Here is a 57,671-nt window from a genome sequence, read left to right as displayed (position 1 = left end):
GCAGGTCCAACCTGCGACAGCGCCGACATCATGTACGAGAACTACAAGTACGGCCTGCCACTGAACCTGGCCATCGGTGACCGCCTGTACTGGCTGTCCACCGGCGCGTACACCACCAGCTACAGCGCTGTTGAATTCAACGGCTTCCCGCCGCTGAAATCGTTCTACGTGTAATACGCTGCTGCATCATGAGAAACCCGCGAGCGATCGCGGGTTTTTTATTGGGGCGCCGTCTGATTTTCATGTGTTGCGCAGCGCCAGCAACTCGCTGCAATAGCGTTGAACCTGCTTGAGTTTGACCTCTATCACCGCCAACTCCGCGTTGAATCGTACAACGCTTGTAAAAGCTTCAAGGCCATCAAAGCTTAGACTGGCGTCGAGGAGTAGCGTGGTAATCCTGCGTTGCTGGGCAAGAAGGTTGGCCATGCCACTCATGCCGAAGGTGTAGTGGCGGCGAGCAGACGCCGAGAACTCACGGGCAGCGTTCAGTCCAACCACGGGGGGCAGTTTTGCTTCGGCGGTGTGAAGATGGAATGACGTGAAGTCGATAACCCTCGGTAAAACCCTGGCAATGTTTTCGCGCATCGTGTCGTAGTTTTTCTGGGTATAGGCGGCTAGCCCATAGGCCACGATCACCCATTCCATATGATATTTGAACAACTGCAAACAGTCGGTCATGGGAGCTAAAGCAAAAGCGGGCGGCGGGCCCGGGGGCGGTGCGATCTTGCTCATGATCGAGGCAGGCGATGTTCGATTGGTTGACGACAGCGCCGAGAGCCGTGGGACCAAATAGTGGGCAAAATACACGGCTTCGGCCAATATCGTGTGCGTCGATCGATAACTCCCGGGGTAGTCTCGCTGGCGCCATAACGCTGCTTGCTTCTGCCCGTCCAGTATTTCCGCCAAGGGCACAGGGGTTGCTCCCAGATTCGGAGGCAGGGCAAGCAAGGTATTGAAGCGACGGACCTCCCTCTCGCCGACTGAGATGGAAGACATGCACGCATCTATATCATCGAACTGCTCCTGTGTAAGAAACGTTGCGCTCATATCTCCTCCTTGAGATGTGGCGAAGCCAGAACGATGCACGAGTCATCGTTCTGGCAAGTATCGAAGTGATACCCTGATGCTAACGTGCAGGTGTCAGCCGTAGACCTTCACATGCTTGGCCAAGGCCTCGACGTCAGCGATAAAACGGTTCACGGCGCCATCGTTCTCTGCTGCGACCTTTTTGTGAACGCTGAGAAACGACTGGCTCGACCGCATGATCTTTTCAAACTCGCCGACGTAATCCACCCGGTGCTCATCGAACGCGTGGCTGGCGTTGATCAGATCTTCTTTCAGGCCAACCAGACGCAACTCGTTCATTTTTTCCGTGTGGTGTTTGACCAGATCGTCAATCTGTTTGCGAACGACGTTACGCGCCTCTACCAGATCGAGGAAGTTCAGGAACGACTCGAGTTGCTTAAGGATGTCCTGTGCCATCTCGATGGCTTTTTCCAGGGCGGCAACTTCAGGGCCCCCTTTGGCAAGGGCGGCAAGCGCCTTGGCATCCAGCAGAGTCTCCTTGCCGACTTCGACAAAGTCCTTGGACTCGATCAACGCAATCGCTTCGCTCAGATCACGGCGTTTCTGCTCAAGCTCCGCCTGGCGCTCTTGAATGCCTTGGATTTCACCAGGCAGACGCTCCTTGTCTTCTGCCAGTTGAACAAGATGTATGATCGTGACGTTACGGTCCACCGTTTCACCCAAGGGCGAAAACAGAGTGTTCAGAACGGTCTGGTGTTTGCTGACGATGTCGACAATGACATTGATTCGTTGATCGATGTCTTCCAGGATTTCCTCTCGATCAGAGTCTGGGGCGCCGTCGAGTTCCTTTTGATAACCCCGCAGGGTTCGAACGTTGATGCCGACTTTGGTATCCAGAGTCTGGACCGCTTCGCGCAGTTTGAAATCCGCATCGCGCAGCGCGTTGTCGACACGCGCCACGCCTGCATGCAGCATGGGCAGGTAGTCGGTCTGGATAAAAAGGCGTTTGACATCGACGGTCGAGCTGTTCGCGTGCTGGGATGCCAGGCGCAGCGCGGTAACATCCAGTTCGGGGTAATCGACGTTGGATGGGAAGTGGGTAATATTGCTCATCATTGATCTCCGTATTCTTCTCTGAATTCACGGTCTGCCTGTGCAAACACGTCCAATAACTTTTGGGCGTCCACTTCAATGGTTTCCCAAGGCTTCACTACCAGTTCGAACTGATTCTTGAATCGGCGCATGGACAGGCCGTCGTTGATGCCATCGACTTCACTGACAGACTCGGCAATGAACGTGCCCAGCTTGTTCCAGACAGTGATGAGGTTCTTGGTGGCAATATCGGCGTCGATCACGATCAGGTCCAGGTCCTGCATGTCCATGCGAACCCGGCCCAGAGATGCCAGAATCCGGTTTTTCGTTTCCATGCGGGCAATATCGGCTTCCTGATCCTTGCGCATCTTGTTGCGCTCCTTGCGGATCTTTTCGGCTTCGACACTGGAATAGATCATCACAATCAGATTGCCCTGGCCCGCCGCTTCAAGGGCCTTGTTGACCATCTTTTTGTATTCTTCGGTTTTTTCCTGAATATCCTTGGCGCGGTTATCAATCTTGGTTTGAAGGGCCCTGATTTCGACATCCAGATTGTTATTGTCGATGCACGCCAGCCTGAGCTTGACTTCCGGGGCGACGCGATTGGCCAACTGATACCCGAATGCGTCCAGACGCGCCTTGATGCCCAGCGCTTCTGCCTCGCGCTCGCGCACCTTGTCCAGAATCTTGTCCAGGTAATAACCCAGGTCGTCTTTGTCTGCCGGGTCTATGCCTGGAAACTTGATGCCCAGTTCAAGTTCAACCCTGCGCAGGTCTTCCAGGGTTTTAATGTCGTATTTCTCGACGAGCCCAAGCGCTTTGATATCGTCGAGCACTTCACCCATGCTCTTGCCATACACTTGCATGGAGCCTGCAAACACCACCAGTTTGTCACTGACGGTCAGCAGGTCCGTGCGCAGTGGGTTCCACAGGCTGGCGTGGCCATGAATGAGTTTGAACGAGCCCTGGAAGTCCACGGCTTCAAGGCCCTTGCCTGCGCCGCTTTCATAACCCAGGTAGTTGATGACATCTTTCAACTGGGTAGGAAGTGCAAGGCCTTTGAGCTCGTAGCGTTTGAGGTTGATAAGTTGATCTTTGGTCAGAATCAGACCACTGTCCCGGGTTTCGCTGTCCGCTGTTCCCACCGACTGGCTGAAGAACATTGCCGGATCAGCGGCGGCATCGTCCACGATGCGTTGAATCGATTGAGGCATGATCATTAATCCTTTAATGACGGTTGTTGAGTTGCCTGGTGTGCAGTCATGAGTTGCTGTGTGAAGTTGCCTGCACGCTTGAAGACTAAGTTGTCATTCGATTAACGTCAAAGTGAAAACGTATTCTTACTTTGTAGGAATTTTCGGGTGCGAAAAGTTACAAATAGCCAGAGCCTTGATTGGCAAGGCTGGAAGGAAGTTTTGAAACATCTACTTGTGCAATTGGAAAAGACGTCGCTCTATAACATTAAGTTTCGAGCGACTGTTTACGCTATTGGTCAGTCTCTGAAAGCCGGGCATATTCTGCCTTGTCGCTGCTGTCGCCCAATTGCGCAGCGCGCTCGTGATAGCTGATCGCCATTGCACGAACATCAGGATGGGCAGCGTCCAGCAGCGCCTTGCGGCTGACGCGAAGAAAATTCAGGTTGCCGATGCGCAAGGCGGTTTCCAGCCAGATGAGCGCCTGTTCGATACGGCCCTGATCCACCAGCACGGCGGCGTGGCTGAACTGCCCACGAAAATCCCCGCCTTCAGCTGCGCGTCGATACCAGTCGTGGGCCGCTGGCAGGTCACGTTCGCAACACACACCTTCTTCCAGGTAACGGCCCAGCATGTTCATCGACTTGGCGTGGCCCAGGTGCGCCGCCCTGGTGTAGCAGGCCAGTGCCCGGGCCTGATCCTTGTTGACCCCGCGACCGGTGGCCAGCAGGTTGCCGTAGTTGTAGAAGCCCCAGTCCAGCTCGGCTTCTGCGGCCTGGCGGTAGAATTCGGCGGCCCTGGCGGCGTCGGGCTCGCAGCCCCAGCCATGTTCATGGCAGCGCCCGGCCATGTTGGTGGCCATGGCATGGCCGTTGCGCGCGGCGATCTGGAACCAGGTCAGGGCCAGTGCGGCGTCCTGTTCGATGCCGGTGCCGTCCAGCAGGATCTGTCCGAGCAGGGCCTGGGCGTCGGGAAGGTTCTGTTGCGCCGCCATGAGGATCGCCTTGGCGGCACTGGCGGGGTTGTCCTGCAGCATGGCGCGCAGTTGGTCGCCATCGAGCACATCGTCACGTCGCAGCGTCCAGTTCATCGATCAGACCTCGACCCATTGGCGCAGCAGGTTGTGGTAGGTGCCGGTGAGCTGGATCAGCGAGGGGTGGTCGGGCACGTCGCGGCTCAGTTGCTGGATGGCGCTGTCCATTTCGAACAGCAGCGTGCGGTGGCCGTCGTCGCGCACCAGGCTCTGGGTCCAGAAGAACGAGGCATAGCGTGCGCCACGGGTCACGGCGTTGACCTTGTGAAGGCTGGTGGCAGGGTAGAGCAGCATGTCGCCAGCGGGCAGCTTGACCTGGCGGGTGCCGAAGGTGTCCTGGATCACCAGTTCGCCGCCGTCGTAATCGTCGGGGTCGCTGAAGAACAGCGTCGACGACAGGTCGGTACGCACCCGTTCGATGTTGCCCCTGGCCTGGCGCACGGCGTTGTCGATGTGGAAGTCGAAGCTGCCGCCGCCGGTGTAGCAGTTGAGCAGCGGCGGGAAGACTTTGTGCGGCAGCGCGGCCGACATGAACAGCGGGTTCTGCCACAAGCGTTCGAGCATCGCCGCGCCGATTTCCTTGGCCAGCGGATGGCCTTCGGGCAGCTGCAGATTGTGCTTGGCCTTCGCCGATTGGTGGCCGGCGGTGATCTTGCCGTCGGCCCAGTCGGTCTGCTCCAGCGCCTGACGGATGCGCAGCACTTCCTCGCGGGTAAAAAGGCCAGGGATGTGCAGGAGCATGATGGCGCCACTCAGGATCGGAAAGGTAGCGAATGGTAGTGATTCTTATTGGATGTGTAAAACCCTGCGCGGACGCGTGGACGAACGAGCGTGAAAAATCTGTAAAGTGAAATTGTAAAGAATGTAAGTTATCTGCAAATACAAATTACTCTCATCTATATTCCGCGGCCTCTACATTCCTTGGGGAAGGAAAATTACGATGTCGCGCCTCTCGCTCCAACCGTCTGTCAGTTCACCACGGCTTCTCGTTTCGGCGATCGGCATGGCCGTCACCGCAATGTCCGCGTCGCAGATGGCCCATGCCGCCGACGAAGCCGAGAACGCCAAGGGCGGTGCCATCTCGCTGGGCGCGACCAGCATCACCGGCGAAGCCCAGGAATCGAAGGACTACAAGACCGAGAAGAGCGCGTCGCAGAAATACACCGCACCGCTGTCGGACACGCCACGTTCGGTCACCGTGATTCCTCAGCAGGTACTGAAGGACACCGCAGCCACTTCGCTGCAGGACGCGCTGCGTACCGTACCGGGCATCACCTTCGGTGCCGGTGAAGGCGGCAACCCTCAGGGCGACCGCCCGTTCATCCGCGGTTTCGACGCCCAGGGCGACACTTATATCGACGGCGTGCGCGACACCGGTGCCCAGAGCCGCGAGATCTTCGACATCGAATCGATCGAAGTCAGCAAGGGCCCGAACTCGGCCATGGGCGGCCGCGGCTCGGCGGGCGGCAGCATCAACCTGGTCAGCAAGTTGCCCAAGGCCAATGATTTCACCGATGGCAGCTTCACCTACGGCACCGACCAGACCCGCCGCTACACCCTGGACGTCAACCGCAAGTTCCTCGACACCGCAGCGTTCCGCCTGAACCTGATGAGCCACGAGCAGAACGTCGCCGGTCGCGATGCCATCAACTATGACCGTTGGGGCGTGGCGCCGTCGGTGACCTTCGGCCTGGGCACTGAAAACCGCCTGAACCTGAGCTACTACCACGTCGAAGGCAACGACCTGCCGGATTCGGGCATTCCCTACGGCTACAGCTCGACCTCCGCCACGGCCGTGCACGTGCACGACAAGCCGACCGACGGCGGCAACAGCAACAACTTCTACGGCCTGAAGGACCGTGACTTCCGCAAGACGCGCAGCGACATCTCCACCATCAGCTTCGAGCATGACTTCAACGAAGACATGACGCTGAAAAACACCTTCCGCCACGGCAACGTCGGCCAGGACTACATCCTGACCCAGCCGGACGACAGCCAGCACAACGTCAACACCCGTGGCACCGTCTGGCGCCGTGCCAACGCCCGGGTCAGCACCACCGAAACCACCACCAACCAGACCGACCTGTTCGGCCAGTTCCAGTTGCTCGGCCTGAAGAACAGCTACTCCACCGGTATCGAACTGACCCGTGAAGTGAGCAAGGTCAGCGGCTACACCTTCGCCAACCCGGCCAACACCAACCCGACCGCAGCTTCGCCTGGCGGTGTGGGCTGCCAGGTGGGTGAAGTCTACGGCGGCACCTGTACTTCGCTGGCCAATCCGAACCCCGATGACGATTACACCGGCACCATCGCGCGCAACTACAAAGGCACCAACACCATCGGCTTCACCCGTTCGGTGTATGCCTTCGACACCATCGAGCTGAGCCCGCAGTGGCAGGTCAACCTGGGCACGCGTTTCGACAGCTTCGACACCAAGGCCAAGACCGACAGCCTCACTGCCGCGACCACCCGCAGCAAGAACACCAGCAATTTCTGGAACTGGCAGGCCGGTGTGGTCTACAAGCCGGTTGAAAACGGCAGCATCTATACCTCGTTCGCCACCTCGGCCACTCCGCCGGGCGGCATGCTCAACGAAGGTATCGACGGCAACGGACTGGTGGCTGACGGCAGCATCGTGAGCAGCGACCTGGAACCGGAAACCACCAAGAACTACGAGTTGGGCACCAAGTGGGACTTCCTCAATGATCGCCTGTCGCTGACCGCGGCGGTGTTCCGCACCGAGAAGACCAACACCCGTGTGCTGGTGAGCAACAACACCTACGCCAACGCCGGCGAGAGCCGTGTCGATGGTGTGGAACTGTCGGCCAGCGGCAAGATCACCGATCAGTGGCAGGTCTTCGCCGGCTACAGCTACCTGGACAGCGAACTGGTCGATCCGGGCGCCAACGGCAACACCCGCACCAATACCGTGATCGCCGGCGCCAACCCGAACAAGGGCAACGAGCTGCCTAACACGGCCAAGCACAGCGCCAGCCTGTGGACCACCTACGACATCACGCCGAAGCTGACCGTTGGCGGTGGCGCGTTCTACGTCGGTGAAGTCTGGGGTGATACGGCCAACACCGTTTACGTACCGTCCTACACCCGTTACGACGCCATGGCTTCGTACAAGCTGACCAAGAACGTCGATCTGCAGCTGAACGTGCAGAACCTGACCGACAAGACCTACTACGACAAGGCCTACGCGGCGCACTTCGCCAACCAGGCAGCCGGTCGCACGGCGTTGCTGACCACCAGCTTCCACTTCTAAAAAGGAAGCGGAATCGGGAAGCCCCACTTGCCAATGGCGGGTGGGGCTTTTGCGTGAAGAGCACTGCCGTGCTGTTGATTCTGGCCGAAGGCCGTAGGAGCTGGCTTGCCTGCGATCTGCTGCGCAGCGGCAGTAAAACCGGATACCTCGGTGTATCAGGTGTGCCGCGCCTAAAGGGTTTGCTGCCGCTTCGCGCCAGATCGCAGGCAAGCCAGCTCCTACGGGCTTCGCCCAGAATCAAAAACAGAGCGTGCGGTCTGCGGGCAGAATCAAGAGTGTGTTTGTGTCCGGTCTGTGACCGAACAAAGAATCAGCCACGGATGAGAATGCATTCCGTTTGTGCGCATAATGCGCGTCGCTGCGGGTTATCGAGGTGATCGAGGGTGTTGAAGAAAGTCCTGTTTCAAGTGCATTGGTTCTTCGGGATCACGGCGGGTCTGGTGCTGGCCCTGATGGGCATCACGGGTGCGCTGTATTCGTTCGAAGACGAAATCATGGATGCGCTCAACCCCGATGCGCTGTTCGTCCAGCCTGGCGAGCGTCAGTTGTCGCTCACGGAAATGGTCAGCAAGCTCGAAGCCCAAGGCAATGACACCGTTTCGATGTTCCGCATCGAGGTCGGTGGCGAGCGGGCCGCGCAGGTCTGGTTCAAGCCGGCACCGGGCGAGCGTCGCGGCCAGATGCACAACTTCGACCCCTACACCGGCGAGTTCAAGCCGGACGCCACAGGCCAGGATTTCTTCAGCTTCATGCTCAACCTGCACCGCTTCCTTGCCGTCGGTGAATACGGCAAGCAGGTAACGGCCGCCTGTACCCTGATCCTGGTGTTCTTCTGCCTGTCGGGCCTGTACCTGCGCTGGCCGCGTCAGGCCTTGAACTGGCGCGTGTGGCTGACCCTGGACTGGGCGAAGAAGGGACGCAGTTTCAACTGGGACCTGCATTCGGTGTTCGGTACCTGGTGCCTGATCGTTTACCTGTTGCTGGCCGTCACTGGGCTGATGTGGTCCTACGACTGGTTCAACAATGGCATGAACAAGCTGATCGGCGATCCACCCGTACCTGGCGAACAGCGCCGTGGCGGCGGTGGTCCGCGCCCGGGAGCCGGTCCGCGTGACGCAGCGCCCGAGCAACCTCTGGTTGCCGACTATGCCGCGATTTGGGACACGATCCAGAAAGCCGCAGGCCCCGACCTCAAGAGCTACAACCTGCGCATGCCGCAGGCAGCTGGCCAGATGGCGACGGTGTACTACATCCTCAAGGACGCGCCACACCCGCGCGCGCTGAACCAGATCACCCTCGACCCGGCCAACGGCAAGCTCAAGGCCGTTTCGCGCTACACCGACAAAGGCTACGGCGCGCAGTTGCTGGTAAGCAACTACTCGCTGCACACCGGCAGCTACTGGGGCCTCACCGGCCGCATCGTGATCACCGTCGCGGCGCTGTTGATGCCGCTGTTTTTCATCACCGGCTGGTTGCTGTATCTGGATCGCCGTCGCAAGAAGCGCGAAATCCGCAACGCCCGTGGCGAAGTCGCCGTTTCGCCTTCCAGCGCCTATGGCAGCCAAGGCCCGGCGTGGCTGATCGGCTTTGCCAGCCAGAGCGGTTTTGCCGAGCAACTGGCCTGGCAGACGGCCGGACAATTGCAGTCGGCGGGTTTGCCGGTGCGCGTGCAGCGTCTGGCGGACATGACTGAACAGGATTTGAACCAGAGCCGCAACGCGCTGTTCGTCGTCAGCACCTTTGGCGACGGCGAAGCGCCGGACAGCGCCCGTGGTTTCGAGCGCAAGCTGCTGGGCCAACCGCTGTCCCTGCAAAACCTCAACTACGCGGTGTTGGGGCTGGGGGATCGCCAGTATCAGCACTTCTGCGGATTCGCCCAGCGCCTGCACGGCTGGCTGGCCGAGCGCGGAGGCAGCACGCTGTTCGCGCCGGTCGAAGTGGACAGCGGTGACGCTGGCGCGCTGCAACACTGGCAACAGCAGTTGGGCGAAGTCACCGGATCGACACCGGCGGCGGCATGGACTGCGCCCGAATACGAGAGCTGGGTGCTGGCTCAGCGCGACTGGCTGAACCCTGACAGCGCTGGCTCGAAGGTGTTTCTGCTGGGGTTGATATCGGCCTCCGACACGTCGTGGGAGGCGGGCGATCTGGTCGAAGTGCTGCCGCGCAACCCTGCGTTTGCCGTGGAGCAGTTCCTTGCCGGCCTGGGCATTGATGCCGACACGCAAGTCACTGTCGACGGCCTGAACGAAAGCCTCGTACAGGCACTGGGCAGCCGCCAGTTGCCCGCCAACCGCAGCCACCTGGTCGGGTTGCATGCGCAGGCGCTGGTCGATGCGTTGGTGCCGCTGGCGATGCGCGAGTACTCCATTGCCTCGATGCCCCAGGACGGTTCGCTGCAACTGATCGTGCGCCAGGAACTGCACCCCGACGGCAGCCTTGGCCTGGGTTCCGGCTGGCTGACCGAGCATGCTTCGCTGGGCGGCGCGATCAGCCTGCGGGTTCGCCGCAACAGCAGCTTCCACCTGCCGAGCGAACCGGCGCCGATGATCCTGATCGGTAACGGCACGGGACTGGCAGGCTTGCGTAGCCTGCTCAAGGCACGCATCGCCCAGGGCGAGCAGCGCAACTGGCTGTTGTTCGGCGAGCGCAACGCCGCCCATGACTTCCACTGCGGGAATGAGCTGCAAAGCTGGCTGGCCTCCGCTGACCTGGCGCGACTGGACCTGGCGTTCTCCCGGGACCAGGCGCAGAAAATCTACGTACAGGATCGGCTGCGCGAAGCCGCCGACGAACTGCACCGCTGGCTGGCCGATGGCGCCGTCATCTACATCTGCGGCAGCCTCGAAGGAATGGCCGCGGGAGTGGATGCCGTGCTGGTTGAGCTGCTGGGCGAAAAGGGCGTAGAACGCCTCATCGAACAAGGCCGCTATCGCCGCGACGTGTACTGACCACTCGGACCCGTAGCAGTCCGGCTTGCCGGCGGGGGCGACCTTGAGGACGCCGTCGCGGGCAAGCGCGCTCCTACAGGATCGGGGACGTTTTCGAGACCGCTCCCGCCGGCAAGCCGTGCTGCTACGGGACGGTGGTGTGCTTTAGATTTTTGATTTTGATTTTGGTCTTGATCTTGATCTTAGTGCGCGGTGGAACAGGCGACGCGGGGCGCGACGTTAAGGCGCCAGGCCGAGCGCAGGTGTCGTGGAGGGGGATGAGCGGCAGGAAGCCGCTAGCCGTGCGGGCCATGGACGGCGCTCAGATGGACGGGACGGCGTGCCCCCGGAACGGCGCCGGAGGGAGGGAAGTCCGAAGGACCCCAGCCTGTCGCACAGACCTTTTGGTTACTTTTGGGGCGAATGCCAAAAGTGACCCGCCGTAAGGGCGGAAAGGTGAATTAGCAACACCATCGGGAACGGATATAGACGCAACGTCAGCGTCTCAAGCTGACGCGGAGCGTCGCACGGTGCATTCCCACGCGGAGCGTGGGAACGATCAGCACGGCTTGCCGGCGGGGGCGATTTCGAGGACGCCCCCGCCGGCAAGCCGTGCTGCTACGTCACCCATCAATCACGCAACGAACTGCTCCGCATAGTGGCAAGCCACCTGACGGTTATCCACAGTCCTGAGCTCCGGGATCTCCGCGCTGCACCGCTCCGTCGCATACGGACAACGCTTGTGGAAAGCGCACCCCGTAGGCGGATTGAGCGGGTTAGGCAACTCCCCGACAATCTTGATCTTCGGCTTCAGCGGATCCGGATGGATCGCCGGCGTCGCCGACAGCAGCGCCTGGGTGTACGGGTGCAACGGACGGCTATAGATCTCCTCCTTGGGACCCATCTCCGCCGGGCGGCCCAGATACATCACCAGCACCGTATCGGCCACATGCCGCACCACCGCCAGGTTGTGCGAGATGAACACATAACCGGTGTTGAACTCCTCCTGCATGTCCATGAACAGGTTCAGCACCTGCGCCTGGATCGACACGTCCAGTGCCGAAGTCGGCTCATCGGCCACCAGCACCTTGGGTTGCAGCATCATTGCGCGGGCCAGGGCGATACGCTGACGCTGGCCACCGGAGAACATGTGCGGGTAGCGCTGGTAGTGCTCGGGACGCAGGCCGACCTGACGGATCATCGCCTGGACCTTCTCCCGGCGCTCGGCCGCGGACAGGCTGGTGTTGATCAGCAGCGGCTCGGCCAACTGGTCGCCGATCTTCTGGCGCGGGTTGAGCGAGGCGTACGGGCTCTGGAACACCATCTGCACGTCTTTGCGCAGCTGCTTGCGCTGGGCCTTGGTCGCGCCAGTCACTTCCTGGCCGGCGATTTTCAGCGAGCCCGAAGACGGCTCTTCGATCAAGGTCAGGGCGCGGGCCAGTGTGGACTTGCCACAGCCGGACTCACCCACCACTGCCAGCGTCTTGCCGGCTTCCAGTTCGAAGGACACGCCGTTGAGCGCGCGCACAGTAGCAGTCGGCTTGAACAAGCCACGGGATACATCGTAGTGACGGGTAAGGTCACGGGCGGTCAGTACGATTTCGCTCATCACGCCACCTCCTGATTAAGCGGATAGAAGCAGCGCACCAGGCCGTGGACTTGCGGGTCCAGGGTCGGGCGTTGCTGGCGGCATTTTTCCTGGACGTACGGGCAGCGCGGCGACAGCAGGCAGCCAGTAGGCCGGTCATAGCGACCGGGGACGATACCCGGCAGCGTGGCCAGGCGCTCGGCGCCCATGCTGTGCTCGGGGATCGCCGCCAGCAGTGCTTCGCTGTACGGGTGCGCCGGGACGTCGAACAGGCCGGGAACCTGGCCGACTTCAACGGCCTGGCCTGCGTACATCACGCACACGCGCTGGGCGGTCTCGGCCACTACCGCGAGGTCGTGGGTAATGAGAACCAGCGCCATGTCCTGCTCTTTCTGCAGGGCCAGCAGCAGGTCCATGATCTGCGCCTGAATGGTCACGTCCAGTGCAGTGGTCGGCTCGTCGGCGATCAGCAGTTTCGGCTCGCCGGCAATGGCCATGGCGATTGCGACGCGCTGGCTCATGCCGCCGGAGAGCTGGTGCGGATAGGCGTCCAGACGCTGTGCGGCGCCCGGAATTTCAACCTTCTGCAGCAATTCCAGGGCACGCTGGTGCGCAGCCTTGCCCTTGAGCCCCAGGTGTTGCTTGAGCACTTCCTTGATCTGGAAGCCCACGGTGTAGCTGGGGTTCAGGGCGGTCATCGGATCCTGGAAAACCATCGACAGATCCTTGCCGACGATCTTGCGACGTTCCCGTGCGCCGAGCTTGAGCATGTCCTTGCCGTCGAAGCTCAGGGAGTCGGCGGTGACGATGCCGGGGTGATCGATCAGGCCCATCAGCGCCATCATGGTCACGGATTTGCCCGAGCCCGACTCGCCGACGATTGCCAGTACTTCGCCCTTTTCCACGCGCAGGTCCAGGCCATCGACCACCGGGGTGGCGTTGGCGTCGCCGAAGCGCACGTTGAGGTTTTTCATTTCTAACAAAGGCATTGGGTCGTCCTCAGGCGGCGTTCTTGAGTTTCGGGTCCAGCGCATCGCGCAGGCCGTCGCCCATCAGGTTGATTGCCAGCACGCTGAGCAGGATGGTCAGGCCAGGGAGGCTCACCACCCACCAGGCGCGTTCGATGTAGTCGCGGGCCGAAGCGAGCATGGTGCCCCACTCAGGCGTTGGCGGTTGTACACCCAGACCCAGGAAGCCCAGCGCCGCGGCGTCGAGGATTGCCGAGGAGAAACTCAAGGTTGCCTGCACGATCAGCGGCGCCATGCAGTTGGGCAGCACGGTGATGAACATCAGGCGCGGCAGGGTGGCGCCGGCCAGACGGGCAGCGGTCACGTAGTCGCGGTTCAGTTCGCCCATCACCGCGGCGCGGGTCAGGCGCACGTAGGAGGGCAGGGACACGATGGCGATGGCGATCACGGTGTTGATCAGGCCAGGGCCGAGGATCGCGACGATGGCGACAGCCAGCAGCAGCGACGGCAGGGCCAGCATGATGTCCATCAGGCGCATGATGGTCGGGCCCAGGACCTTGGGGAAGAAGCCCGCCAGCAGGCCCATGAGGATGCCCGGAATCAGCGACATCACCACAGACGACAGGCCGATTAGCAGCGACAGCCGCGAACCCTGGATCAGGCGCGACAGCAGATCGCGGCCCAGTTCGTCGGTGCCCAGCAGGAACTGCCACTGGCCGCCTTCAAGCCAGACTGGCGGGGTCAGCAGGAAGTCGCGGTACTGCTCGCTCGGGTCGTGAGGTGCGACCCACGGGGCGAAGATGGCGCAGAACACCACCAGCGCCATGAAGGCCAGACCGGCCACGGCGCCTTTGTTCTTGGCGAAGTGCTGCCAGAATTCTTTGTAGACGGAGGGGTAGAGCAGGCTTTGATCGACTGCTACCACAGGAGTAGGTGTATTCATGGTCGTGATCTCAGCGCTGGTGACGGATGCGTGGGTTGGCAAAGCCGTAGAGGATGTCCACCACGAAGTTGACCAGGATCACCAGGCAGGCGATTAACAGGATGCCGTTCTGCACGACAGGGTAGTCACGGGCGCCGATGGCTTCGATCAGCCATTTGCCGATACCCGGCCACGAGAAGATCGTTTCGGTCAGGACGGCACCGGCGAGCAGCGTGCCCACTTGCAGGCCGAACACGGTCAGCACCGGGATCAGCGCGTTGCGCAGGCCGTGGACGAACACCACGCGAGCCGGCGACAGGCCTTTGGCCCGGGCGGTACGAACGTAGTCTTCACGCAGCACTTCGAGCATCGAGGAGCGGGTCATCCGGGCGATAACCGCCAGCGGAATGGTGCCCAGCACGATGGCCGGCAGGATCAGGTGACGCAGGGCGTCGATGAACGAGCCTTCTTCATCGCTGAGCAGCGTGTCGATCAGCATGAAGCCGGTTTTCGGTGGGATGTCGTACAGCAGATCGATACGTCCCGACACCGGGGTCCAGCCCAGGGACACCGAGAAGAACATGATGAGAATCAGGCCCCACCAGAAGATCGGCATCGAATAGCCCGCAAGGGAGATGCCCATCACGCCATGGTCGAACAGGGACCCTCGCCTGAGGGCCGCGATGACCCCGGCCAGAAGCCCGAGAATGCCTGCGAAGATCAGCGCCGCAATCGACAGTTCCAGGGTGGCCGGAAACAGCGAAGTGAATTCGGTCCACACGCTAGTGCGCGTACGCAGCGACTCGCCCAGATCGCCATGGGCGAGCTTGCCGACGTAGTCGATGTATTGCGCATACAGGGGTTTGTTCAGGCCAAGACGTTCCATGGCTTGGGCGTGCATTTCCGGATCGACCCGGCGTTCACCCATCATGACTTCGACCGGGTCGCCCGGAATCAGGCGGATCAATGCGAAAGTCAGCAAGGTGATGCCGAAGAAGGTGGGTATGAGCAACCCCACTCGGCGAGCGATAAAACTAAACATCTTCTCGTGTACCTCATCAGTTCCGGCGGGGCTCTGGTGGAGCCCGCCGGATTGTTCTTCTACTTCACTTGGGTGGTAGCGAAGTTATTCGTGGTGAGGGGGCTAATGTGATAACCCTCTACGTTCTTGCGCATTGCAGTGAACATTTTAGTGTGCGCCATGCTGATCCATGGCTGATCCTGATTGAAGATCACCTGTGCCTGCTCATAGAGCGCGGCACGTTCGGCCGGGTCGGTTTTTTCCCGGGCCTGATCGATCAACGTCTGGAACTTCTGATTGCACCAGCGCGCGTAGTTTTCGCCGTTCTTGGCGGCTTCGCAGCTCAGGTTCGGGGTCAGGAAGTTATCAGGGTCGCCATTGTCGCCTGCCCAGCCCGCCGACACCATGTCGTGTTCGCCGTTTTTGGCCCGTTTGAGCATTTCGCCCCATTCCATGACGCGAATATCTAACTTAATGCCGACTTTCGCCAAGTCGGCCTGCATCATCTGCGCGCCGAGCAGCGGGTTCGGGTTGGTCTGGCCGCCACCGTTGCGGGTGAACAGGGTCAGCACAGTGCCGTCCGGAACGCCTGCTTCCTTAAGCAAGGCACGTGCCTTGTCCAGGTCGTGGGCCGGGTTTTTCAGCTCCTTGTTGTAGCCGAGCAGCGTGTCCGGGTACGGGTTGACGCCCACTGTCGCGTTGCCTTTGCCAAACAGCGCGTTGACGTAGGCTTCCTTGTCGAAGGCGATGTCGATGGCTTTGCGCACCCGCACGTCGCTCATGTACTTGTGGGTGGTGTTCATGGCGATGTAGGCGGTGGTCATCGAGTTCAGCTCGTCGACCTTCAGGTTCGCATCCTTGCGGATGCTCGGGATGTCGTCAGGCTTGGGATACAGCGCGACCTGGCATTCGTTGGCCTTGAGCTTCTGCAGGCGCACGTTGTTGTCGGTGGAGATGGCCAGAATCAGTGCATCGGCTGGCGGCTTGCCACGGAAGTAGTCCGGGTTGGCCTTGAAGCGCACCTGGGCGTCCTTGGCGTAACGCTGGAAGACGAACGGGCCGGTGCCCACAGGCTGGCTGTTGAGGTTGTCGGTCTTGCCTGCCTTGAGCAGTTGATCGGCGTATTCGGCCGAGTAGATCGAGGAGAAGGCCATGGCCACGTCGGCCAGGAACGGTGCTTCGCGGCGGGTCAGGGTGAACTTGACGGTGTTGTCGTCCAGCTTCTCGACGCTTTTGAGCAGTTCTTTGAAGCCCATGCTTTCAAAGTACGGGAAACCCACGGTCGATTGCTTGTGCCACGGGTGGTTCGGGTCCAGTTGACGCTGGAAGCTCCAGACCACGTCGTCGGCGTTCATGTCGCGGGTCGGTTTGAAGTATTCGGTGGTGTGGAACTTGACGCCCTTGCGCAGGTGGAAGGTGTAATTGAGGCCGTCTTCACTGATGTCCCACGATTCGGCCAGAGCTGGCTCGATGTCCGTGGTGCCCGGCTTGAAATCCACCAGCCGGTTGAAAATGGTTTCCGCTGCCGCGTCGGCGGTGACGGCGGTGGTGTACAGCGCGGTGTCGAAACCTTCGGGGCTGGCTTCGGTGCAGACCACCAGCGGCTTGGCCGAAACGCCGACCGCGACGCTGAAAAGGGCAAGTGCTACCGCGTTGCGCAATGTTGCGAGTTTGAATGTCGATTTCAAGTAAACGCCCTCGGCAAAGTGATGAAGCCAATACTGAGTGGGTGTTTCGGGCTATTAAGTTCTAGCCCGAAACGCTTCCATCTGCTGTATCAGAGGATGTTGAACGGAATGGTGGTCACCAGGCGGAACTCGTTGATGTTGCCATCAGCCTGGTTGGCACTCGCGCGGTGGGTGGTGTAGGTCCCGCGCATGGTCGAGGCCTTCAGCGGGCCGGACTGCATGGTGTACGTCGCGCCTACGCCGTATTCGTAATGGGTTTCGCCGTCCATGCCGCGCACGTCGTAGGCGGTGCCCTTGTAGTGGGTACCGTCGATGTCGAAGCCGCGCGCCTGGTAGACGTTGAACTTCAGGCCCGGCACGCCGTAATCGGCCATGTTCAGCAGGTAGCTCAGTTGTACCGACTTCTCGTTCGGTCCGTTGAAGTCCGAAAGCAGGGAGTTGGCCAGGAAGATGGCGTTGCTGTCGTGGACGTAGTCGAAGTAGGTGTCACCTTCCACTTCCTGATAGGCGATGCTGAAGCTGTGCGCCTTGTGGGTAGCGGTCAGCGACAGGGAGTAGGTGTCGTTGTCGATCGGGCCCATTTTCTTGGCGCCCGAATCGTTGGTCTTGTAGTAGTTCAGGTTGGTCGACAGGCCCAGCACGTCGGTGTCACCCAACTCGTGCAGGAACGAGAAGTAGTACTGGTGCCAGAAGTCCTGCACGTTGGAGGCGTAGAAGCTGGTGGTCAGGCTCTTGAACGGCTTGTAGTCGACGCCGGCCATGTCCACGCGATCGGCTTCGATGTTGGCGTTGGCGGTGTACTCGGAGCGGAACTTGGTCAGGCTCTGCTCGGAACGTGGCGAGACACGGTCGAAGCTGCCGGCAGTGAACGACAGGTTGTTGAATTCTTCGCTGAGGATGCTCACACCTTCGAAGCTCGAAGGCAGGGCGCGGTTACCGATATAAGCCAGCACCGGGGTGTTCAGCGACTGACGGCCTGCGGTCAGGGTGGTGTTGGAGATGCGTGCCTTGATGTTGCCCAGGCCCAGCTTGCTCCACTGGCCGACCGCGTCACCGTTGTTCTTGGTGAGGGTACGGTTGGCGCCGCCCATCAGGTCGTCCTTGTCGCGGTCCAGCGCGACGGCGTTGTAGACCGCCATCTCGGTGGCGAAACCGACCGTGCCCTGTGTGAAGCCCGAGCTGTAGTTGACGATGGTGCCTTGCACCCAGTTGATCCGACGCGGATCACTGTCGACGATCACGCCGTTCTCCCTGCGGGAGAATTCGCCGCCGCGACGCAGCAGTTCGTTGGCGTACCAGTTCTTGGTGGAACCTGTGATCTTCGAGTCTTCCAGAAAGCCCTTGGCTTCGCTCTGGGCGTTGGAAGTAGCCAGGGTGGTCGGAACGAATTCCTGGCTGGTTGGCTCTGCCTGTGCGGCCATGCTCAGGCTGAGCATGGACAAGGCGAATACAGCGGTGCTGGCTTTTTTCACGTTTTGAAGCTCCCGTTTACTGCTTTTTTTAAAGGCCGGCTTTTATAGGTCGCCGGCTTGGTACGGCCTTATGAGCCATGGTTTCTGCTGGGTCCGCGGTATGCGGATAAAGCGGTGCCGCGGACGCAAGCGCCCTTGGCACGGTGGTTCGGATCAATCGGCGACGGTCACGCCTGAGAAGTTGTTGCGCCCGAAGGGGCTCACCTGGAAGCCCTCGACCTCGGCCCGCAGCGGCTGGCTGACGGTGGAGTGGGCAATCGGGGTGATGGGCACCTGTTCTTTGAGGTAGTGCTGGGCCTGCTTGTACAGCTCGATGCGTTTTTCCTTGTCTGCGGTGGCCACGGCGGCCTTGACCAGCGCGTCGTATTTTTCGTCGCACCACATCGAGTAGTTGTTGCCGCCGATGGAGGCGCAGCTGTACAGCGTGCCGAGCCAGTTGTCGGGGTCACCGTTGTCGCCGGTCCAGCCGATCAGCGAGATGTCGTGTTCGCCGTTCTTGCTGCGCTTGAGGTATTCACCCCATTCGTAACTGACGATGTTGACCTTGATCCCGACCTTGGCCCAGTCCGACTGGAGCATCTGCGCCATGAGCTTGGCGTTCGGGTTGTACGGGCGCTGCACCGGCATCGCCCAGAGGTTGAGCACGGTGCCTTCCTTGACCCCGGCGGCACGCAGCAGCTCCTTGGCCTTTTCCGGGTTGTAGGGCGCATCCTTCACGGTGTCGTCGTAGGACCACTGGGTCGGTGGCATGGCGTTCTGGGCCAGTTGGCCGGCGCCCTGGTAGACCGCCTTGATGATTTCCGGCTTGTTGACTGCCATGTCCAGCGCCTGGCGAACCTGCAGGTTGTCCAGTGGCGCGTGGCGCACGTTGTAGGAGATGTAGCCGAGGTTGAACCCGGGCTCCTGCATGACCTTGAGCTGCTTGTCGGCCTTGAGCGCATCGACGTCCGCCGGACGCGGGTTGAGCGTGACCTGGCATTCGTTGCGCTTGAGTTTCTGCGCGCGCACCGAGGCGTCGGTGATGATGGCGAAGATCAGCTGATCGACCTTGATGCGGCTCGGGTCCCAGAACTCTTTGTTGGCCACGTAACGGATTTGCGAGTCTTTCTGATAACGGCCAAAGGCGAACGGGCCGGTGCCGATGGGCGCCTGATTGATATCCTGCAGATTGCCGGATGCCATCAATTGGTCAGCATATTCAGCTGAAAGAATCGAGGCGAAGTTCATCGCAATGTTTTGAATGAATGCTGCATCAACTTTATTGAGTGTAAATACAACAACCATTGGTCCGGTTTTTTCAACGGACTTGATATTCTTGTCCAGGCCCATACTGGTGAAATAGGGGAATTCTGTCGGATAAGCGACGCGGAACGGATGATCCTTGTGCAGCATGCGGTTGAACGTGAACAGCACGTCATCGGCATTGAAGTCGCGGCTGGGTTTGAACGCCTTGTTGCTGTGGAACTTCACGCCTTCGCGCAGATGAAAGGTGTAGGTCAGGCCATCCGGGGATACATCCCAACGGGTTGCCAACGCAGGCACCACGCCGGTTCCACCCTGTTCGAACTCGGCCAGGCGGTTGTAGATCGGCTCGGCGGCGTCGTTGTCGGTGCCGGAGGTGTACTGGCCGATATCAAAACCCGCGGGGCTGCCTTCGGAGCAGAACACCAGGCTCTTTGAAGCTGCGTAGGACGGGGAGGCGGCCAGAAGACCCGCCGCCAATAGTGATGGCAAAACAATATTCTTATTCATGACAATCCTTATCGTCTTGGGCGTGAATGAATCCTGTAACGGACTGAAACTCTTTTTCGCAATCGTTTGCGCAAATGAAGTTTCCACCGACGGAAATCCCGACCGGACAGATAGACAGCACATATCGAGTGCGGGATCTCAAACGGTATGTCCGTCGAGATGCACAGTAAATAGTTCTAGGCGCAGCTGTGTATGTAGGAAAAATGACTATTGTTAGTAGGCAATCTCTTTCGAAGTTCTACTCGTCTAACAATATTCATTTTCATGCATGAATCGCGCACGCGACGACACAGTCGCATTACCCGCAGGTAATGCGACTGTGAAGCCATTTGGGGGTTTTACTTGCCGCTGACGCTGACGCCGTAGAACGAGTTCAGACCGAATGGGCTGATCTTGAAGTCCTGAACCTCTTTGCGCATCGGCTGGTAGACAGTCGAGTGGGCAATCGGGGTCATCGGGACTGCGTCCTTGAGCAAGTGCTGAGCCTGTTTGTACAGCTCGGTGCGCTTGGCCTGGTCGGTGGTTTCCTTGGCCTGGTGGATCAAGGTGTCGAACGGCTTGTCACACCACTTGGCAAAGTTGTTGCCGTTGATGGCGTCGCAACCGAACAGGGTGCCCAGCCAGTTGTCCGGGTCACCGTTGTCGCCGCTCCAGCCAATGAGCATCGCGCCGTTTTCGCCGTTCTTCGCACGCTTGATGTACTCGCCCCACTCGTAGGAAACGATCTTGGCGTTGATACCGATCTTCTTCCAGTCGTTCTGGAGCATTTCGGCCATCAGCTTGGCGTTCGGGTTGTACGGACGCTGAACCGGCATCGCCCACAGGGTGATCTCGGTGCCTTCGGCCACGCCTGCCTTCTTCAGCAGCTCCTTGGCCTTGGCGACGTCGTACGGCGCATCCTTGATGGTGGTGTCATAGGACCACTGGGTCGGCGGCATGGCGTTGACGGCCAACTGGCCTGCGCCCTGGTACACCGCGCCGATAATGGCTTTCTTGTCCACAGCCATGTCCAGCGCCTGACGCACTTCCAGCTTGGCCAGCGGGTTAGGCTTGGTTTCGCCCTTGATGGTCGGCATCACGTTGTAGGCAATGTATCCCAGGTTGAAACCTGCCTGGTCGGGCATCTTCAGCGCAGGGTCGGCCTTGAGTGGCTCAAGGTCTGCCGGACGTGGGTAGGCGGTGATCTGGCATTCGCCTTTCTTGAGCTTCTGCGCACGGACCGAGGCGTCGGTGGTGATGGCGAAGATCAGGTTGTCGACCTTGACGTCTTCAGGCTTCCAGTAGTCCTTGTTGCCGGTGAAACGGATGTTGGAGTCTTTCTGGTAGCTCTTGAACACGAACGGGCCGGTGCCGATCGGCTTCTGGTTGATGTCTTCGGCCTTGCCTTCCTTGAGCAGTTGGGCTGCGTATTCAGCGGACTGAATGGAGGCGAAGCTCATGGCCAGGTTCTGGATGAATGCCGCATCGACAGTACCGAGGGTCATCTTGACGGTGTGATCGTCGACCTTCTCGATATTTTTGATATTGGTATCCATCGCCATATCGGTGAAGTACGGGAATTCGGTCGGGTACGCCTTACGGAACGGATCGTCCTTGTTGATCATGCGGTTGAACGTGAACAGCACGTCATCGGCATTGAAGGTACGGGTCGGCTTGAAGTACGGCGTGGTGTGGAACTTGACACCTTCACGCAGGTGGAAGGTGTAGGTCAGGCCGTCCGGGGAGACGTCCCAGCTGGTGGCAAGACCTGGAATAACGGCGGTGCCGCCACGTTCGAACTGGCTCAGACGGTTGAAGACGGTCTCGGCCGAAGCGTCGAAGTCGGTGCCGGTGGTGTACTGACCTGGGTCGAAACCAGCGGGGCTGCCTTCGGAGCAGAACACCAGGTTCGATGCTGCTTGAGCGAAGGGAGCGCTGGCGATCAAACCTGCGCCGAGAAGAAACGGAATGACCGCTTTTTTGAGCATGGTGGCCTCAGTTGTTGTCATTTTTTAATTGAGGGAAACGACCTTTTGGGTCGGTCCCGCGGATACTTATGCAGGCGCCATACCCAAAGCAAGATGCTGGCGCCAATCAAGTGACAAAGAGTGGCACGAACGTACACGAATGTCGCAAAACTATAATTTCTGACGCGGTTGAACGTTTGCGTGTCGCATATCGGTACGTTTAGTGCGCAATTTTGGTGCACTGCATCGTTGCGAATGCACCCGTTTGTGTCTCAAGTGTTACTTCGCTGTTGAAATATCGTGGGTCATTTCGACAGGCTCACCCCATAGAACGGCGTCAGGCCGAACGGGCTGAGCTTGAAGTCCTGCACCTCCTTGCGCATCGGCTGGAACACTTTGGAGTTGGCGATCGGCGTGATCGGCACGTCGTTCTTCAGGATAGTCTGCGCCTGCTGGTACAGCTTGATGCGCTCGTTCCTGTCGCTGGTCAATCTGGCCTGGGTCACCAGCTTGTCGTAGCCGGTGTTGCACCATTTGGCGTAGTTGCTGCCCTTGACCGCCGCGCAGCTGTAGAGCACGCCGAGCCAGTTGTCAGGGTCGCCGTTGTCACCTGTCCAACCATAGATCATCGCGTCGTGTTCGCCAGCCTTGGCGCGCTTGATGTACTCGCCCCACTCGAAGCTGACGATGTTGGCCTTGATGCCGATCTTCGCCCAGTCGGACTGAATCATCTGCGCCGACATGCGTGCATTCGGGTTGGAGGCGCGCTGGACGGTCATGGCCCACAGGTTGATCTGGGTGCCCGGCGCGACGCCCGCTTCCTTGAGCAACTGTTTCGCTTTCTCGATATCGTGGGGCGCGTCCTTGATGTTCGGGTCATAGCCCCATTGCGCAGGTGGCAGGGCGTTCTGCGCCAGTTGGCCTGCGCCCTGATACACCGCCTTGATGATGGCCGGCTTGTCGATGGCCATGTCCAGCGCCTGGCGCACCTTGAGCTGGTCCAGCGGCGGGTGGGTCACGTTGTAGGCCAGAAAGCCCAGGTTGAAACCTGCCTGGCTCAGCACCTTGAGGTTCGGATCCTTCTGCGCTTCTTCGATGTCCTGCGGGCGCGGGTAGCCGCTGACCTGGCATTCGCCAGCCTTGAGTTTCTGCAGGCGGGTAGCGGCATCGGTGTTGATCGAGAAGATCAGGTTGTCGAGCTTCACGTCCTCAGGCTTCCAGTACTGGGTGTTGCCGACATAACGGATCTGCGCGTCCTTCTGATAACGCTTGAACACGAACGGACCGGTGCCGACCGGCTTCTGGTTGATGTCGGCGGCCTTTCCTTCCTTGAGCAACTGGGCGGCGTATTCGGCCGACTGGATCGAGGCGAAGCTCATCGCCAGGTTCTGCACGAACGCGGCATCGATGTTGTTCAGGTGAAACCTGACGGTCTGCTCGTCGACCTTTTCCACCTGTTTGATGGTGGTGTTCATGTCCATGTCGTTGAAATAGGGTGACTCGGACGGATACGCCTTGCGGAAGGGGTCATCGGGGTTGAGCAGGCGATTGAAGGTGAACAGCACGTCATCGGCGTTGAAGTCGCGTGTCGGCTTGAAGTAGTCGGTGGTGTGGAACTTGACGCCGGGCCGCAGGTGGAAGGTGTAGGTCAGGCCGTCATCGGACACTTCCCATTTCGTGGCCAGGCCCGCTTCGACCTCGGTGCCGCCGCGCTTGAACTGGGTCAGGCGGTTGAAGACGGTTTCGGCCGAGGCGTCGAATTCGGTACCGCTGGTGTACTGGCTGGGATCGAAGCCTGCCGGGCTTGCTTCCGAGCAATACACCAGGGTGCTGGCGGCGTGAACCGCTGGTGCGCAGAGCGCCAGCGCGGTCGCCAGAAACAGGGGCTTTAAGGTGTTTTCCATGTGGACCTCGAACAAAGCGGCATTCGTGCCTGGGGTCATCGGCGGATGACTGACAGGTGAGAATGCCGCAGTGCCTCGAAGGTTCACAAGGGGCTCGCGAGAGAGCGCCCGGGCTATTTGGCCAGGTTCTGCAACTCCTTGAACCAGCTTGTGTTGCCCACCGCTTTCATGAACACCTTTTCAAGAAAGCTCCATGCGGACGATGGCACTTCCTCGTTGCTGAAAACGTATCGAATATAGGCATTGCTGTCGGCCAGCAATTGACTGTGCAGATTCTGCAACTGGCGGATCGACTGTTGATGCACTTCATCCAGATCCGATCTGGATTGCGCTCGCTGCACCTGGTCAGGATTGTCGTTGGCCCAGGTTTTGACGAGCGTCTGGTGCCATTGCGTGTCGTCGGGATGACAGAAGAAGGCCGTCGCCACGGCGATCGGGTCCGCGTCCTGCTTGCCGTTCCAGTGATCGACCATGGCCTGGGCCACCTGACTGACAGCGATGTTGGCGAGCTGCGCGCTGAGGTCGTGCAGAGGATGCTCGGGGTGATCCTTGGAGAGCTGCGAATGGCTGGGCTCGACTGACGAATCGAGGTTCGGATCGCTGCCCAGCGCCAGTTGGGCATCGGCGACGCTGTTGCCGATCCAGGTCAGTAAGCCCTGCGCCGCACTGTTGTAAGCGTTGAGCAGGATCGCGGCAGGGGTGTTCATGAGCCAGCGGTAAAACCGCAGTGTATCCACACCGGCTTTTCGAGCCAGGCCGACCAGACCGTCTCTTGCCTTGAGCAGCGCTTCGAATGCCCTGAGGAAGTTCTGATTGGGGTGCTCGCCCAGCAGGATCAGCATCACTTTATCCCGTTCGGAGCGATAACCCGGCTGGGACAGCTCGAACTCCAGCTCCTGGGTAGAGAACAGGATCTTGCCCAGCGGCGCGGCGAGGCTGGCGATCACGTCGCTACCGCCAAAGGTGCCGGTGACCAAGGGCAGATTGCGCTTGACGTTTGCCGGGGTGGTCCAGGGCAGAACCCGAGTGTGGCCGGCGGAAATCAGGCTGAGCTCGGCGAAGTTGGAGTGGGCGAACAGGTCTTCCAGCACGTGCAGCCCCGCGCCGAAACTGCGCATCCCGGAGAGCGTACGGCCGCCGGTCATTGCCAGCCTCAACTGCCGTTGCATGTACTCGACCGCCCCGGTCATGTAGCGCTTCATCGACGTGACGGGCTCAGCTGTCAGCACTGGGTCGCCAGGAAGAATCCAGGGCGCAAAGTCGGGGTCACGCACTGTCGGATCCGGGAAGGCCGGGTCGATGGCCATGGGATTGTCGATGTGCTCGTTGGGCAGGTAAACCCCGAGTTTGTCGAGCGTCACTCGCATGTCCTGCGGGTAGCGCATCCGCAGGTCGGGGAATTTCTTGACTGCAAGGATATCCACCAGGTCGGTCCACGCTTGCCGGGACACGTACGCGGGAAACTCCTTGGGCATGTCGACGCTGCGGGTGATCTTGGGGTCGACGATCTGCGAGTAATCGCGCAGCCAGTTGCCGAAGTAGACGGCGTCTGCCTCGGCGCGGGTGAAACCAGCCTCGGCCAGTGACCAGCCGATGGTCTGGTGAGTATGACCCTGGGCATCTGCGCTGCCTGCCTCGAAGGCTTCACGGTCAGGATTGGCGTGTGCCGTATCGATTCGGTCATCGACGTTCGCCTGGAACGCCAGCACGTGCATGAGCGCCTCATGCCAGTCGACGCTGTAGTCCACAGGCTCGCGCTCGTGTGCCGTCGAGTAGCTTGCGAGCTGGATGCGGTCCTGCGCAGGTTCCGCCTGTGCAGCGATCCAGGCAGTAAAGCGATGGCCTTCCTCGAAGGGGGCATCGTGGGCCAGCAGGGAAGTGCCATCGGGCGCACGGTCGCCGAGATCCTGACGCAGTACGTTGTCGACGTGATGGCCGAACTCATGCAGCAATGCCGACAGCAGCCAGGCGTGGTGCGGAGTGTCCCGCGTCGCGAATGAAAAGAAGTCCCGGTCAATGCGGATGGCCCGTTCACGGTTGTCGTAATCCGCGTCGTAGCCCAGGAATTCGGTCAGGATGATCGGTGGGTTGCCAAGCTCGCCCAGTATCAGGCGGGTCCACAGCGCGCCGAAGGTGTGATCTGGAATATCGTCGCCGAAGACATCGCGCATTTGCGTCTTGAAGTCGTTTTCGCCCAGGCGCTGGGCGACATCTGTAAGCAAGTCGAGCGCGGTGGTGGTGTGCAGTTTCTCGTCAGGCAGGTCTGCTGGCGAGCGCAGGGTGTTGGTGAAAGCCATTTTGGATTCTTCCTTGAATGTTTGAGTGGCGCCTTGTTGCCTCTGGTCGGGCAATCCGTGCGCCGCCGCAATGGGATATTGCAAACCCCATTCTATGGATTGTGGTGAGGGTGAAAATCAGCGAGGTCGCTCAAAGGTGTAGGAGCGAGCGAATGCGCGGAAGAGGAAACGGCGATATAACGCGAGGGGGGATAGCCGGGGGCATGAGAGAAACCGCGGCAACCCAGGGCTGCCGCGGCGTTGCATCAAGGAATGGCGACTTCGATCACGCCGTCTGCGGTGACGCTGACCTGGCTGGTGCCGGCTTCGACATCGGGTGTCGGAGCGGCATCGGCGCGGGCGGCTTTCATCATCATGACTGGCGCGTGCATGTAGGGCTGTGGATAACCCGAGGTGTTCAGGTTGAGATTGACCAGCTTGTAGCCGCTGCCACCCAGGGCGTCGGTGACCAGTTGGGCGCGGGCCTTGAACGCGGTGACGGCGCTCTTGAGCAGGGTGTCTTCGCTGGCCTTGCGCGCAGGGTCGGAGATGGAGAAGTCCATGCCGCCCATTTTCATGTCGCTGCCCAGCAGTTCACCGGTAAGGCCGGAGAGGGCGGCGAAGTCCGGGCTTTCCAGACGCAGTTCGGCACGCTCGCGCCAGCCGGTGATTTTCTGGCCCTTGTCGTCGTAGATCGGATAGCTGTTGCGACTGCCCTGGCGAATGGTCACGTCCTTGACCTGCCGAGCCTGGCCCAGCGCCTTGTTCAGAGTGTTGGTGACTTCGGCGGCGAGTTTCGCAGGGTCTGAGTTCTGCGATTCGGTGTAGACGGTGACTGTCATCAGGTCGCGCTGGACTTCCTGGTTGACCTCGGCACGGACCGACACCTGGTTGTAATGAACGTCATCGGCCAGGGCCGGGGCGCTTGCCAGCGCGAGGGTGCTCAGGGCGAACAGGGTAGCGGTGGGACGAAGGCTGAACATGAAAAACTCCTTGTTGGGCAGGCCGTCTGTGGCGCATTCCAGTATGGCCCGTCGGACGGATGCCCATGAGACTGAAAATCCGGGATCTTGTTCCGAACCTCGTTTTCACGAAGCCTACACCGCCCGGTAGCAGCACGGCTTGCCGGCGGGGGCGTACTCAAGATCGCTCCCGCCGGCAAGCCGTGCTGCTACGGGTGGTGGGCATGATCACACGCACTGCAGGAGCGCGCTTGCCCGCGACGGCGTCGTGTCAGCCAACCCATCCGGCGCTGACGCATCGCTCCCGCCGGCAAGCCGTGCTGCTACGGGTGGTGGGCATGATCACACGCACTGTAGGAGCGCGCTTGCCCGCGACACGTCGTGTCAGCCAACCCATCCGGCGCTGACGCATCGCTCCCGCCGGCAAGCCGTGCTGCTACGGGTGGTGGGCATATCACACGCACTGTAGGAGCGCGCTTGCCGCGACGGCGTCGTGTCAGCCAACCTATCCGGCGCTGACGCACCGCGCCCGCCGGCAAGCCGTGCTGCTACGGGTGGTGGGCATGATCACGCGCACTGTAGGAGCGCGCTTCCCCGCGACGGCGTCGTGTCAGCCAATCCATCCGGCGCTGACGCATCGTGGTCGCGGGCAAGCGCGCTCCTACGGATGCGCGATGTGTGGCGCTTTGACGCACTTTCAAGGAAAGCGCTGCTTCATTGGTTATACTCCTTGCGATTCGCCAGGAGCGCATCAGGAGAGCTCATGCTCGCCCCCGTCCAAGTACTTTCCGCCACGCGCCAGAACCTCTGGCGACTGACTTTCGTCCGCATTCTGGTGCTCGGTGCCCAAGCCGGCTCGGTGGGCTTTGCCTACCTGTTCAATCTGTTGCCCTTACCCTGGCTGCAACTGGACATCACCCTGGGCTTCTCGGCCATCGTCTGTCTGCTCACGGCCATTCGCCTGCGCACATCGTGGCCGGTGACCGAACTCGAATACGCCGTGCAACTGGCCTTCGACCTGTTTATCCACAGCGCGCTGCTGTTCTACTCCGGCGGCTCGACCAACCCGTTCGTGTCGTATTACCTGGTGCCGCTGACCATCGCTGCGGTCACGCTGCCCTGGCGCTATTCGCTGATCCTGTCCGGCATCGCCCTGGCGCTGTACACCTTGATGCTGGCCAACTTCTATCCCATCGATACCGTCGCCTTCGCCCGCGAGAAACTGCAGATCTACGGCATGTGGCTGAGCTTTGCGCTCGCGGCAGGGGTCATCACCTTCTTTGCTGCACGCATGGCCGAGGAACTGCGCCGCCAGGAGCAGATGCGTGCCTTGCGCCGCGAAGAAGGCGCGCGGGACCAGCAACTGCTCGCCGTGGCCACCGAAGCTGCCGGCGCGGCTCATGAACTGGGCACGCCACTGGCGACCATGAGCGTATTGCTCAAGGAGATGCAGCAGGACCACAAGGATCCGGCGCTGCAAGAGGACCTGTCGGTGCTGCAGGACCAGGTCAAGCTGTGCAAGGAGACGCTGCAGCAACTGGTGCGCGCCGCCGAGGCCAATCGCAGGCTCGCGGTGCAGGAACAGACGGTCACCCACTGGCTGGACCAGGCGCTGAACCGCTGGCACCTGATGCGTCCCGAATCGACCTATCGCTTCCAGCGGCTGGGGCAGGGCGAGGTACCGACGGTCGCGCCGCCTCCCGACCTGACCCAGGCACTGCTGAACTTGCTCAATAACGCCGCCGACGCCTGCCCCGAAGGGCTGGAGGTGAGTCTGGACTGGACCCCGCTGGAGATTCGCATCAGCATCCGTGATCACGGTGCTGGCGTGCCGCTGGCGGTGGCCGAACAGATCGGCAAACCCTTTTTCACCACCAAGGGCAAAGGCTTCGGCCTGGGCCTGTTCCTGAGCAAGGCCAGCGTGACTCGCGCAGGCGGCTCGGTAAAACTCTATCCTCACGAGGAAGGCGGCACGCTCACCGAGCTGCGCCTGCCCCGTCAAGCACCAGGAGAAGAAGCATGACTGACGAAATCCAGGTCGAAGGCGAAGAACTGCCGCACCTGTTGCTGGTGGACGACGACGCCACCTTTACCCGCGTGATGGCCCGCGCCATGGCTCGCCGTGGTTTCCGCGTCAGCACCGCAGGTTCCGCCGAAGAAGGCCTCATCCTGGCCCAGCAGGACCTGCCGGACTACGCCACGGTCGACCTCAAGATGGAAGGCGACTCGGGGCTGGTCCTGTTGCCACGCTTGCTGGAACTGGACCCGGAAATGCGGGTCCTGATACTGACCGGTTATTCGAGCATTGCCACGGCGGTCGAGGCGATCAAGCGCGGCGCCTGCAACTACCTGTGCAAACCCGCCGACGCCGACGACGTGCTCGCAGCGCTGCTGTCCGAACACGCCGACCTCGACACCCTGGTGCCGGACAACCCCATGTCGGTGGACCGCCTGCAGTGGGAGCACATCCAGCGTGTGCTGACCGAGCATGAGGGCAATATTTCGGCTACCGCGCGGGCGCTGGGCATGCATCGCCGCACGCTGCAAAGGAAATTGCAGAAGCGTCCCGTGCGCCGCTAAGGGCCATCCCGGGGGTTGGTCGAGCAGGCTCGAAGACCGATCCGAAGCACGCAGGGACAGTTAACATTTTCTTCATGGAAGATCTCGTGTGGCGTCTGGCACATTGGGGCTGACGCCACTTAATGCCTGCCATCGAGTTATCACATGAATCAAAACGCCGAATACTCTGCGGCCAACGATACGTCCCGTGGCCAGTTCTTCAAGAAAGTCTGGCACCTGATCACCCCCTACTGGCGCAGCGAGGAAAAGGGCATCGCCTGGCTGCTGCTGGTGGTGGTGATTGCGCTGGTGCTGTTCGATGTGGCTGTGTCGGTCTGGGTCAACAGCTGGTACCGCGACTTCTACAACTCCCTGCAACAGAAGGACCTGGCAGCCTTCACCCACCTGATGCTGTATTTCTGCGGGATTGCGGCGGTGTCGATCCTGGCGGCGGTGTATCGGCTGTACCTGACACAGATGCTGACGATTCGCTGGCGGACGTGGCTCACCGAGAAACACTTTGCCCGCTGGCTGGATCACAAGAATTACTATCGCCTGGAGCAGGGCGGCTACACCGACAACCCTGACCAGCGCTTGAGCGAAGACCTCAACAGCTTCACCTCCACCACCCTGAGTCTGGTGCTGGGGCTGATCAGCACGGTCGTCAGCCTGGTGTCTTTTTCGGTCATCCTGTGGGGCGTGTCCGGCAGCATCGAACTGTTCGGTATCGAGATCCCGGGTTACATGTTCTGGTGTGCGCTGCTGTATGCGGGCATCGGCAGCTGGCTGGCCCACCTCATCGGGCGACGCCTGATCGGCCTGAGCAACAAACAGCAACGTTACGAAGCCGACCTGCGTTTTGCCATGGTGCGCATTCGCGAGAACGCCGAGAGCATCGCCCTGTATGACGGCGAGGCCAACGAGAACCGCCGCCTGACGTCACGCTTCAAGCTGGTCTGGAGCAACTTCTGGGACATCATGGGCGTGCAGAAACGCCTGAAGTTCTTCACCACCGGCTACGGCCAGATCGCGATCATCTTCCCCTTCGTGGTCGCCGCGCCGCGGTATTTCGCCGGCAAGATCGAGCTGGGCGAACTGATGCAGATCAACTCGGCCTTTGGCAGCGTTCAGGAAAACTTCAGTTGGTTCATCGATGCCTACGTGTCTCTGGCAGGCTGGCGCGCGACTTCCGACCGTCTGCTGGCTTTCCGTCAGGCCATGACCGAAAACGAAGAACGCCACAGCGCGATCAAGCTCAACCGGGAAGGGCATGAGCTCAGGCTCGAACAGCTCAGCCTGGATCTGGTGGGCGATCGCCAACTGCTCGATCACGCCAATGCGAAAATCGCGGCGGGCGATCACGTGATGCTCAGCGGTCGCTCCGGCAGCGGCAAGAGCACGCTGTTGCGGGCGATGGGCGGTCTGTGGAGCGACGGCTCCGGGACCATGGACCTGCCGGCCGGTCGTTACCTGTTCCTGCCGCAGAAGCCCTATCTGCCCATTGGCACGCTGCGCGAGGCCCTGAGTTATCCACAACCGCCAGACGTCTACCCGGCCGAGCGTTTTGCCCAGGTGCTGGAAACCTGCCGGCTCGGCCATCTGGTGTCGCGTCTGGACGAAAGCAACCACTGGCAACGCATGCTGTCCCCCGGGGAACAGCAGCGCGTGGCCTTTGCTCGGGCTCTGCTGTATGCGCCGGACTGGCTGTATCTGGACGAAGCCACCTCGGCCATGGACGAAGAAGACGAAGCGGCGCTGTATCAGGCGCTGCTCGATGAGCTGCCAGGCGTGACGCTGCTGAGCATCGGCCACCGCAGCAGTCTCAAGCGTTTCCACCGTCGTCATCTGCGCATCGAAGGCGGTCAATTGCGCGAGCAACCCCACGCTGAAACGGTGATTTAGCAGCACGATGCCGCAAAAACCTACGAACTCGCCGGGTTTGTTATGTGATCGTACAACCCGGTGAGCTATGATTAGACTTTCACCGTATTTAGAGACGCATGTTGGATATGGAAAATCAGAGTGCTCCGCCTCGCGCACGTAGAAAGCACCGCAGCCTCGCCCAGGAGTTGGTTACTGAACTCTCGGAGCGTATTCGCACCGGCGCCCTGAAGCGTGGCGACAAATTGCCCACCGAATCCGCGATCATGGAAGAGCAGGGGGTCAGCCGCACCGTCGTACGCGAAGCCATTTCCCGTCTGCAGGCCTCGGGGTTGGTGGAAACCCGCCACGGTATCGGTACCTTCGTGCTCGACACGCCGAGCCCCAGCGGTTTTCGCGTTGATCCTGCGACCATCGTCACCCTGCGTGACGTGATGGCGATCCTCGAATTGCGCATCAGCCTGGAAGTCGAATCGGCGGGCCTAGCTGCCCAGCGTCGCAGCGCCGAGCAACTGGCCGACATGCGTGCCGCACTCGACGCCCTCAATGAAAGCGCGGCCCATGCCAGCGATGCGGTAGGTGCCGACTTCCAGTTCCACATGGCCATAGCGCTGTCCACCGGCAACCGCTATTTCACCGACATCATGAATCACCTGGGCACCAGCATCATTCCGCGTACCCGCCTGAATTCCGCGCGCCTGGCCCATGACGATCAACAGCACTACATGAGCCGCCTGAGCCGCGAGCACGAGGAGATCTACGAGGCCATCGCCCGCCAGGACTCCGACGCCGCCCGCGCTGCCATGCGCCTGCACCTGACCAACAGCCGCGAACGCCTGCGCCACGCCCATGAAGAGGCGGAGTCGCAGCGCGCCTGAGGTCGTATGACCTGGCCATTTATCACTCCGTCCGCGTGGTGACAATTGTAGGAGCGCGCTTGCCCGCGACCGCGTAGTGTCAGCCACGTATCTGTTGCTGACACTACGTAATCGTCCGAGTGCGGCCCAGACCAAGCGCGCTCCTACAGGCCGAGCCAGAACGCCACTCATCTCCTTCCCCTAGAAATAATTCGTCCCGCCTATTGAGAGATGTCATTCCTAGTTGTACGATGACTTACGACATCAGCGCAGGTCTGGTGATCCATTCACACAATTAGCTTCCCAGGGTGTTCGAATAATGAATCCACAAGAACTGAAGTCCATCCTCTCCCACGGTCTGCTGTCTTTCCCGGTCACCGATTTCAATGCCCAGGGCGACTTCCATCGCGCGGGTTACATCAAGCGTCTGGAGTGGCTGGCCCCTTACGGCGCCTCCGCGCTGTTCGCCGCTGGCGGTACAGGTGAGTTCTTCTCCCTGACCGGCGACGAATACTCCCAAATCATCAAGACTGCCGTCGACACCTGCGAAAAGACTGTGCCAATCCTGGCCGGCGTAGGCGGTCCGACCCGTCAGGCGATCCAGCAGGCTCAAGAAGCAGAGCGTCTGGGTGCCAAAGGCCTGCTGCTGCTGCCTCACTACCTGACCGAAGCCAGCCAGGACGGCGTTGCCGCCCACGTTGAAGCGGTCTGCAAATCGGTCAAGATCGGCGTTGTCGTCTACAACCGTAACGTTTGCCGCCTGACCGCGCCGCTGCTGGAAAAACTGGCCGAGCGCTGCCCTAACCTGATCGGCTACAAAGACGGCCTGGGCGATATCGAACTGATGGTTTCGATCCGTCGTCGCCTGGGCGACCGCTTCTCCTACCTGGGCGGCCTGCCGACCGCTGAAGTCTACGCCGCTGCCTACAAGGCGCTGGGCGTACCGGTCTACTCCTCGGCGGTGTTCAACTTCGTACCGAAACTGGCGATGGACTTCTACCACGCGATCGCCAAAGACGATCACGCCACTGTCGGCAAGCTGATCGACGATTTCTTCCTGCCGTACCTGGACATCCGTAACCGCAAATCCGGCTACGCCGTCAGCATCGTCAAGGCAGGCGCGAAAATCGCCGGCTACGACGCAGGTCCGGTCCGCGCTCCGCTGACCGACCTGACTGCAGAAGAGTTCGAAATGCTCGCTGCACTGATGGACAAGCAAGGCAAGCAGTAACAGCCAACTGCCGGGAAACCGCTGAGCGATCAGCGGTTTTTTGCCGTCAGGGCACCGTTCACCAAAACGCTGCGCCGTGCAGCGTTTCGCGTCGGCAAGGCTGCCGTTCGCGTGAGTTCTACCCCAGGCGTCACCGTGGCCGCACTTTGAAAGAACGCTTCAATCGCATCTGGATTTAGGGGCAGAGGCGAGCGACACACACATAAGATCGTTGTTTACCCGCGCAAAAAAATAATTAGTGGGAGTTTCGAACATGCAAAAAACCAAGCCGACTCACGTCCGCTATTTGATCCTGCTCATGCTGTTTCTGGTGACCACGATCAACTATGCCGACCGTGCCACCATCGCCATTGCCGGCTCCAGCCTGCAAAAGAGCCTTGGCATCGACGCAGTAACCCTCGGATACATCTTCTCCGCCTTTGGCTGGGCCTACGTGGCCGGTCAGATCCCTGGCGGCTGGCTGCTGGATCGCTTCGGTTCGAAGAAGATCTACGCACTGAGCATTTTCACCTGGTCGCTGTTCACCGTGCTGCAAGGCTATGTCGGTGAATTCGGCCTTTCCACCGCCATCGTCGCGCTGTTCATGCTGCGCTTTCTGGTGGGCCTGGCCGAAGCGCCATCCTTCCCTGGCAACGCGCGCATCGTTGCGGCCTGGTTCCCGACCTCCGAGCGCGGCACCGCCTCGGCGATCTTCAACTCGGCGCAATACTTCGCAACCGTTCTTTTCGCCCCGATCATGGGCTGGATCGTCTTCACCTTCGGCTGGCAGCACGTGTTCGTGGTGATGGGCGGTATCGGCATCGTGTTCTCGCTGATCTGGCTGAAAGTCATCCACAGCCCGCGCAACCACCCGATGATCAACAAGGCAGAACTCGATCACATCGCCAACAACGGCGGCATGGTCGATATGGACAACGACAAGGGCAAAGGCAAGAGCGGCGGCCCGAAATGGGACTACGTCAAGCAACTGCTGACCAACCGCATGATGCTGGGTATCTACCTGGCGCAGTACTGCATCAACGGCATCACCTACTTCTTCCTGACCTGGTTCCCGGTGTATCTGGTGCAGGAACGCGGCATGACCATCCTCAAGGCCGGTTTCATCGCCTCGTTGCCCGCGATCTGCGGCTTCGTCGGCGGCGTGCTGGGCGGGATCATCTCCGACTGGCTGCTGCGTCGCGGCAAATCCCTGACCTTCGCCCGCAAGGCGCCGATCATCGGCGGCCTGCTGCTCTCGACCTCCATCGTCACCTGCAACTACGTCGATATCGAATGGGTGGTGGTGGGCTTCATGGCACTGGCGTTCTTCGGCAAGGGTGTGGGCGCACTGGGCTGGGCGGTGATGTCCGACGCTTCGCCGAAACAAATCGCCGGTCTGAGCGGCGGTCTGTTCAACATGTTCGGTAACATCGCGTCGATCACCACCCCGATTGTCATCGGCTACATCATCAGCTCCACCGGCTCGTTCAAATGGGCTCTGGTATTCGTTGGCGCCAACGCGCTGGTGGCGGTGATCAGCTACGTGTTCATCGTGGGCGAGATCAAGCGCGTGGAATTGAAAGACACCCCAACGCAGGGTGATTTGCGGGCCAGCGACGTCGGCGAAATTTCCCAGGCCAAGAGCTGAGTCCAAGAAAAATCGAGGAAGACCGTGATGAACTTGATCCAACATGCCGACTCGCCACGTTACATCCGCCTGCATGAGCGCGATAACGTTGTCGTCGTGGTCAATGACCAGGGCGTACCGGCGGGGACTGAATTCGACAATGGCCTGGTGACCATCGACAACGTGCCCCAGAGCCACAAGGTCAACACCGTGGACATCCCCGAGGGTGGCGAAGTGATTCGCTACGGGCAGACCATCGGTTATGCCCTCAAGCCGATCCCGCGCGGCAGTTGGGTCAAGGAAGATCAACTGCGCATGCCGAGCGCGCCGCCGCTGGACAGCCTGCCGCTGTCCACCGAAGTACCTGGCCGGGGCGAGCCGCTGGAAGGCTTCACCTTCGAAGGCTACCGCAACGCCGACGGCACGGTCGGCACCCGCAACATCCTCGGCATCACCACCACCGTGCAGTGCGTCACCGGCGTGCTGGACTTTGCGGTCAAGCGCATCCGCGAGGAAGTGCTGCCCAAGTACCCGAACGTCGATGACGTGGTGGCCATCACCCACACCTATGGCTGTGGCGTGGCGATCACCGCCAAGGATGCGTACATCCCGATCCGCACCGTGCGCAATCTGGCGCGCAATCCGAACCTGGGTGGCGAAGCGCTGGTGATCGGTCTGGGCTGCGAGAAATTGCAGGCCGAGCAGGTGATGCATCAGAACGATCCGTCGGTCGATCTGAGCGATGAGTGGATGTACCGCCTGCAGGATTCGCAACACGGCTTCAACGAAATGATCGAGCAGATCATGGAGCTGGCCGAAGTGCGGTTGAAGAAGCTCGATCAGCGCCGTCGCGAAACCGTGCCGGCGTCCGAGCTGATCCTGGGCATGCAGTGCGGCGGCAGCGATGCGTTTTCCGGCATCACCGCCAACCCGGCGCTGGGCTACGCCTCGGACCTGTTGCTGCGCGCAGGCGCGACCGTGATGTTCTCGGAAGTGACCGAAGTGCGTGACGCCATCTACCTGCTCACCTCCCGCGCTGAAACCACGGAAGTGGCCGAAGAGCTGGTGCGCGAGATGGACTGGTACGACCGTTATCTGGCCAAGGGCGAAGCAGACCGCAGCGCCAACACTACGCCAGGCAACAAGAAAGGCGGGTTGTCGAACATTGTCGAGAAGTCCCTGGGATCGATCGTCAAATCCGGCAACAGCGCGATCAACGGCGTGCTTGGCCCCGGCGAGCGGGTCAATCGCAAGGGGCTGATCTTTTGCGCAACGCCGGCCAGTGATTTCGTCTGCGGCACGCTGCAACTGGCGGCCGGCATGAACCTGCACGTGTTCACCACCGGGCGCGGCACGCCGTATGGCCTGGCGATGTCACCGGTGGTGAAGGTGTCTACCCGCACTGAACTGGCCCAGCGCTGGCCGGACCTGATCGACGTTGACGCAGGCCGCATAGCGACCGGGCGCGCCAGCATCGAGGAGTTGGGTTGGGAGCTGTTCCATTTCTATCTCGATGTCGCCAGCGGCAAGAAGAAGACCTGGACCGAGCATTATCGTCTGCACAACGACATCACCCTGTTCAACCCGGCGCCGATTACCTAAGCCGGGCTACGTCATGTAGGAGCGCGCTTGCCCGCGATTGCGATCTGTCTGCCACAGATGTATCGGCTGACACGACGTCATCGCGGGCAAGCGCGCTCCTACAGGGCTTCGGTTGTCGTCAGTTACGCGTCACCCTCCATCTCAATGCCGCCCATGCTCCTTGTGGTGCGCGTGCTCCCCGCAAAACCTTGCCAGCGTCAGCACCACTCGGGTGATCGGCATCGGGATATTCACCTTCGCCGCCAATTCCAGTACCGCATCGCCAATCGCCGCCAGTTCCAGCGGCAAACCCTTGTCGAAATCCTGCAGCATCGACGTGCGCACCGGGCCCATGCTCGCGCCGAACTGCATGAAGGTCGTGGGCTCCATGCTCAGTTTCGCGTCGTAGGCTGCAGCCACCTGCATCGCCTCGTTGAAGGTCGCCAGCGCCAGTTCGCGCATGTCCGGCAGCCCGTAGATCTGCTCCAGCGTCGCGCCGGTCACCACCGACACAGGGTTTGAGGTGAGGTTAGCGATGATCTTGGTCCACAGTTGATCGCGAATGCGGTCGGTGCCCTGGGCTTCGATGCCGGCGCTTTCGATCAGCTTGACCAGGCTTTGCAGGCGCGGCGTCAGCTCGTTGTTCAACTCACCGAAGATGATGCGATACGGGTTGTGAGTCTTGACCACCGCAGGCGCTGAGCTTTGAGCGGTGATGAACACCACACACCCGATGACCTTGTGCAGGTCGAGGGTGGCGGTGATGCGGCTGTCCGGATCGACCGTTTCCACCCGATTGCCCGCGAACGGGCCACCTTCGCCATGGAAATACCACCACGGCACGCCGTTGATCACAGGCACCACCAGCGTCTCGGGGCCGATCAGCGCAGCGATGTTCGGCAGCAGGCCGCTCAGCGATGGTGCCTTGGTGCAGAGGAACACGATGTCCTGTTCGCCGAGGGCTTCGGCGCTGTCGCTGGCATTGACCTGGACGTGGTGGCGGCCTTGCAGGTCTTGCAGGTGAATGCCGTTGCGTTGCAGGGCGGCGAGGGTGCGACCGCGGGCGAAAACATTGACGGCATGCCCGCTCAGCGCAATACGCGCCGCCAGCGTGCAGCCGATGGCACCCGCGCCGGCAATACAGATACGCAAGGGGGAAGCACTCATGATGACTCCGGGACTGCCAGATACGTTTCAGGTTGTTTCTGCAATCTACACGATCCCTGTAGGAGCGCGCTTGCCCGCGATGGCGGTGTGTCAGTAACTGATGAGTTGAATGACACAACCCTGTCGCGGGCAAGCGCGCTCCTACAGATTGCGGGCGTTCCGCTGGTCAGTTGCACGCCATCGCCCTGAACTTCATTAGCCACGCACCTATCCTTATTGCATGTCCACCCCAAGCGATCAGGCCTGCCCTACAAGGAGAAGTTCATGCGTGCACTGACCTATCACGGTGCCCACGACGTTCGCGTGGAGACGGTCGCCGACCCGATGATCCAGGCCCCTGACGACGTCCTGCTGAAGGTGACGGCCACCGCCATCTGCGGCTCGGACCTGCACCTGTATCGCGGCAAGATTCCGGCCACCGAGCAGGGTGATATCTTCGGCCACGAATTCATGGGCATCGTCGAGGAAGTCGGCCCGGAGGTCACCGCCGTACAGCCCGGAGACCGGGTGGTGATTCCGTTCGTGATCGCCTGCGGGAGCTGTTTCTTCTGTCAGATGGAGGCATTTGCCGCCTGTGAAACCACCAATACCGGGCGTGGGGCGATTCTCAACAAGAAGTCCATCGCGCCCGGTGCCGCCTTGTTTGGCTACAGCCATCTGTACGGCGGTGTGCCAGGCGGGCAGGCCGAGTATGTGCGGGTGCCCAAGGGCAACGTCGGGCCGTTCAAGGTGCCCGGCACTCTGGCCGACGAGAAGGTGCTGTTTCTGTCCGACATCCTGCCCACCGCCTGGCAGGCGGTGCTCAATGCCGGTGTGGGGCCGGGATCGAGCCTGGCAATCTACGGCGCAGGGCCGGTCGGCCTGCTCAGCGCGGCCTGCGCGAAGATGCTGGGCGCCGAGAAGATCTTCATTGTCGATCATCACGCCTATCGCCTGGCCTACGCGCAGTTCACCTACGGCGCGATCCCGATCAATTTCGACGAGGACGACGACCCCGCCGACTCCATCATTCGCCAGACCGCCGGCATGCGTGGCGTTGACGCGGTGATCGACGCGGTGGGCTTCGAAGCCAAGGGCAGCACCACTGAAACCATCCTCGCCACCCTCAAGCTTGAAGGCAGCAGCGGCAAGGCACTGCGCCAGTGCATCGCTGCTGTGCGGCGCGGTGGCACGGTCAGTGTGCCGGGGGTGTATTCGGGGTTCATTCATGGCTTCATGTTTGGCGATGCATTCGACAAGGGCCTGACCTTCAAGATGGGCCAGACCCATGTGCACCGTTACCTGCCGCAATTGCTGCGGCTGATCGAGGAGGGCGCGCTGTCACCCGAGGCGATCATCACCCACCGCCTGTCGCTGGAAGAAGCCGCCGAGGGCTACGCGATCTTCGACAAGCGCGAGCAGGACTGCCGCAAGATCATCCTCACCCCAGGCTTCGACAGCAGGATCGATGCGTCGGCCAGTGACATGGATCTGTCAGGCACCTGACGCGACCGCCCCGTAGCAGTCCGGCTTGCCGGCGTCGGCGGTTTCAAGGTGTTCCCGTTATCGCGCCCGACACCGCCCCCGTAGCAGCACGGCTTGCCGGCGGGAGCGATTTCAAGGACGACATCGCCCCAGAGGCGATGAACCGCAGTAGAGCCGCTCCCCACAGGTGGCATAATCGTTCTTTTCGAGGACTGCGGCCATGGCCACTTCTGCGCTTGCGTCGTTCAATCAGCCCCGCACGGTGCTGTTCCTGGCCTATCCGCAGATGGGGCTGCTGGACCTGACCGGCGCGCAGACGGTGTTCTGGGCCGCCACCAAGGCCATGAACAAACGCGGCCTGGCCGGTTACCTGCGACCGACCGCCAGCATCACCGGTGGCCTGACCCTCACCGCCGAAGGGGTGGAAGTCAACTCCGAACCCCTGTCCTCCCTCGCAGGCAGCGTCATCGACACGGTCATCGTCCCCGGTGCGCCGGACATCCTCCAGGCGCTGGACAACAACCCCGACACCATCGAGTGGCTGCGCACCATCGCGCCTCACGCCAGGCGCACGGCATCCGTGTGCAGCGGCGCCTTTCTGCTGGCGCAGGCCGGTCTGCTCGACGCGAAACGGGTGGCAACCCACTGGGCCATGTGCGACATGCTCAAGACGCGCTTTCCCACGGTCGATGTCGATCAGGACGCGATTTTCATTCAGCAGGGCACGGTCTGGACGTCGGCGGGTGTCACGGCCGGGATCGACCTGGCACTGGCTCTGGTGGAGGCCGATTGCGGGCGGGATGTGGCCATGGAGGTCGCGCGGGAACTGGTGGTGTTCATGAAACGCCCAGGCGGGCAGTCGCAGTTCAGCACCATGCTTCAGGCGCAGATGCAGGATGGAGACGTGTTCTCTGACTTCCATCTCTGGCTAACGCGCAACCTGCACCGTGCCGAACTCGACGTCGAGCAACTGGCGCGTCACGCCAACATGAGCGTGCGCAACTTCAGCCGCGTGTACAAGCTCAAGACCGGTCGCAGTCCGGCCAAGGCGCTGGAGTTCTTCCGTCTGGAAGCGGCGCGGCGGATGCTCGAAGATTCCGACCGGCACATCGATCAGGTCGCTCAGGAATGCGGCTTCGGCGACGAGGAACGCATGCGCGTCACCTTTCATCGCAACCTGGCGACATCCCCCCGGGACTACCGCAGCCGCTTCGCTCGCTGAGCGTCTACCCGCCGTCCCGAGGGAAAGCGGGCAGCGTAAGCGGGTCAGAAATCCCAGAACCCGGCGACCCAGCGGAAGTTGTCGCCATCCACCGCAACCCGGCCCACTGACGGGAAGGGCAGGTGGGTGGCGATGAACAGCTCGCCGCTGGCCGCCGCTTCCCTGAGCAGGCGCACGCGTACATTCTCCGCTTCTTGCGGATCGTGCTCGAAGCCGTTTTGCCAGTCGGGGTGGTCGAACGCCACCGGAAACAGCGCATCGCCTGCGAAGGTCAGCTTTTCGTTGCCGGATGTCACGTAGACCACGCAGTGCCCTGGGGTATGGCCGCCGGTGAGTTTGGCGACCACGCCAGGGGCCACTTCATATTCGTCGTCGAAGGTGCGCACGTTGCTGCGATAAGCGGCGATGAACTGGTTGGCCGTGGCGCGCAGTACGTCCGGCACTGGCGACGGCATGGCGGTCATGGTGAAGTCCGGATCCTCCCAGAACTTCACCTCGGTGGCCGTCACGTGAATCCGCACATCGGGGCTCAGGCGGCTCTTCACGTCCTCCACCAACAGCCCGCCGATGTGGTCCATGTGCATGTGGGTGATCACGATGTCGGTCACTGACGCCAGGTCGATCCCGGCGGCTGTCAGGCGCTTGGGAAACTGCCCGGCCCGAGGGAAGCCCGGAAACTGCCCGCCCAAACCGGCATCGACCAGAATGGTCTGCTCGCCCGAGCGCACCACCAGCACGTTCAGCGCCCAGTCGAACATGTCCGGCCCCAGGAACATGTCCTTGAACCAGACGGCGCGTGCCTCCGGGCTGGCGTTGGTGGACATGGTTTCGGTGGGCAGCGGCAGTACGCCGTCGCTGACCACCAGCACGTCGATGTCACCGACCTTCAGTGCGTAGCGTGAAGGCACCAGTTCTTCGATGAATCCTTGCGGGGCGAGTTCGAGGGGCTTTTTCATGGCGGCGTTCCTGTTGTTGGAGGAGGTGACACGGGCTCTCGATCAGGAGAGTGCAAACAGTCTGCGAGCCGCCACTTTCAATAACTATCACCCCTGACGGACATGCCTTTCATACCTAGGTGTGCAAGAACAAAACCTAATAAGCAAATGCCCGAAACCCCAAGGCAAACAGCCCGTGCGGATAGAAACGTGCCAGAGAAAAAGCTGTCTGGATGGATATATACCCAAGTATGAGTGGTTAGGGCTTTAACGTTATTTTTGCCAACTTTTGCAGCGACGACAGGGTATGGGCTCGGGATTAAAGTGTGTAACGACTCCTCGCCGATGCGAGATATCACTGCCCACTGGAGAACAACATGAGCCAACATATTCTGGTCCTCGGCGCGGGTTTTGCGGGTGTCTGGAGCGCCCTGGGGGCTGCCCGCCAACTGGATCTGCAACAGCGCACCGACATCAAGATCACCGTGCTGGCGCCCCAGCCCGAACTGCGCATTCGTCCGCGTTTCTACGAGTCGAACGTGCATGAAATGAAAGCTTCCCTGCTGGAGTTGTTCGCCGCCACCGACATCGATTTCGTACAGGGCGCCGCCGAGAAAATCGACGTGCAAGGCAAGCGCGTGCATTACGTCACGGCGCAAGGGGCGCACACTTCGCTGACCTATGACCGACTCGTCCTGGCCACCGGCAGCCACCTGAACCGCCCGGAACTGGAAGGCGTCCGGGAGTTTGCGTTCGACGTAGACACCATCGAGGCGGCGGCCCGCCTGGAGCAGCACGTCAAGAGCCTCGCCAGCCAGCCCGACTCCATTGCCCGTAACACGGTGGTGGTCTGCGGCGGCGGTTTCACCGGCATCGAGACCGCGACTGAAATGCCTGCACGCTTGCGTGAAACGCTGGGTGCCGACGCCCGCGTCCGGGTGATCGTGGTGGATCGCGGTGTGACGATCGGCGCGGCCTTCGGCGAAGGCATCAGCCCATCGATTGCAGCGGCCAGCAAGCACATGGACATCGAATGGCGCTTGGGCGCGACCGTCGCCAAGGTCGATGCCAACGGCGTGACACTGGCCGATGGCGAGCACATCGAATCCAGGACCGTGGTCTGGACCGTAGGCTTCCTGGCCAGTCCGCTGACCCGGCAGATTCCGGGTGAGACGGATCGTCAGGGCCGTCTGTTCGTCGATGAAAACCTCAAGGTGGTCGGCCAGGACGCTGTCTATGCGGCAGGCGATGTGGCTTACGCTGCGTGCGACGATCTGGGCAACTTTGCCGCCATGTCCTGCCAGCACGCGATCCCTCTGGGCCGCCACGCCGGCAACAACGTGGTTGCAGACCTGCTGGGCATCGCGCCACGGCCTTACAGCCAGCCCAAATACGTGACCTGCCTGGACCTGGGCGAGTGGGGCGCGGTGTACACCGAGGGCTGGGACCGCCAGGTCAAACTGATTCGCGAGGAGGCCAAGGAGCTCAAGCACAACATCAACTCGGTGTGGATCTACCCGCCGATTGCCGATCGTGCAGTGGCGCTGGCCGCAGCCGATCCGTCGATCCCCGTCGCCTGACCACACCGATTCATCCTGTGCCTGTTCCGGCCTGCCGGAGCAGGCTTTTTTTCAGGCAATGAGCGCCTTCGAGTGGCGCAAATTCAGGGTTAGTTGGCTTATCGTTTGAAGCCCGTCGGCGTATAGACTCACGTCCTCTATTGCCCAGTTTGATAAAGGATGGCGCAGGCGCATGAGCATCCCGGGGTCCACCAGCAAGAATGAATTCGATTCGGCCGCCTGTTTCAGTCCGTCGGCGTCCAGTGGCGGCACCTCCTCGCGTCAGCCGTTGATCGACCTCAGCAAGCGGCGCTACGAACAGTGGCTGGTCTGGGGCATCGGCTTGGTGGTGGCGGTCGGCATCGTGATCATCAACACCGCAACCCATCATCGCGACATCGCGGCCACGGTGATTTACCTCACGTTGTTGCTGATGGCGGCCAATGTCTTTTCCATTCGTGTGGTGATCGGCGTCTCGCTGCTGTGCATGGGGATGGTGGTGGCGATGTTTTTCATCGACGAGGGTTACCAGGACTGGGACTCGGTCACCAGTTTCGTACGCTGCCTGACGGCGTTGTCGGCGATTGCCTTCCTGGCCATGCGCGGCAAGCAGGCAGCCGACACCCTGCGCCAGAACGAGATCTACCTGACCGGCGCCCAGCGCCTGAGCCAGACCGGCAGTTTGGGCCTGAGTGCCGATTCCGAGCACATGAGCTGGTCGCCGGAAACCGCGCGGATCTTCGAATACCCGCTGGACATGCCGGTAACCCGCGCGATGATCCTGGCGCGCACACCGGCCGAAGAACATGCGCTGGTTTTGGATGTTTTCGAGCGCGCCGCTCGCCATGAGCCGCAGATCGAGGCGCGTCATCGCCTGGTCATGCCGGACGGGCGCATCAAGCACATTCACCTGATCGCCATTCCGATCTTCGCCCAGGACGACCGCTTCGAGTATCAGGGAGCGCTGTCGGATATCACCGAGCGGGTGCTGGCCGAAGAGGTGCTCTATCGCACCCAGTCGCAACTGACCCACATCTGCCGAGTGACCACCCTGGGCGAGCTGACGGCCTCCATTGCCCACGAGGTCAAGCAGCCGCTGACGGTCATCAACAGTGGCGCAGACGGTTGCCGGCGCTGGCTGGACCGCCCCGAGCCGGACATTCCCGAAGCGCTTGCGGCCCTGCAACGAATCAAGGAAAGCGCCTGGCGGGCCAGCGAGGTGTTGAGCCGGGTTCGCGATCTGTCACGCAAGAGCGACCCTGTGCGCCGCGTCGAGCACTTGAACGACATCGTCAGGGAAACCCTCGGAGTGGTGCAGTACGAGATCAGTCACCACCATATCGTCCCGGTCGTGAGCCTGTGCCCCGGCAACCCTGCGGTACTGGCCGACAGCATCCAGTTGCAGCAGGTCATCATCAATCTGCTGATCAATGCCTGCCAGGCCATGAACGGGCTTGATCGGCACCAGCGCCAGTTGCACATCAAGAGTTGGCTGGCGGGCGGCGAGATCATCCTGGAAATCGCCGACCACGGACCGGGCATCGATCCTGAGGTCTTGCCGTCGCTGTTCCTTCCGTTCTTCACCACCAAGGCCAGTGGCCTTGGCATGGGCCTGTCGATCTGCCGGTCGATCATCGAGTTTCACGAAGGCCGGATCTGGGCGCAGAACACCGGGCACGGCGCCTCGTTCTTCTTTGCGCTGCCCCTGCTCGATGAACCGCCGGTTCAGGAATACTCCGCCGAGTGATGGGGGTAGTCCACCAAGCGCGAGCCGATGACCATTTCGCTGATCCAGTCGGTCAGCAAGGTGGTGTAGGCGTGCTGGCTGGTGTCGCTGCTCAGGCCGTGGTCGGCGCCGTCCAGCAGGCGGTAGGTCAGCGAATGCGCCAGGTCGAAAGCGGTGCGATAGCTCATCAGGGTGGCGTGGGGCACGTAGTCGTCCTGCTCGGATTCCACCAGCAGCACATCGCCCTTGAAGTCTTTGCAGGCGGCCAGCGCACGGTTGTCGGCGGCGGTCACGGCGGAGCGGCGATAGTGCGCCAGCTTGTCCCGGTCCAGCGCCTGCTTGGGCATGTCCCAGTCGGCGTCCCAGTACAGCGCAGGCACCCGCAGGGCCAGCCAGCGCACCGGGCGCATGGCGCTGAGGATGGTCGCCAGGTAGCCGCCGTAGCTGCTCCCGATCACCGCAATGGCGTTGTTATCCACAGCCGGATGGCTGGCCAGCCGGTCATACGAGGCCAGCAGGTCTTCCATGCTGTGCTCGCGTGACACCAGCGTGCGCATCTCATGGGTGCGCTCGTGGCCGCGCAGATCGAAGGTCAGGCACACGCAGCCAAGGCCGGTGATGTTCTTGGCCCGCGACAGGTCGCGTTGCTGGCTGCCTCCCCAGCCGTGGACGAAGAGGATGCCCGGCATCTTCGCGCCGGGGGTGAGGATGGTGCCGCTGATGTATTGATCGCTGACGCTGATGTCGATGGTTTCACTGCGAACGGTCATAAGGCTGGACCTGTGTGAATTTACTGATAAGGCCGACGTCGGGATCGTCGCCTTCGTAGAGAACATGGGCGTGGGCGGGCAGGGTGGTCGGCCCGTAGATTTCATGGCTTGAGGCCCTGATGCGTTGCAACTGCGGATCGGCTGCGAACGCCACCAGCGCCTCGACTTCAGCCGGGCTGGCACCGCCGATTCGCCAGGATTGCTCAAGCACTCCGGAGCACACCTGGCCTCGGGCGTTGGTGCCGTGGGCGATGTCGTAGTTGCGGCGCGAGGCGAGGAAGTCAGGGAAGCAATCGAGTGCGGCGTTTTCGTATGTCATGGCCTGGGTGACCGAGCGGCGCACGTCGTCATCCAAGTCGAGCTTGAGCAGTTCGTCGTAGCCGCCGCGCACCAGCCACAACTGCGAGCCACCGTAGACCTGCTCGCCGTTGTTGTCTTCGGTCAGGCTCTGGGTACCGTGGTAGCTGACGGTCATACCCGCGACCTGCACCTGGCCGACGCTGTAGGTGATGACGTCCTTCAGATCCTCCTCCAGCACCAGCCCCCATTCTTCGACTTCGCTCATGTCCTGGGCGTCGATAGCCTGTTGCAGCTCGCCCTCGGAGGTGACCACCACTTGCCCGCGCCCGGCGGTTGCCAGCACCGGCTTGACCCGCACCGGGCCTGCCTTGAGCAACTGGCGGCCAGCGCGCTGGGCGTCGGCTTCGTTGAAGACGCTGAAGCCTGTGAGCACTGCGTCTGCGGCATCCTCGAAGAAGCGTTCGGACCAGCCATCGGGCCGTGCGGTGGCGTCCTTGAGCAGCGGGTGGGAGATGGCCTTGGTAGCCATGAAGGGGAAATCGATCAAGCCGCCGAAGAAGTCATCGACGGTACGAATATTCAGCGCATCGCCCGAATGTTTGCCGATCAACGTGTCGGACGGGATGTAGTACAGCGCATGTCCCTGATGCAGGGCGGGATCGTAGGCACCGACGAATTCGGCCCCCAGCAGCTTGGCAATGCGCTTTGCCAATGCCTGCTGCACCACGGTTTCGTGGGTCGCCAGTTTCTTGTGGGTAGCCAGCAGAACGACTTCAGACTTTGCAGTGCTGCGTGATCCGCTCATGGGTGAGCTCCTGGATGGCATCTTGCAAACATAGCCCTGTAGGAGCGCGCTTGCCCGCGATGGCGGTGTGTCATTAACAGATGGGTTGAATGGCACAACCCAGTCGCGGGCAAGCGCGCTCCTACAAGAGCCGGCATCCATTGGCGCCGGACTCAAGGTTAAGAAGGCCGGCGCGCCATTGAGTTCCTTGAGGGCTGATTAATGGTCCGCAGCCGATTGATCCGCGTCGCACGCCGGGAAGGGTTTGGTGTGATCGGAATCTTCGCGGTCTCCCATGGCCTTGTACTTCTTGCGCAGCGCCCTGAGTTCGTTCTGGTCGAGGTTGTCCAGGCTGAGCACGGCGTTCTGGGCGTCCTTGGTCACGCGCAGCAACTCGTCGATCTTGATGTGCAGCTCATCGGTGTCGCGGTTCTGGGTGTTCTGGATCAGGAACACCATCAGGAAGGTGATGATGGTGGTCGAGGTGTTGATGATCAGTTGCCAGGTGTCGTTGTAGTGGAACATCGGGCCGGTGGCGGCCCAGATGCAGATCAGCAGCACTGCCACCAGGAATGTCCGGGGGCTGCCCGTCCATTTCGACAAGGCCTGGGCGAACTTGGAGAATTTCATGACCGGCGTCCTTCGCGAATTCAGAGGAGATAAGCAAGGGACCGCAGCGGCGGTTTGAAATTTCTTTTTACAATTTAGCGAAGTGCAATTTAATTCAGGACCAGCCGAACAACTCGCAGGCATTCGCGGTGCTGGCCTGGGCGAGGCGCTCGGGGGGGACGTTCATGATCTCGGCCAATGCCCGGCAGATATCCGGCAAGTGCTCCGGAGCTTTGCGCTGGCCGGATACGTTTGGGTGACATGCTTATTCCGTCAGCTTCAGGATGGTTTCATAGTCCGGAAAGCCCCAGTCAGCCAGCGGAGAGAGCTGGGAAAGGAAAGCCAGATGTTCGATGATTTTCACCTTTTGCAGATGCTTGAATTCGCCTGGGCCTCCGAGGGCGATGGCGGGGACGAAGCCGTACATTTCGTCGGCTTTTAATGGGCCGAGTTTTTTTAACGCCTGTTCAAACAGGTCATCGAAATCGTTATCGTCCCGGTCCATGAATGCAAAGAACATTCTGATTTCTTGGTCAAACTCAGTCGACGGGATTGATTTTTTATCTTCGTAATATCGAGCGTGACAAAGTGAAATTTTGAGCGTGTGGCCTGCGCTCTCCTCCCAGAGGTAGAGGTCACCAAAAGCTCCTCTGGCGATGACGTGGTAATAATCCGCTGCGGGAATACCGGAATTTTTCAACCAGTCCCGGATCACGCTTTCATATTGCGCCGGGTCTACGGTCCAGAAAATACCATCGGCATAACCGCTCCATCCGTGCTCCGCCCATTGTTCAAGTAATTGGCCTGGCAACTTGCCTTGGTATTTATCCAATGTAGACTTTTCAGGGAAGCTACATTCCATAGGCGCTCCCATCTTTTTCAAAAAATGCTCGAAGTAATCTTCCATGCAACCCTCTACACGCATCGTGTCAGTTTTGAATTTATCTTGAGCGTCGCCCGCTAGTTCAAATCGACTCGCTTGGCGGCTTCGTCAAGGCCGTCTATTCGTTTACGCCATTGAGCTCCGATGCTTGAGTTCACTCGTCGATCTCCAAAGTCAGATATCTTGTCTTTTCCTCCTGCAACCAGATCCGGATTGTGGAGTGCTGCGAGAGTGCTCATTTTGTCGTTCGCCAGTTTCTCCGCAATGTGTTCCGCTTGATCAAAGCTCATCCCCTTCGAAAAAAGGTCTTTGCGGTGTTTGGTCTTGAAGTACTGAGTCAAATTCTTACGAGCATCAGCCGCAACCTTCGGATCTCTGATTGTCTCCCCGGCTTTGAACGCCTTGCGCCCCTGCAAATACTCCTCCACGGTCAGATTGTTCAATCCCTTTTCTTGACCACCCAACTGCCGATCAAACTCCGGAATTTTGCTGTAGTGCAGTTTGTCTGCGCTGAAGCAGGGCACCCTGTGCGGCGGCATGCCCAGTGGTTTTCGGGTGCTGGGAGAATCCCTCGGACGATGTGGATCAGGACTCGGATTCGGCAACAGTGGTGAGCTGTGGCGTGGTTCGGGTGGCTGTAGGTCACGACGCTTTTTCAGGGCCTCCTGATGTTTGAGCATCCACTGCGCCAGACGCCCGCCTTTTGCGCTGGCGCCCATTTCGCTGGCCAGCACCGCGATGTTGCCACGGCCTCGCGTGAGGTACGCGACAATGGCGCCAAGCAAGAGCACCACCATTTCGACGTGCCCTTGGGCTATGTGAGCGGCCGCCTGGTCGATGGCGAACGGGTCGTCCTCGCTGGACGGCGTCAAACCTTCGTTGCCGCGTGTTCCATCCCAAACAGTCGAAATGCCACGCACATAGTGATTGGCAATGGCGGGCAGGCCGTCAATGAAAAACTCTGCCACCGAAGCCAGGCCCAGCGCCCCCAGAATCAACGCACTGGCTTGCACGCCAACCGCTGCACCTGCCATTGCGCCAGGCAGAGCGCCTATTCCACCAGCGAGTGTGCCAATACCGGCACCGATGGCCCCTGAGGTCAGCACGCTGGCAGCGATGATCATCGCCATCTGGGTGACAGTGCCCAGCAACTCTGTCAGAACACTTGAAATCTCAATGTCTTCGAAGCGTTGGCGAAGCTGCCTGCCAGCTTCCCACTCGGCACGATGAAACGCTGTCTTGGTGTTTTCCAGTCGACGCAGGACCAAGGCGATCTTGGAGATCTGTTCGTTGAGGTGAGTTCGAAAGTTTCCCTGACCTTGATAGCCCAACTCGTGGGTAATGCTGTCTTCGATGTTGTACCAGGAGGGTACGAATCCCCAGAAATCCACTTGGCATCTCCCTGATCATTTCCAGATGGAAAGCAGGGGCAATTCAAAGGCCGCGGCGGGCGCATCTGAGGGCGTGTCAGATGTTGGGGATGTAGGTAATGGTGGAGCGGTAAGTAGGAGTTTCCTTACGAGGTTGCAGGCGTTTTATTGGGCATCAGTGTTCACGCCCAGCCAAACACCCCATTGGCGTTGGTGGTGCTGGCGTGAGCCAGTTGTTCAGGCGCGACTTCCATGATCTCGGCCAACGCCACACAAATCTCCGGCAGATGCTCCGGACTGTTGCGCTGGCCGGGGTGCATGGCAGGCGCCATGTCCGGGGAGTCGGTTTCCAGCACCACGCCGTCCAGTGGCAACTCTTTGAGCACCCGGTGCATGCGCAGCGCCTGGGGCCAGGTGGCGGCGCCGCCAAGGCCGAGCTTGAAGCCCAGCTTGAGGTATTCCCTGGCCTCTTCGCGGCTGCCGGCAAAGGCGTGGACGATGCCTGCGCGCCTGAGCTTGAAGCGCTTGAGCGTGGCGATGGTGTCGGCGTGGCTGCGGCGCACATGGAGCAGCGCCGGCAGGTTGAAATCGGCGGCCATTTGCAGCTGGCTGTCGAGCACCGTTTGCTGTCGATCCCGGTCCAGGGTTTCGATGTAGTAATCCAGGCCGATCTCGCCCACGGCGCAGAGCTTGGGATGCCCCGCCAGGCGCTCCAGCCAGCCGCGCAGTTCCTGCAGATGCTCGGGGCGATGTTCGTCCAGATAGACCGGGTGCAAGCCCAGCGCCGCGTAAACCGAGGGCTCGCTCAGGGCCAGGTCCCACACCCGTTGCAGATTGCGCTGATAGACCCCCAACACCACCATGCGCTCGACACCCAACTGCTTGCAGTGCTGGAGCACGTTCTGGCGGTCGGCATCGAAGTCGTCGAAATCCAGATGCGTGTGGGTGTCGATCAGTTGCACGCTCAGGCCTCGTGAATCCGCTGCTTGAAGGTACGGACGATGGCGTGCACGCCCGGCTGGTACTCGTCCTTCTCCACGGCGTCGAGGGCCAGGGCCAGGGCTTTTTCAGCGATCAGGTGATGCTGTTGGGCCATGGCGTTGACGGGCAACGGCAGGAAGTCCAGCAACTGGGTGTCACCGAAGGTACCCAAATGCAGTTGCTCCGGATTCAGACGACGCTCGTGCAAGAGGTCGAACACACCCTGCAGCAGCACGTAGGACGTGGTGACCAGCGCATCGGGAAAATACCCCAGCCGGTCGAGCATCTGCCCGGCGATGGCAAGGCCGGTGTCGCGGCTGAAGGACTCGCCGTGCTCGATGATGACCGAGCCCTCGAAGCCTTCAAGCGCGTCCTCGAAACCACTGGCGCGGGCTTTACTGACGCTAAGCTCGGGACGGGCGCCGATCAGTGCGATGTGCCGTGGGCGGGTTTCCAGCAGGCTGCGGGTCAATTGCTGGCTGGCGTCGTGGTCGTCGCTGACCACCGAACAGAAGTGCGCCGGGTCCATTTCGCGGTCGATGGCAATGACCGGGATGCCGTGTTTTTGCAGCTCGCGGTAGCTGTCGTCACTGGCAGGCAGGCAACTGGCGACGAACAGCGCATCGCAGCGGCGGGCGCGGAACAGTTGCAACAACTGCAACTCGCTGATGGGATCATCGTCGGAACTGGCGATCAGCAGTTGGTAACCTCGGGCGCGGGCGCCTTGCTCCAGCTGTTTGGCGATGCGGGCATAGCTGGGGTTTTCCAGATCCGGGAGGATAAAACCCAGGGTGCGGGTATGGCGGCTGCGCAGGCCGGCCGCTTGCGGGTTGGGCCGAAAGCCGTGGGCCTCGACCACCGCGCGCACGCGCTCGACCGTGGCATTGCTGATGCGCTGCTGTTCGGCCTTGCCGTTGATCACGTAGCTGGCGGTGGTCACGGAGACACCCGCCAGACGCGCAATATCACTGAGTTTCAAGCCGGGCTTTCCTTGTGTGATGGCATGCGCCGGGATTTTCGCTGATTCGCGGTCATCATTACAGCAGACCATGGCAATGCAGGAAGCTTCCGGTTTTTTTAAGGACTCTTCCCACATCAATCGATGAGATGAGCTTCAATCCGCAGAGATTATCGAGTAACGTGCCCGCCAATTTAGATTAAACGATTCAGCAAGCGTATTTATGGCTGTAATCGAGCTAAATCGCTGGTCACATGCCAAGACGTTGTACAGCGAAATCATCGGGCCGCCACCGGCCCCAAAACAAGAATCAGGGCGCAACCGTGCGCTGCGAAGGAGAAAGGCATGCTCGAACTCACCGTTGAGCAAATTTCCATGGCCCAGACGGCTGTGGATAAACCCGCCGCGCTGCAATTGCTCGCTGACCTGCTGGTCGCTGACCAACTGGTCGCACCCGGATACCTGCAAGGCTTGCAGGAGCGGGAGCAGCAAGGCTCGACCTTTCTCGGCCAGGGTATCGCCATCCCCCACGGCACCCCGCAGACCCGCGACCAGGTATTTGCCACCGGCGTGCGCCTGATGCAATTTCCCGAAGGCGTGGATTGGGGCGATGGACAGATGGTTTATCTGGCCATCGGCATCGCCGCCAAATCCGATGAGCATCTGCGCCTTTTGCAACTGCTCACCCGTGCGCTGGGCGAGACCGACCTTGGCGAAGCGCTGCGTCAGGCCAAGACACCCGAGGCGCTGCTCAAACTGCTGCAGGGCGCACCTCAAGAGCTGGCGCTGGATGCGCAGATGATCTGCCTGGGCGCCTCGGTCGATGACTTCGAAGAGCTGGTCTGGCGCGGTGCCCGGCTGCTGCGCAAGGCCGACTGCGTGAGCAACGGTTTCGCCGCCATCCTGCAACAGGCCGAACCGCTGCCGCTGGGCGATGGCCTGTGGTGGCTGCACAGCGAGCAGACCGTCAACAAGCCGGGCCTGGCCTTCGTCACCCCGGACAAACCCATGCGCCATCTGGGCCAGCCGCTCAATGGTTTGTTCTGCCTGGCCAGCCTTGGCGAATCCCATCAGGCCTTGCTCGAACGCCTGTGCGCGCTGCTGATCGAAGGTCGCGGTAGCGAGTTGGGCCAGGCCACCAGCAGCCGTGCGGTATTGCAGGCTCTGGGCGGCGATGTGCCGCCGGACTGGCCGAGCGCGCAGGTCAAGCTGGCCAACGCCCACGGCCTGCACGCCCGCCCGGCGAAGGAACTGGCGCAACTGGCCAAGGGCTTCGAGGGCGATGTGCGGGTGCGGGTGGTCGAGTCCACGGAAAGCCCGGTGTCGGTCAAAAGCCTGAGCAAGCTGCTGAGCCTGGGCGTGCGTCGCGGCCAGACCCTGGAGTTCATCGCCGAGCCCGGTATTGCCGCTGATGCGCTGCCTGCCCTGGTGGCTGCGGTGCTGGCAGGCCTGGGCGAGGACATCGAGCCGCTGCCTGCCGAGGCTGCACCCGCGCCTGCCGCCATTGTCCTGGAAAAGAGCGCCCCGGCTGCCGGTTCGCAGATCCAGGCGGTGCCTGCCGCGCCCGGCATCGCGGTCGGGCCTGCCCATGTGCATGTATTGCCTGTCATTGATTACCCGCTCAAGGGCCAGTCCCAGAGCGTCGAGCACGAGCGACTGCTGTCGGCGCTGGCGCAGGTGCGCGAAGACATCGGTGAGCTGATCCAGCGCAGCACCGCCAAGGCCATCCGCGAGATTTTCATCACCCACCAGGAAATGCTCGACGATCCCGAACTGGTCGATGAAGTGATCCTGCGCCTCAAGCAGGGCGAGAGTGCCGCTGCGGCCTGGATCAACGTGGTTGAGGCGGCGGCGGTGCAGCAGGAACAACTCAAGGACGCGCTGCTGGCTGAACGCGCTGCCGATTTGCGTGATGTGGGCCGTCGCGTGCTGGCGCAGATCTGCGGCGTCGACGATCTGGTCGAGCCACAGGAGCCGTACATTCTGGTGATGGACGAAGTGGGGCCGTCAGATGTTGCGCGGCTGGACCCGGCCCGGGTCGCCGGCATTCTCACCGCACGGGGCGGCGCCACCGCCCACAGCGCCATCGTTGCGCGGGCGCTAGGGATTCCGGCGCTGGTGGGGGCGGGCGATGCGGTGCTGCAGATCAAGTCCGGCACGCTGCTGTTAATCGATGGCCAGCGTGGCCGGCTCGACGTCGCGCCTGACGAGGCCACCCTGCAACGGGCGCTGCTCGACCGCGACACCCGCGAGACACGTTTGAAGGCGGCTGCGGCGCTGCGCATGGAGCCGGCGATCACCCGCGACGGCCATCAGGTCGAGGTCTGCGCCAACATCGGCGACAGCACCGGCACTGCGAAAGCGGTAGAGCAGGGCGCCGAAGGCGTGGGCCTGCTGCGCACCGAATTGCTGTTCATGGCACACAGTTCCGCGCCGGATGAGGCGACTCAGGAAGCCGAGTACCGTCGCGTGCTGGACGAGCTTCAAGGCCGTCCGCTGGTGGTGCGTACCCTGGACGTCGGCGGTGACAAACCCTTGCCTTACTGGCCCATCGACAAGGAAGAAAACCCCTTCCTCGGCGTGCGTGGCATTCGCCTGACCCTGCAACGGCCTGACGTGATGGAAAGCCAATTGCGCGCCTTGCTGCGTGCCGCCGACAGCCGCCCGTTGCGGATCATGTTCCCCATGGTCGGCACCGTCGAGGAATGGCGTCAGGCGCGGGACATGACCGAGCGCCTGCGCTCTGAAATCCCGGTGGCGGACCTGCAACTGGGGATCATGATCGAGGTGCCGTCGGCCGCGCTGCTGGCGCCGGTGCTGGCCAAGGAAGTGGACTTCTTCAGCGTCGGCACCAACGACCTGACCCAGTACACCCTGGCCATCGACCGTGGCCACCCGACGCTCTCGGCCCAGGCCGATGGCCTGCACCCGGCGGTGTTGCAGTTGATCGACATCACCGTGCGCGCCGCCCATGCCCACGGCAAGTGGGTCGGCGTGTGTGGCGAGCTGGCTGCCGATCCGCAGGCCGTACCGGTGCTGGTGGGCCTGGGCGTGGATGAATTGAGTGTCGCGGCGCGCAGCATTGGCGAGGTCAAGGCCTGTGTGCGCGATTTGGATTTCAGCGGGGCCCGCACGCTTGCGCAGAACGCGCTGGCGGTCGGCAGCGCCGCACAAGTACGTGCCCTCGTGGAGGGGCTGTAATGGCTAAGATTCTGACACTGACCATGAACCCGGCGCTGGACCTGACCGTGCAACTGGGTCACCTGGAAGTCGGGCAGGTCAACCGCAGCGAAGGCATGCTCACCCATGCCGCCGGCAAGGGGCTCAATGTCGCTCAGGTGCTGGCCGACCTCGGGCACCAGGTGACCGTGGCCGGCTTTCTCGGCATCGACAATCAGCAACCCTTCGAGGCGCTGTTTGCCCGGCGTGGTTTCGTCGACGAGTTCGTGCGCGTGGCGGGGGAAACCCGCAGCAACATCAAGCTGGCGGAAACCAACGGCCGAATCACCGATTTGAACGGCCCGGGCCCGGACGTCAGCTTCGAGGCGCAACAGGCGCTGGCGGCACGGGTCGAGCAGATCGCCGGGGATTTCGACGCCGTCGTCGTGGCCGGCAGCCTGCCGCGCGGTGTCGATGCGCAGTGGCTCAAGGCGCTGTTGCAGATGCTCACCGCCAAGGGCCTGAAAGTGGCGCTGGACACCAGCGGCCAGGCCTTGCGCGCAGGGCTCGAAGCGTCGCCCTGGCTGATCAAGCCCAATACCGAAGAGCTGGCCGACGCGCTGGACGCCCCGATCATTTCCATTGCCGCCCAGGCCCAGGTCGCCGAGGAGCTGCGTCAGCGCGGCATCGAGCACGTGGTGATTTCCCAGGGCGCCGAGGGCGTGCACTGGTTCAGTTCGCAGGCGTGCCTGCAGGCGCTGCCGCCCAAGGTCAGCGTGGCCAGTACGGTGGGTGCCGGTGATTCGTTGCTGGCGGGTATGGTGCACGGCTTGATCAGCGGCCACACGCCCGAGCAAACCCTGCGCACCGCCACGGCCATTGCAGCGATGGCCGTGACCCAGATCGGTTTTGGCATCAACGACAAGGCCCAACTCAAGCGGCTGGAAGGCGGCGTCAGCCTGCGTGCCTTGTAATCCGTAGCAGCACGGCTTGCCGGCGGGAGCGGTGTATCAGACACCATTTTCGTCACAGTTATGACGCCCCCGCCGGCAAGCCGTGCTGCTACGTGTAGCGTTTAAATCTATAAGAGAGGAAGTGTGATGAAGTTAGCCATCGTTACGGCCTGTCCGAACGGCAAGATCAGCAGCGTCCTCAGCGCCCGTCTGCTCGATGCGGCGGCCCAGCGACAGGGCTTTAGCACCTGCGTGGAAGTGCACGACCCGCGTCACCCCGAAAAGCAGATGTCTGCCGCTGATATCCAGGCCGCCGATTGGGTGTTGGTGGTCAATACCGGGCCGCTGGACCTGGCGCGTTTTGTCGGCAAGCGGCTGTTTCAATCGACACCGGCCCAGGCGTTGCAGGATGTCGACGCTTTCCTGCGTTCAGCCAACGAGCAGGCCAGCGTCCATACCGCCAGCGCCCCTGTCGAGGCGCAAGCAGCGGTGGGCAAGGTGCCGCGTCTGGTGGCGGTGACCGCCTGCCCGACTGGTGTGGCGCATACCTTCATGGCCGCCGAGGCGATTGCCCAGGCCGCGAAGAAGCTCGGGTTTGAGTTGCAGGTTGAAACCCAGGGTTCCGTCGGCGCACGCAACCCGCTCAGCGCTCAGGCCATCGCCGAGGCGGACGTGGTGCTGCTGGCGGCTGATATCGAAGTCGCGACCGAGCGTTTTGCCGGCAAGCGAATCTATCGCTGCGGCACCGGCATCGCCCTCAAGCAGTCGGAAGCGACCCTGAAAAAAGCCCTGGCAGAAGGGGAGGTCGAGTCGTCGGCTTCTGTCGCCAAGGCGCCCGGAAAGAAAGAAAAAACCGGCGTCTACAAGCACCTGCTGACTGGCGTGTCGTTCATGCTGCCAATGGTGGTGGCTGGCGGCCTGTTGATCGCGCTGTCGTTCGTGTTCGGCATCACTGCCTACAAGGAGCAGGGCACGCTGGCCGCCGCCTTGATGCAGATCGGCGGCGATGCGGCCTTCAAGCTGATGGTGCCGCTGCTGGCAGGGTACATCGCCTATTCCATCGCCGACCGGCCCGGCCTTGCCCCAGGCATGATCGGCGGCCTGCTGGCGAGCACCCTGGGCGCCGGGTTCATTGGCGGCATCGTGGCAGGTTTTCTGGCCGGGTACAGCGCGGCTGCGATCAACCGCTACGCAAGGCTGCCGGCCAGCGTCGAAGCGCTCAAGCCGATCCTGATTATTCCGCTGCTGGCGAGCCTGTTCACCGGTCTGGTGATGATCTACGTGGTCGGCAAGCCGGTGGCCGGCATGCTCGAAGGGCTGACCCTGTTCCTCGACAGCATGGGCACCACCAACGCGATCCTGCTGGGAGTGTTGCTCGGCGCGATGATGTGTGTGGACCTGGGCGGGCCGATCAACAAGGCGTCCTATGCGTTTTCGGTGGGGCTGCTGGCGTCCCAGAGTTACGCACCGATGGCCGCTGCGATGGCCGCGGGCATGGTGCCGCCGATCGGCATGGGCATCGCCGCGCTGATCGCCCGCCGCAAGTTCGCCCAGAGCGAGCGTGAAGCGGGCAAGGCGGCGTTCGTGCTGGGGCTGTGCTTCATCTCCGAAGGCGCGATTCCGTTTGCCGCCAAAGACCCGCTGCGGGTGATCCCTGCGAGCATCGTCGGCGGCGCGCTGACGGGGGCGTTGTCGATGTTCTTCGGCTGCAAACTGATGGCGCCCCATGGCGGGCTGTTCGTGCTGCTGATCCCCAATGCGATCAACCATGCATTGCTTTACCTGCTGGCGATCGTGGCGGGCAGTGTGGTGACAGGCGTGTTGTATGCCGTGTTGAAACGGCCTGAGGTTGTCGAGCTGGATGCGGTGCCCGCTGGCGCCTGATGGCCAGCCGCACTGACGCCGTGGGGGGGGGGGGGGGGGGGGGGGGGGCGCGCCGGCCCGGGGGGGGGGGGGGGGGGGGGGGGGGGGGGGCCGGGGCGGCCCGCGGGGGGGGGGGGGGGGGGGCGGGCGGGGGGGGGCGGCGGGGGGGGGGTGGGGGGGTGGGGGGGGGGGGGGGGGCAATGGACACA

42 protein-coding genes and 1 pseudogene (1 of these 43 running past the window's edge) are annotated in these 57,671 nt (G+C 61.4%); 17 read left to right on the top strand and 26 right to left on the bottom strand.

All coding sequences use genetic code 11. The features are described 5' to 3' along the window. On the top strand, window positions 1-174 hold the 3' end of the coding sequence (locus tag ACIPOO_RS18665; protein ID WP_274135315.1) for a type III PLP-dependent enzyme. 990 nt of this gene lie to the left of the window's left edge; only the last 174 of its 1,164 coding nucleotides appear in the window; the start codon falls outside the window, past its left edge; its stop codon occupies window positions 172-174. 66 nt (window positions 175-240) lie between these two features. Here the strand turns inward: ACIPOO_RS18665 and ACIPOO_RS18660 are convergent, their stop codons facing one another. The 5 genes from ACIPOO_RS18660 to ACIPOO_RS18640 all read right to left on the bottom strand — a co-directional run bounded on the left by ACIPOO_RS18660 (window position 241) and on the right by ACIPOO_RS18640 (window position 5,085). After that, a complete protein-coding gene (locus ACIPOO_RS18660; protein ID WP_400608888.1) occupies window positions 241-1,047 on the bottom strand; it encodes a hypothetical protein in 807 nt (268 codons plus the stop codon). 93 nt (window positions 1,048-1,140) lie between these two features. Beyond that, entirely contained in the window at window positions 1,141-2,139 is a 999-nt protein-coding gene (locus tag ACIPOO_RS18655; RefSeq protein WP_400608886.1) for an alpha-xenorhabdolysin family binary toxin subunit B, read from the bottom strand. Then, on the bottom strand, window positions 2,139-3,332 hold the full coding sequence (locus ACIPOO_RS18650) for an alpha-xenorhabdolysin family binary toxin subunit A (protein WP_400608884.1): 1,194 nt from the start codon (window positions 3,330-3,332) through the stop codon (window positions 2,139-2,141). Before ACIPOO_RS18650 ends, ACIPOO_RS18655 begins: the two co-directional genes overlap by 1 nt. 271 nt (window positions 3,333-3,603) lie before the next feature. Next, entirely contained in the window at window positions 3,604-4,401 is a 798-nt protein-coding gene (locus ACIPOO_RS18645) for a tetratricopeptide repeat protein (RefSeq protein ID WP_400608882.1), read from the bottom strand. 3 nt (window positions 4,402-4,404) lie between these two features. Next, complete coding sequence (locus ACIPOO_RS18640) at window positions 4,405-5,085, bottom strand: Fe2+-dependent dioxygenase (RefSeq protein ID WP_400608880.1); 681 nt, start codon at window positions 5,083-5,085, stop codon at window positions 4,405-4,407. Window positions 5,086-5,284: 199 nt separating this feature from the next. Here ACIPOO_RS18640 and ACIPOO_RS18635 point away from each other — a divergent pair, with 199 nt between their 5' ends. Continuing rightward, the gene (locus ACIPOO_RS18635; RefSeq protein ID WP_400608878.1) at window positions 5,285-7,615 is read left to right on the top strand and encodes a TonB-dependent receptor; all 2,331 of its coding nucleotides are present in this window, start codon (window positions 5,285-5,287) and stop codon (window positions 7,613-7,615) included. Between the two features lie 386 nt (window positions 7,616-8,001). Continuing rightward, window positions 8,002-10,566 carry a PepSY domain-containing protein gene (locus tag ACIPOO_RS18630; RefSeq protein ID WP_400608948.1) on the top strand — a complete coding sequence of 855 codons (2,565 nt, stop codon included), beginning with the start codon at window positions 8,002-8,004 and terminating at the stop codon, window positions 10,564-10,566. A gap of 613 nt (window positions 10,567-11,179) precedes the next feature. Here the strand turns inward: ACIPOO_RS18630 and ACIPOO_RS18625 are convergent. From ACIPOO_RS18625 to ACIPOO_RS18575, 11 genes are all read right to left on the bottom strand, one after another. After that, window positions 11,180-12,154: a peptide ABC transporter ATP-binding protein gene (locus ACIPOO_RS18625; protein ID WP_400608876.1), complete on the bottom strand. Its 975-nt coding sequence runs from the start codon at window positions 12,152-12,154 to the stop codon at window positions 11,180-11,182. Continuing rightward, window positions 12,154-13,122, bottom strand: a complete 969-nt coding sequence (locus tag ACIPOO_RS18620) for an ABC transporter ATP-binding protein (RefSeq protein WP_274135328.1) — start codon at window positions 13,120-13,122, stop codon at window positions 12,154-12,156. The genes ACIPOO_RS18625 and ACIPOO_RS18620 overlap by 1 nt, the downstream gene beginning before the upstream one ends. A 10-nt stretch (window positions 13,123-13,132) precedes the next feature. After that, entirely contained in the window at window positions 13,133-14,044 is a 912-nt protein-coding gene (locus ACIPOO_RS18615) for an ABC transporter permease subunit (protein ID WP_274135330.1), read from the bottom strand. Between the two features lie 10 nt (window positions 14,045-14,054). Then, the gene (locus ACIPOO_RS18610) at window positions 14,055-15,065 is read right to left on the bottom strand and encodes an ABC transporter permease subunit (RefSeq protein WP_081565634.1); all 1,011 of its coding nucleotides are present in this window, start codon (window positions 15,063-15,065) and stop codon (window positions 14,055-14,057) included. A gap of 59 nt (window positions 15,066-15,124) precedes the next feature. Continuing rightward, window positions 15,125-16,732, bottom strand: coding sequence for an ABC transporter substrate-binding protein (locus tag ACIPOO_RS18605; protein ID WP_274135333.1), 1,608 nt, complete (start codon window positions 16,730-16,732; stop codon window positions 15,125-15,127). 89 nt (window positions 16,733-16,821) lie between these two features. Then, window positions 16,822-18,204, bottom strand: a complete 1,383-nt coding sequence (locus ACIPOO_RS18600; RefSeq protein ID WP_400608873.1) for an OprD family porin — start codon at window positions 18,202-18,204, stop codon at window positions 16,822-16,824. A 153-nt stretch (window positions 18,205-18,357) separates the two neighbouring features. Next, window positions 18,358-19,956: an ABC transporter substrate-binding protein gene (locus ACIPOO_RS18595; protein WP_400608871.1), complete on the bottom strand. Its 1,599-nt coding sequence runs from the start codon at window positions 19,954-19,956 to the stop codon at window positions 18,358-18,360. Between the two features lie 338 nt (window positions 19,957-20,294). After that, the gene (locus ACIPOO_RS18590) at window positions 20,295-21,923 is read right to left on the bottom strand and encodes an ABC transporter substrate-binding protein (protein WP_274135339.1); all 1,629 of its coding nucleotides are present in this window, start codon (window positions 21,921-21,923) and stop codon (window positions 20,295-20,297) included. Between the two features lie 284 nt (window positions 21,924-22,207). Next, a complete protein-coding gene (locus ACIPOO_RS18585; protein ID WP_274135340.1) occupies window positions 22,208-23,806 on the bottom strand; it encodes an ABC transporter substrate-binding protein in 1,599 nt (532 codons plus the stop codon). A 113-nt stretch (window positions 23,807-23,919) separates the two neighbouring features. Continuing rightward, window positions 23,920-26,103: an HET-C-related protein gene (locus ACIPOO_RS18580; RefSeq protein WP_400608868.1), complete on the bottom strand. Its 2,184-nt coding sequence runs from the start codon at window positions 26,101-26,103 to the stop codon at window positions 23,920-23,922. A 245-nt stretch (window positions 26,104-26,348) separates the two neighbouring features. Next, a complete protein-coding gene (locus ACIPOO_RS18575) occupies window positions 26,349-27,065 on the bottom strand; it encodes an SIMPL domain-containing protein (RefSeq protein WP_274135343.1) in 717 nt (238 codons plus the stop codon). A 742-nt stretch (window positions 27,066-27,807) separates the two neighbouring features. Between ACIPOO_RS18575 and ACIPOO_RS18570 the strand changes: the two genes are divergently transcribed. The 7 genes from ACIPOO_RS18570 to garD all read left to right on the top strand — a co-directional run bounded on the left by ACIPOO_RS18570 (window position 27,808) and on the right by garD (window position 36,780). Then, entirely contained in the window at window positions 27,808-29,067 is a 1,260-nt protein-coding gene (locus ACIPOO_RS18570) for an ATP-binding protein (protein WP_274135344.1), read from the top strand. Beyond that, the gene (locus ACIPOO_RS18565; protein ID WP_274135345.1) at window positions 29,064-29,624 is read left to right on the top strand and encodes a response regulator transcription factor; all 561 of its coding nucleotides are present in this window, start codon (window positions 29,064-29,066) and stop codon (window positions 29,622-29,624) included. Before ACIPOO_RS18570 ends, ACIPOO_RS18565 begins: the two co-directional genes overlap by 4 nt. Window positions 29,625-29,768: 144 nt before the next feature. Then, window positions 29,769-31,505: an ABC transporter ATP-binding protein/permease gene (locus tag ACIPOO_RS18560; RefSeq protein ID WP_400608865.1), complete on the top strand. Its 1,737-nt coding sequence runs from the start codon at window positions 29,769-29,771 to the stop codon at window positions 31,503-31,505. A gap of 107 nt (window positions 31,506-31,612) precedes the next feature. After that, the gene (locus tag ACIPOO_RS18555) at window positions 31,613-32,362 is read left to right on the top strand and encodes a FadR/GntR family transcriptional regulator (RefSeq protein WP_400608863.1); all 750 of its coding nucleotides are present in this window, start codon (window positions 31,613-31,615) and stop codon (window positions 32,360-32,362) included. Window positions 32,363-32,660: 298 nt separating this feature from the next. Next, window positions 32,661-33,572 carry a 5-dehydro-4-deoxyglucarate dehydratase gene (gene kdgD / locus ACIPOO_RS18550; RefSeq protein WP_400608861.1) on the top strand — a complete coding sequence of 304 codons (912 nt, stop codon included), beginning with the start codon at window positions 32,661-32,663 and terminating at the stop codon, window positions 33,570-33,572. Window positions 33,573-33,825: 253 nt separating this feature from the next. Further along, on the top strand, window positions 33,826-35,199 hold the full coding sequence (locus ACIPOO_RS18545) for an MFS transporter (protein ID WP_274135349.1): 1,374 nt from the start codon (window positions 33,826-33,828) through the stop codon (window positions 35,197-35,199). 27 nt (window positions 35,200-35,226) lie between these two features. Next, window positions 35,227-36,780 carry a galactarate dehydratase gene (garD, locus tag ACIPOO_RS18540; RefSeq protein ID WP_400608859.1) on the top strand — a complete coding sequence of 518 codons (1,554 nt, stop codon included), beginning with the start codon at window positions 35,227-35,229 and terminating at the stop codon, window positions 36,778-36,780. 141 nt (window positions 36,781-36,921) lie between these two features. On the opposite strand, the gene ACIPOO_RS18535 is transcribed toward garD, so the two are convergent. Beyond that, window positions 36,922-37,926: a ketopantoate reductase family protein gene (locus ACIPOO_RS18535; RefSeq protein WP_400608857.1), complete on the bottom strand. Its 1,005-nt coding sequence runs from the start codon at window positions 37,924-37,926 to the stop codon at window positions 36,922-36,924. Window positions 37,927-38,190: 264 nt separating this feature from the next. On the opposite strand from ACIPOO_RS18535, the gene ACIPOO_RS18530 reads away from it, so the two are divergent. Continuing rightward, window positions 38,191-39,411, top strand: coding sequence for a zinc-dependent alcohol dehydrogenase (locus ACIPOO_RS18530; RefSeq protein ID WP_400608855.1), 1,221 nt, complete (start codon window positions 38,191-38,193; stop codon window positions 39,409-39,411). Between the two features lie 199 nt (window positions 39,412-39,610). Beyond that, complete coding sequence (locus tag ACIPOO_RS18525) at window positions 39,611-40,612, top strand: GlxA family transcriptional regulator (RefSeq protein WP_400608853.1); 1,002 nt, start codon at window positions 39,611-39,613, stop codon at window positions 40,610-40,612. A 44-nt stretch (window positions 40,613-40,656) separates the two neighbouring features. On the opposite strand, the gene ACIPOO_RS18520 is transcribed toward ACIPOO_RS18525, so the two are convergent. Further along, window positions 40,657-41,568, bottom strand: a complete 912-nt coding sequence (locus tag ACIPOO_RS18520) for an MBL fold metallo-hydrolase (protein WP_400608851.1) — start codon at window positions 41,566-41,568, stop codon at window positions 40,657-40,659. 356 nt (window positions 41,569-41,924) lie between these two features. Between ACIPOO_RS18520 and ACIPOO_RS18515 the strand changes: the two genes are divergently transcribed. Next, entirely contained in the window at window positions 41,925-43,127 is a 1,203-nt protein-coding gene (locus ACIPOO_RS18515; protein ID WP_400608849.1) for an NAD(P)/FAD-dependent oxidoreductase, read from the top strand. A 172-nt stretch (window positions 43,128-43,299) separates the two neighbouring features. Next, window positions 43,300-44,853, top strand: coding sequence for a sensor histidine kinase (locus ACIPOO_RS18510; protein ID WP_400608847.1), 1,554 nt, complete (start codon window positions 43,300-43,302; stop codon window positions 44,851-44,853). Here the strand turns inward: ACIPOO_RS18510 and ACIPOO_RS18505 are convergent. The 8 genes and pseudogenes from ACIPOO_RS18505 to cra all read right to left on the bottom strand — a co-directional run bounded on the left by ACIPOO_RS18505 (window position 44,832) and on the right by cra (window position 51,508). Then, window positions 44,832-45,602, bottom strand: a complete 771-nt coding sequence (locus ACIPOO_RS18505) for an alpha/beta hydrolase family protein (RefSeq protein ID WP_400608845.1) — start codon at window positions 45,600-45,602, stop codon at window positions 44,832-44,834. The two genes, ACIPOO_RS18510 and ACIPOO_RS18505, sit on opposite strands and share 22 nt — an antisense overlap. Next, entirely contained in the window at window positions 45,586-46,707 is a 1,122-nt protein-coding gene (locus tag ACIPOO_RS18500) for a DUF3182 family protein (protein ID WP_400608843.1), read from the bottom strand. The genes ACIPOO_RS18505 and ACIPOO_RS18500 overlap by 17 nt, the downstream gene beginning before the upstream one ends. A gap of 198 nt (window positions 46,708-46,905) precedes the next feature. After that, window positions 46,906-47,316 (bottom strand): low affinity iron permease family protein, encoded by a 411-nt coding sequence (locus ACIPOO_RS18495; protein WP_274136467.1) that lies wholly within the window; start codon window positions 47,314-47,316, stop codon window positions 46,906-46,908. A 94-nt stretch (window positions 47,317-47,410) separates the two neighbouring features. Next, window positions 47,411-47,560: pseudogene (locus ACIPOO_RS18490) on the bottom strand (TatD family deoxyribonuclease); the annotation flags it as partial. Beyond that, entirely contained in the window at window positions 47,561-48,202 is a 642-nt protein-coding gene (locus ACIPOO_RS18485) for a GAD-like domain-containing protein (RefSeq protein ID WP_400608841.1), read from the bottom strand. Window positions 48,203-48,255: 53 nt separating this feature from the next. Next, a complete protein-coding gene (locus ACIPOO_RS18480) occupies window positions 48,256-49,569 on the bottom strand; it encodes a DUF6861 domain-containing protein (RefSeq protein ID WP_400608839.1) in 1,314 nt (437 codons plus the stop codon). 161 nt (window positions 49,570-49,730) lie between these two features. Next, window positions 49,731-50,516, bottom strand: coding sequence for a TatD family hydrolase (locus tag ACIPOO_RS18475; RefSeq protein ID WP_400608946.1), 786 nt, complete (start codon window positions 50,514-50,516; stop codon window positions 49,731-49,733). Continuing rightward, window positions 50,513-51,508 (bottom strand): catabolite repressor/activator, encoded by a 996-nt coding sequence (gene cra / locus ACIPOO_RS18470; protein WP_400608837.1) that lies wholly within the window; start codon window positions 51,506-51,508, stop codon window positions 50,513-50,515. The genes ACIPOO_RS18475 and cra overlap by 4 nt, the downstream gene beginning before the upstream one ends. A gap of 324 nt (window positions 51,509-51,832) precedes the next feature. Here cra and ptsP point away from each other — a divergent pair, with 324 nt between their 5' ends. From ptsP to ACIPOO_RS18455, 3 genes are all read left to right on the top strand, one after another. Beyond that, window positions 51,833-54,688 carry a phosphoenolpyruvate--protein phosphotransferase gene (ptsP, locus tag ACIPOO_RS18465; protein WP_400608835.1) on the top strand — a complete coding sequence of 952 codons (2,856 nt, stop codon included), beginning with the start codon at window positions 51,833-51,835 and terminating at the stop codon, window positions 54,686-54,688. Then, window positions 54,688-55,620, top strand: coding sequence for a 1-phosphofructokinase (gene pfkB / locus ACIPOO_RS18460; protein ID WP_400608833.1), 933 nt, complete (start codon window positions 54,688-54,690; stop codon window positions 55,618-55,620). Before ptsP ends, pfkB begins: the two co-directional genes overlap by 1 nt. Window positions 55,621-55,746: 126 nt before the next feature. Continuing rightward, window positions 55,747-57,483 (top strand): PTS fructose-like transporter subunit IIB, encoded by a 1,737-nt coding sequence (locus ACIPOO_RS18455; RefSeq protein WP_400608831.1) that lies wholly within the window; start codon window positions 55,747-55,749, stop codon window positions 57,481-57,483. Window positions 57,484-57,671 lie beyond the last annotated feature (188 nt).

The organism is Pseudomonas sp. NPDC090201, assembly GCF_044746825.1.
In the GTDB taxonomy this organism is placed as follows: Bacteria; Pseudomonadota; Gammaproteobacteria; order Pseudomonadales; family Pseudomonadaceae; genus Aquipseudomonas; species Aquipseudomonas putida_AD.
The sequence above is the reverse complement of the archived record's forward strand: the minus strand, read 5'-3'. Positions and strand labels throughout refer to the sequence as shown.

What these genes read in the sequence shown, in the direction of transcription:
- ACIPOO_RS18660 (WP_400608888.1), bottom strand. Translation starts at nt 1,047, where the DNA reads ATGAGCGCAACGTTTCTTACACAGGAGCAGTTCGATGATATAGATGCG.
- ACIPOO_RS18655 (WP_400608886.1), bottom strand. Translation starts at nt 2,139, where the DNA reads ATGAGCAATATTACCCACTTCCCATCCAACGTCGATTACCCCGAACTG.
- ACIPOO_RS18650 (WP_400608884.1), bottom strand. Translation starts at nt 3,332, where the DNA reads ATGCCTCAATCGATTCAACGCATCGTGGACGATGCCGCCGCTGATCCG.
- ACIPOO_RS18645 (WP_400608882.1), bottom strand. Translation starts at nt 4,401, where the DNA reads ATGAACTGGACGCTGCGACGTGACGATGTGCTCGATGGCGACCAACTG.
- ACIPOO_RS18640 (WP_400608880.1), bottom strand. Translation starts at nt 5,085, where the DNA reads ATGCTCCTGCACATCCCTGGCCTTTTTACCCGCGAGGAAGTGCTGCGC.
- ACIPOO_RS18635 (WP_400608878.1), top strand. Translation starts at nt 5,285, where the DNA reads ATGTCGCGCCTCTCGCTCCAACCGTCTGTCAGTTCACCACGGCTTCTC.
- ACIPOO_RS18625 (WP_400608876.1), bottom strand. Translation starts at nt 12,154, where the DNA reads ATGAGCGAAATCGTACTGACCGCCCGTGACCTTACCCGTCACTACGAT.
- ACIPOO_RS18620 (WP_274135328.1), bottom strand. Translation starts at nt 13,122, where the DNA reads ATGCCTTTGTTAGAAATGAAAAACCTCAACGTGCGCTTCGGCGACGCC.
- ACIPOO_RS18615 (WP_274135330.1), bottom strand. Translation starts at nt 14,044, where the DNA reads ATGAATACACCTACTCCTGTGGTAGCAGTCGATCAAAGCCTGCTCTAC.
- ACIPOO_RS18610 (WP_081565634.1), bottom strand. Translation starts at nt 15,065, where the DNA reads ATGTTTAGTTTTATCGCTCGCCGAGTGGGGTTGCTCATACCCACCTTC.
- ACIPOO_RS18595 (WP_400608871.1), bottom strand. Translation starts at nt 19,956, where the DNA reads ATGAATAAGAATATTGTTTTGCCATCACTATTGGCGGCGGGTCTTCTG.
- ACIPOO_RS18590 (WP_274135339.1), bottom strand. Translation starts at nt 21,923, where the DNA reads ATGCTCAAAAAAGCGGTCATTCCGTTTCTTCTCGGCGCAGGTTTGATC.
- ACIPOO_RS18585 (WP_274135340.1), bottom strand. Translation starts at nt 23,806, where the DNA reads ATGGAAAACACCTTAAAGCCCCTGTTTCTGGCGACCGCGCTGGCGCTC.
- ACIPOO_RS18580 (WP_400608868.1), bottom strand. Translation starts at nt 26,103, where the DNA reads ATGGCTTTCACCAACACCCTGCGCTCGCCAGCAGACCTGCCTGACGAG.
- ACIPOO_RS18575 (WP_274135343.1), bottom strand. Translation starts at nt 27,065, where the DNA reads ATGTTCAGCCTTCGTCCCACCGCTACCCTGTTCGCCCTGAGCACCCTC.
- ACIPOO_RS18570 (WP_274135344.1), top strand. Translation starts at nt 27,808, where the DNA reads ATGCTCGCCCCCGTCCAAGTACTTTCCGCCACGCGCCAGAACCTCTGG.
- ACIPOO_RS18565 (WP_274135345.1), top strand. Translation starts at nt 29,064, where the DNA reads ATGACTGACGAAATCCAGGTCGAAGGCGAAGAACTGCCGCACCTGTTG.
- ACIPOO_RS18560 (WP_400608865.1), top strand. Translation starts at nt 29,769, where the DNA reads ATGAATCAAAACGCCGAATACTCTGCGGCCAACGATACGTCCCGTGGC.
- ACIPOO_RS18555 (WP_400608863.1), top strand. Translation starts at nt 31,613, where the DNA reads ATGGAAAATCAGAGTGCTCCGCCTCGCGCACGTAGAAAGCACCGCAGC.
- kdgD (WP_400608861.1), top strand. Translation starts at nt 32,661, where the DNA reads ATGAATCCACAAGAACTGAAGTCCATCCTCTCCCACGGTCTGCTGTCT.
- ACIPOO_RS18545 (WP_274135349.1), top strand. Translation starts at nt 33,826, where the DNA reads ATGCAAAAAACCAAGCCGACTCACGTCCGCTATTTGATCCTGCTCATG.
- garD (WP_400608859.1), top strand. Translation starts at nt 35,227, where the DNA reads ATGAACTTGATCCAACATGCCGACTCGCCACGTTACATCCGCCTGCAT.
- ACIPOO_RS18535 (WP_400608857.1), bottom strand. Translation starts at nt 37,926, where the DNA reads ATGAGTGCTTCCCCCTTGCGTATCTGTATTGCCGGCGCGGGTGCCATC.
- ACIPOO_RS18530 (WP_400608855.1), top strand. Translation starts at nt 38,191, where the DNA reads ATGCGTGCACTGACCTATCACGGTGCCCACGACGTTCGCGTGGAGACG.
- ACIPOO_RS18525 (WP_400608853.1), top strand. Translation starts at nt 39,611, where the DNA reads ATGGCCACTTCTGCGCTTGCGTCGTTCAATCAGCCCCGCACGGTGCTG.
- ACIPOO_RS18520 (WP_400608851.1), bottom strand. Translation starts at nt 41,568, where the DNA reads ATGAAAAAGCCCCTCGAACTCGCCCCGCAAGGATTCATCGAAGAACTG.
- ACIPOO_RS18515 (WP_400608849.1), top strand. Translation starts at nt 41,925, where the DNA reads ATGAGCCAACATATTCTGGTCCTCGGCGCGGGTTTTGCGGGTGTCTGG.
- ACIPOO_RS18510 (WP_400608847.1), top strand. Translation starts at nt 43,300, where the DNA reads ATGAGCATCCCGGGGTCCACCAGCAAGAATGAATTCGATTCGGCCGCC.
- ACIPOO_RS18505 (WP_400608845.1), bottom strand. Translation starts at nt 45,602, where the DNA reads ATGACCGTTCGCAGTGAAACCATCGACATCAGCGTCAGCGATCAATAC.
- ACIPOO_RS18500 (WP_400608843.1), bottom strand. Translation starts at nt 46,707, where the DNA reads ATGAGCGGATCACGCAGCACTGCAAAGTCTGAAGTCGTTCTGCTGGCT.
- ACIPOO_RS18495 (WP_274136467.1), bottom strand. Translation starts at nt 47,316, where the DNA reads ATGAAATTCTCCAAGTTCGCCCAGGCCTTGTCGAAATGGACGGGCAGC.
- ACIPOO_RS18485 (WP_400608841.1), bottom strand. Translation starts at nt 48,202, where the DNA reads ATGGAAGATTACTTCGAGCATTTTTTGAAAAAGATGGGAGCGCCTATG.
- ptsP (WP_400608835.1), top strand. Translation starts at nt 51,833, where the DNA reads ATGCTCGAACTCACCGTTGAGCAAATTTCCATGGCCCAGACGGCTGTG.
- pfkB (WP_400608833.1), top strand. Translation starts at nt 54,688, where the DNA reads ATGGCTAAGATTCTGACACTGACCATGAACCCGGCGCTGGACCTGACC.
- ACIPOO_RS18455 (WP_400608831.1), top strand. Translation starts at nt 55,747, where the DNA reads ATGAAGTTAGCCATCGTTACGGCCTGTCCGAACGGCAAGATCAGCAGC.